This is a genomic window from Devosia albogilva, from assembly GCF_042685625.1.
In the GTDB taxonomy this organism is placed as follows: Bacteria; Pseudomonadota; Alphaproteobacteria; order Rhizobiales; family Devosiaceae; genus Devosia; species Devosia albogilva.
In genome coordinates this window covers 3748366-3804610 of the sequence record NZ_JBHUNP010000001.1, presented here as the reverse complement: position 1 = coordinate 3804610, position 56245 = coordinate 3748366, and the positions used below count along the sequence as shown (strand labels likewise).

General features: G+C 64.7%; 54 protein-coding genes, 2 tRNA genes and 1 pseudogene (1 of these 57 cut by a window edge). 34 read left to right on the top strand and 23 right to left on the bottom strand.

From position 1 onward, the window contains the following. The 5 genes and pseudogenes from ACFSX5_RS19020 to ACFSX5_RS19000 all read right to left on the bottom strand — a co-directional run. Nucleotides 1–416 (bottom strand): hypothetical protein (locus ACFSX5_RS19020; protein WP_386835529.1); only part of this gene is annotated, 416 nt, incomplete at its 3' end. Between the two features lie 254 nt (nucleotides 417–670). Further along, nucleotides 671–1055, bottom strand: a pseudogene (locus ACFSX5_RS19015) (DUF411 domain-containing protein); the annotation flags it as partial. Nucleotides 1056–1487: 432 nt separating this feature from the next. After that, nucleotides 1488–1649 carry a hypothetical protein gene (locus tag ACFSX5_RS19010; protein ID WP_386835527.1) on the bottom strand — a complete coding sequence of 54 codons (162 nt, stop codon included), beginning with the start codon at nucleotides 1647–1649 and terminating at the stop codon, nucleotides 1488–1490. Continuing rightward, entirely contained in the window at nucleotides 1627–2199 is a 573-nt protein-coding gene (locus ACFSX5_RS19005) for an HAD family hydrolase (protein ID WP_449240241.1), read from the bottom strand. The genes ACFSX5_RS19010 and ACFSX5_RS19005 overlap by 23 nt, the downstream gene beginning before the upstream one ends. Nucleotides 2200–2288: 89 nt before the next feature. Then, on the bottom strand, nucleotides 2289–2705 hold the full coding sequence (locus ACFSX5_RS19000) for a P-type ATPase (protein ID WP_386835524.1): 417 nt from the start codon (nucleotides 2703–2705) through the stop codon (nucleotides 2289–2291). A 391-nt stretch (nucleotides 2706–3096) separates the two neighbouring features. Here ACFSX5_RS19000 and ACFSX5_RS18995 point away from each other — a divergent pair, with 391 nt between their 5' ends. The 3 genes from ACFSX5_RS18995 to ACFSX5_RS18985 all read left to right on the top strand — a co-directional run bounded on the left by ACFSX5_RS18995 (nucleotide 3097) and on the right by ACFSX5_RS18985 (nucleotide 3998). Then, nucleotides 3097–3243: a hypothetical protein gene (locus tag ACFSX5_RS18995; RefSeq protein ID WP_386835523.1), complete on the top strand. Its 147-nt coding sequence runs from the start codon at nucleotides 3097–3099 to the stop codon at nucleotides 3241–3243. A gap of 163 nt (nucleotides 3244–3406) precedes the next feature. Then, nucleotides 3407–3553, top strand: coding sequence for a hypothetical protein (locus tag ACFSX5_RS18990; RefSeq protein ID WP_386835522.1), 147 nt, complete (start codon nucleotides 3407–3409; stop codon nucleotides 3551–3553). Nucleotides 3554–3824: 271 nt separating this feature from the next. Further along, on the top strand, nucleotides 3825–3998 hold the full coding sequence (locus ACFSX5_RS18985; RefSeq protein ID WP_386830611.1) for a hypothetical protein: 174 nt from the start codon (nucleotides 3825–3827) through the stop codon (nucleotides 3996–3998). 27 nt (nucleotides 3999–4025) lie between these two features. Here the strand turns inward: ACFSX5_RS18985 and ACFSX5_RS18980 are convergent. After that, nucleotides 4026–4102, bottom strand: a tRNA-Arg gene (locus tag ACFSX5_RS18980). Between the two features lie 50 nt (nucleotides 4103–4152). Then, the gene (locus ACFSX5_RS18975) at nucleotides 4153–5097 is read right to left on the bottom strand and encodes a LacI family DNA-binding transcriptional regulator (RefSeq protein WP_386835521.1); all 945 of its coding nucleotides are present in this window, start codon (nucleotides 5095–5097) and stop codon (nucleotides 4153–4155) included. Between the two features lie 313 nt (nucleotides 5098–5410). On the opposite strand from ACFSX5_RS18975, the gene ACFSX5_RS18970 reads away from it, so the two are divergent. From ACFSX5_RS18970 to ACFSX5_RS18935, 8 genes are all read left to right on the top strand, one after another. Continuing rightward, nucleotides 5411–6652 (top strand): ABC transporter substrate-binding protein, encoded by a 1242-nt coding sequence (locus tag ACFSX5_RS18970; protein WP_386835520.1) that lies wholly within the window; start codon nucleotides 5411–5413, stop codon nucleotides 6650–6652. 95 nt (nucleotides 6653–6747) lie between these two features. Continuing rightward, on the top strand, nucleotides 6748–7689 hold the full coding sequence (locus ACFSX5_RS18965; protein WP_386830605.1) for a carbohydrate ABC transporter permease: 942 nt from the start codon (nucleotides 6748–6750) through the stop codon (nucleotides 7687–7689). Nucleotides 7690–7703: 14 nt separating this feature from the next. Then, a complete protein-coding gene (locus tag ACFSX5_RS18960) occupies nucleotides 7704–8618 on the top strand; it encodes a carbohydrate ABC transporter permease (protein WP_386835531.1) in 915 nt (304 codons plus the stop codon). 4 nt (nucleotides 8619–8622) lie between these two features. Continuing rightward, nucleotides 8623–9705 carry an ABC transporter ATP-binding protein gene (locus tag ACFSX5_RS18955; protein ID WP_386830603.1) on the top strand — a complete coding sequence of 361 codons (1083 nt, stop codon included), beginning with the start codon at nucleotides 8623–8625 and terminating at the stop codon, nucleotides 9703–9705. A 71-nt stretch (nucleotides 9706–9776) separates the two neighbouring features. Further along, nucleotides 9777–10523 carry a sugar phosphate isomerase/epimerase family protein gene (locus ACFSX5_RS18950; RefSeq protein ID WP_386830601.1) on the top strand — a complete coding sequence of 249 codons (747 nt, stop codon included), beginning with the start codon at nucleotides 9777–9779 and terminating at the stop codon, nucleotides 10521–10523. 3 nt (nucleotides 10524–10526) lie between these two features. Then, entirely contained in the window at nucleotides 10527–11669 is a 1143-nt protein-coding gene (locus ACFSX5_RS18945) for a Gfo/Idh/MocA family protein (protein WP_386830599.1), read from the top strand. Between the two features lie 167 nt (nucleotides 11670–11836). Then, nucleotides 11837–12892, top strand: a complete 1056-nt coding sequence (locus ACFSX5_RS18940; protein WP_386835519.1) for a sugar phosphate isomerase/epimerase family protein — start codon at nucleotides 11837–11839, stop codon at nucleotides 12890–12892. 100 nt (nucleotides 12893–12992) lie between these two features. Beyond that, nucleotides 12993–14144, top strand: coding sequence for a Gfo/Idh/MocA family protein (locus ACFSX5_RS18935; protein ID WP_386830596.1), 1152 nt, complete (start codon nucleotides 12993–12995; stop codon nucleotides 14142–14144). A gap of 55 nt (nucleotides 14145–14199) precedes the next feature. On the opposite strand, the gene ACFSX5_RS18930 is transcribed toward ACFSX5_RS18935, so the two are convergent. Further along, complete coding sequence (locus ACFSX5_RS18930) at nucleotides 14200–15057, bottom strand: TraB/GumN family protein (RefSeq protein WP_386830594.1); 858 nt, start codon at nucleotides 15055–15057, stop codon at nucleotides 14200–14202. 106 nt (nucleotides 15058–15163) lie between these two features. Between ACFSX5_RS18930 and prfB the strand changes: the two genes are divergently transcribed. Then, nucleotides 15164–16292, top strand: a protein-coding gene (prfB, locus tag ACFSX5_RS18925) for a peptide chain release factor 2 (RefSeq protein ID WP_386835518.1) whose coding sequence is annotated in 2 segments (ribosomal slippage) — nucleotides 15164–15232 and nucleotides 15234–16292 — 1128 coding nt in all. Because the reading frame shifts where the segments join, the coding sequence is not laid out codon by codon here. 3 nt (nucleotides 16293–16295) lie between these two features. Here prfB and ACFSX5_RS18920 read toward each other — a convergent pair. Together ACFSX5_RS18920 and ACFSX5_RS18915 are read right to left on the bottom strand one after the other, a co-directional pair. Continuing rightward, nucleotides 16296–17414, bottom strand: a complete 1119-nt coding sequence (locus ACFSX5_RS18920; RefSeq protein WP_386835517.1) for a M23 family metallopeptidase — start codon at nucleotides 17412–17414, stop codon at nucleotides 16296–16298. 63 nt (nucleotides 17415–17477) lie between these two features. Then, nucleotides 17478–17945, bottom strand: coding sequence for a peroxiredoxin (locus tag ACFSX5_RS18915; RefSeq protein WP_386835516.1), 468 nt, complete (start codon nucleotides 17943–17945; stop codon nucleotides 17478–17480). A gap of 234 nt (nucleotides 17946–18179) precedes the next feature. Between ACFSX5_RS18915 and ACFSX5_RS18910 the strand changes: the two genes are divergently transcribed. Continuing rightward, a complete protein-coding gene (locus tag ACFSX5_RS18910; protein ID WP_386835514.1) occupies nucleotides 18180–21566 on the top strand; it encodes a YhdP family protein in 3387 nt (1128 codons plus the stop codon). 73 nt (nucleotides 21567–21639) lie between these two features. Next, nucleotides 21640–22089 (top strand): universal stress protein, encoded by a 450-nt coding sequence (locus tag ACFSX5_RS18905; RefSeq protein ID WP_386835513.1) that lies wholly within the window; start codon nucleotides 21640–21642, stop codon nucleotides 22087–22089. Nucleotides 22090–22092: 3 nt separating this feature from the next. Here ACFSX5_RS18905 and tyrS read toward each other — a convergent pair whose 3' ends face one another. After that, nucleotides 22093–23337 carry a tyrosine--tRNA ligase gene (gene tyrS / locus ACFSX5_RS18900; RefSeq protein ID WP_386835512.1) on the bottom strand — a complete coding sequence of 415 codons (1245 nt, stop codon included), beginning with the start codon at nucleotides 23335–23337 and terminating at the stop codon, nucleotides 22093–22095. A gap of 135 nt (nucleotides 23338–23472) precedes the next feature. Further along, entirely contained in the window at nucleotides 23473–24141 is a 669-nt protein-coding gene (locus ACFSX5_RS18895; protein WP_386835511.1) for an alpha/beta hydrolase, read from the bottom strand. Nucleotides 24142–24375: 234 nt separating this feature from the next. Between ACFSX5_RS18895 and ACFSX5_RS18890 the strand changes: the two genes are divergently transcribed. The 8 genes from ACFSX5_RS18890 to ACFSX5_RS18855 all read left to right on the top strand — a co-directional run bounded on the left by ACFSX5_RS18890 (nucleotide 24376) and on the right by ACFSX5_RS18855 (nucleotide 32800). Continuing rightward, entirely contained in the window at nucleotides 24376–25515 is a 1140-nt protein-coding gene (locus ACFSX5_RS18890) for a cysteine desulfurase family protein (RefSeq protein WP_386835509.1), read from the top strand. 63 nt (nucleotides 25516–25578) lie between these two features. Further along, a complete protein-coding gene (gene sufB / locus ACFSX5_RS18885; protein ID WP_386835508.1) occupies nucleotides 25579–27096 on the top strand; it encodes a Fe-S cluster assembly protein SufB in 1518 nt (505 codons plus the stop codon). Between the two features lie 77 nt (nucleotides 27097–27173). Further along, nucleotides 27174–27923, top strand: a complete 750-nt coding sequence (sufC, locus tag ACFSX5_RS18880; RefSeq protein WP_386835690.1) for a Fe-S cluster assembly ATPase SufC — start codon at nucleotides 27174–27176, stop codon at nucleotides 27921–27923. A gap of 15 nt (nucleotides 27924–27938) precedes the next feature. After that, nucleotides 27939–29135, top strand: coding sequence for a Fe-S cluster assembly protein SufD (gene sufD / locus ACFSX5_RS18875; protein WP_386835507.1), 1197 nt, complete (start codon nucleotides 27939–27941; stop codon nucleotides 29133–29135). A gap of 151 nt (nucleotides 29136–29286) precedes the next feature. Beyond that, nucleotides 29287–30507: a cysteine desulfurase gene (locus ACFSX5_RS18870; RefSeq protein ID WP_386835506.1), complete on the top strand. Its 1221-nt coding sequence runs from the start codon at nucleotides 29287–29289 to the stop codon at nucleotides 30505–30507. Nucleotides 30508–30520: 13 nt separating this feature from the next. Continuing rightward, nucleotides 30521–30898: an SUF system Fe-S cluster assembly protein gene (locus tag ACFSX5_RS18865; protein WP_386835505.1), complete on the top strand. Its 378-nt coding sequence runs from the start codon at nucleotides 30521–30523 to the stop codon at nucleotides 30896–30898. Nucleotides 30899–30954: 56 nt separating this feature from the next. Beyond that, nucleotides 30955–31335 carry a Fe-S cluster assembly scaffold SufA gene (gene sufA, locus ACFSX5_RS18860; protein ID WP_386835503.1) on the top strand — a complete coding sequence of 127 codons (381 nt, stop codon included), beginning with the start codon at nucleotides 30955–30957 and terminating at the stop codon, nucleotides 31333–31335. Nucleotides 31336–31534: 199 nt separating this feature from the next. Continuing rightward, a complete protein-coding gene (locus ACFSX5_RS18855) occupies nucleotides 31535–32800 on the top strand; it encodes a 3-phosphoshikimate 1-carboxyvinyltransferase (protein WP_386835689.1) in 1266 nt (421 codons plus the stop codon). 3 nt (nucleotides 32801–32803) lie between these two features. On the opposite strand, the gene ACFSX5_RS18850 is transcribed toward ACFSX5_RS18855, so the two are convergent. The 4 genes from ACFSX5_RS18850 to parE form a co-directional block, all read right to left on the bottom strand. Continuing rightward, a complete protein-coding gene (locus ACFSX5_RS18850; RefSeq protein ID WP_386835502.1) occupies nucleotides 32804–33847 on the bottom strand; it encodes a GGDEF domain-containing protein in 1044 nt (347 codons plus the stop codon). A 131-nt stretch (nucleotides 33848–33978) separates the two neighbouring features. After that, nucleotides 33979–35370, bottom strand: a complete 1392-nt coding sequence (locus ACFSX5_RS18845; protein WP_386835501.1) for a DEAD/DEAH box helicase — start codon at nucleotides 35368–35370, stop codon at nucleotides 33979–33981. A 297-nt stretch (nucleotides 35371–35667) separates the two neighbouring features. Next, complete coding sequence (locus ACFSX5_RS18840; RefSeq protein ID WP_386835500.1) at nucleotides 35668–36819, bottom strand: cytochrome P450; 1152 nt, start codon at nucleotides 36817–36819, stop codon at nucleotides 35668–35670. Nucleotides 36820–36979: 160 nt separating this feature from the next. After that, entirely contained in the window at nucleotides 36980–38995 is a 2016-nt protein-coding gene (gene parE, locus ACFSX5_RS18835) for a DNA topoisomerase IV subunit B (protein ID WP_386835499.1), read from the bottom strand. Between the two features lie 213 nt (nucleotides 38996–39208). On the opposite strand from parE, the gene ACFSX5_RS18830 reads away from it, so the two are divergent. The 4 genes from ACFSX5_RS18830 (at nucleotide 39209) to ACFSX5_RS18815 (ending at nucleotide 42665) form a co-directional block, all read left to right on the top strand. Continuing rightward, nucleotides 39209–39523, top strand: a complete 315-nt coding sequence (locus tag ACFSX5_RS18830) for a hypothetical protein (protein ID WP_386835498.1) — start codon at nucleotides 39209–39211, stop codon at nucleotides 39521–39523. Between the two features lie 551 nt (nucleotides 39524–40074). Then, the gene (locus ACFSX5_RS18825; RefSeq protein WP_386835497.1) at nucleotides 40075–41610 is read left to right on the top strand and encodes an ATP-binding cassette domain-containing protein; all 1536 of its coding nucleotides are present in this window, start codon (nucleotides 40075–40077) and stop codon (nucleotides 41608–41610) included. Between the two features lie 49 nt (nucleotides 41611–41659). Continuing rightward, nucleotides 41660–42337 carry a PilZ domain-containing protein gene (locus ACFSX5_RS18820; RefSeq protein WP_386835496.1) on the top strand — a complete coding sequence of 226 codons (678 nt, stop codon included), beginning with the start codon at nucleotides 41660–41662 and terminating at the stop codon, nucleotides 42335–42337. A gap of 70 nt (nucleotides 42338–42407) precedes the next feature. Next, a complete protein-coding gene (locus ACFSX5_RS18815; protein WP_386835495.1) occupies nucleotides 42408–42665 on the top strand; it encodes a hypothetical protein in 258 nt (85 codons plus the stop codon). A 54-nt stretch (nucleotides 42666–42719) separates the two neighbouring features. Here ACFSX5_RS18815 and glnA read toward each other — a convergent pair whose 3' ends face one another. Both glnA and ACFSX5_RS18805 read right to left on the bottom strand, forming a co-directional pair. Then, nucleotides 42720–44129, bottom strand: a complete 1410-nt coding sequence (gene glnA / locus ACFSX5_RS18810) for a type I glutamate--ammonia ligase (protein ID WP_386835494.1) — start codon at nucleotides 44127–44129, stop codon at nucleotides 42720–42722. A gap of 63 nt (nucleotides 44130–44192) precedes the next feature. After that, nucleotides 44193–44531, bottom strand: coding sequence for a P-II family nitrogen regulator (locus ACFSX5_RS18805; RefSeq protein ID WP_126151873.1), 339 nt, complete (start codon nucleotides 44529–44531; stop codon nucleotides 44193–44195). 285 nt (nucleotides 44532–44816) lie between these two features. Here ACFSX5_RS18805 and ACFSX5_RS18800 point away from each other — a divergent pair. The 3 genes from ACFSX5_RS18800 (at nucleotide 44817) to ACFSX5_RS18790 (ending at nucleotide 47923) form a co-directional block, all read left to right on the top strand. Then, nucleotides 44817–44901 (top strand) — tRNA-Leu (locus tag ACFSX5_RS18800). 45 nt (nucleotides 44902–44946) lie between these two features. After that, a complete protein-coding gene (tig, locus tag ACFSX5_RS18795) occupies nucleotides 44947–46326 on the top strand; it encodes a trigger factor (RefSeq protein ID WP_386835492.1) in 1380 nt (459 codons plus the stop codon). A gap of 118 nt (nucleotides 46327–46444) precedes the next feature. Further along, nucleotides 46445–47923: an NAD(P)H-hydrate dehydratase gene (locus ACFSX5_RS18790; protein WP_386835491.1), complete on the top strand. Its 1479-nt coding sequence runs from the start codon at nucleotides 46445–46447 to the stop codon at nucleotides 47921–47923. A gap of 1 nt (nucleotide 47924) precedes the next feature. Here the strand turns inward: ACFSX5_RS18790 and ACFSX5_RS18785 are convergent, their stop codons facing one another. Beyond that, entirely contained in the window at nucleotides 47925–49181 is a 1257-nt protein-coding gene (locus ACFSX5_RS18785; protein ID WP_386835490.1) for a cytochrome P450, read from the bottom strand. A 120-nt stretch (nucleotides 49182–49301) separates the two neighbouring features. On the opposite strand from ACFSX5_RS18785, the gene ACFSX5_RS18780 reads away from it, so the two are divergent. From ACFSX5_RS18780 to clpX, 4 genes are all read left to right on the top strand, one after another. Then, the gene (locus ACFSX5_RS18780) at nucleotides 49302–49700 is read left to right on the top strand and encodes a YciI family protein (protein WP_386835489.1); all 399 of its coding nucleotides are present in this window, start codon (nucleotides 49302–49304) and stop codon (nucleotides 49698–49700) included. Between the two features lie 93 nt (nucleotides 49701–49793). After that, complete coding sequence (locus ACFSX5_RS18775) at nucleotides 49794–50021, top strand: hypothetical protein (protein WP_386835488.1); 228 nt, start codon at nucleotides 49794–49796, stop codon at nucleotides 50019–50021. A 222-nt stretch (nucleotides 50022–50243) separates the two neighbouring features. After that, nucleotides 50244–50873: an ATP-dependent Clp protease proteolytic subunit gene (locus ACFSX5_RS18770; RefSeq protein ID WP_386835487.1), complete on the top strand. Its 630-nt coding sequence runs from the start codon at nucleotides 50244–50246 to the stop codon at nucleotides 50871–50873. Between the two features lie 174 nt (nucleotides 50874–51047). Continuing rightward, the gene (gene clpX / locus ACFSX5_RS18765; protein ID WP_386835486.1) at nucleotides 51048–52325 is read left to right on the top strand and encodes an ATP-dependent Clp protease ATP-binding subunit ClpX; all 1278 of its coding nucleotides are present in this window, start codon (nucleotides 51048–51050) and stop codon (nucleotides 52323–52325) included. A gap of 224 nt (nucleotides 52326–52549) precedes the next feature. Here the strand turns inward: clpX and ACFSX5_RS18760 are convergent, their stop codons facing one another. Next, nucleotides 52550–53626 (bottom strand): citrate synthase/methylcitrate synthase, encoded by a 1077-nt coding sequence (locus tag ACFSX5_RS18760; RefSeq protein WP_386835485.1) that lies wholly within the window; start codon nucleotides 53624–53626, stop codon nucleotides 52550–52552. 80 nt (nucleotides 53627–53706) lie between these two features. Between ACFSX5_RS18760 and ACFSX5_RS18755 the strand changes: the two genes are divergently transcribed. Then, on the top strand, nucleotides 53707–54828 hold the full coding sequence (locus ACFSX5_RS18755) for a citrate/2-methylcitrate synthase (RefSeq protein WP_386835483.1): 1122 nt from the start codon (nucleotides 53707–53709) through the stop codon (nucleotides 54826–54828). Nucleotides 54829–54880: 52 nt separating this feature from the next. Here ACFSX5_RS18755 and ACFSX5_RS18750 read toward each other — a convergent pair whose 3' ends face one another. The 3 genes from ACFSX5_RS18750 to ACFSX5_RS18740 all read right to left on the bottom strand — a co-directional run. After that, nucleotides 54881–55444 carry a transposase gene (locus ACFSX5_RS18750; protein WP_386835482.1) on the bottom strand — a complete coding sequence of 188 codons (564 nt, stop codon included), beginning with the start codon at nucleotides 55442–55444 and terminating at the stop codon, nucleotides 54881–54883. Then, nucleotides 55335–55820: an IS110 family transposase gene (locus tag ACFSX5_RS18745; protein ID WP_386835481.1), complete on the bottom strand. Its 486-nt coding sequence runs from the start codon at nucleotides 55818–55820 to the stop codon at nucleotides 55335–55337. The genes ACFSX5_RS18750 and ACFSX5_RS18745 overlap by 110 nt, the downstream gene beginning before the upstream one ends. 316 nt (nucleotides 55821–56136) lie before the next feature. Further along, nucleotides 56137–56245, bottom strand: partial view of an IS110 family transposase gene (locus tag ACFSX5_RS18740; RefSeq protein WP_386832653.1) — the 3' end only. 863 nt of this gene lie beyond the right edge of the window; only the last 109 of its 972 coding nucleotides appear in the window; its start codon lies beyond the right edge, outside the window — the gene reads right to left on this strand; it ends in the stop codon at nucleotides 56137–56139.

The window sequence follows — 56245 nt, the reverse complement described above, 5'->3', positions numbered from 1 at the left end:
GTTTCCGGCTTCGTCTGATTGTCGGTTGCTGGAGCAGCCGGGAACGAAAGGCTCCGGCCGTGCTTCACTATGCAATCGACGTCAAGACGCGGTGGCCTCAGGATGCCTGAAGGATTTCGGCCCAGTCGCTGGGCTGAATGCGAAGGAGGCTCCCCGTCCAGTGTTGGCAATGCCGGCAGCGGATCGGGAAGCAGGCAAGAAAGGTGCAGACCTGTCCCGCAATCGCGATCCGGCGCCGCTTCAGGTGACAGCATGGTTCGTCCGCAAACCTCGCTGCGGTCGTCGGAATGCGAATAGGCGTCCTGCTGCGCACTGGCAACGGCCTGATCCTGGTGCGTGGCATGCGTGCTTGAGCTGGCATGTGCCGTTCCCAGGACAGCGAAAGCGCTGAAGACGAGCAGCAGCAGTCCGGTCATGAACTGGCGCAGCCAGTCATTTCTCGACCAGAACGTTGCAGTCGAGCTCTGCTCATGGCGTGGCTTTCTTCACGCACCCGATGACATCCATGTGCCCGCCAGCATCCGGCGGCCTCAGGCAGCCTGAGCTACTGACAGGGGCAGGTTCTGCCCCGCAGTCCCCCGCTCCGGATCAAACTGGTGTCAAACGGTGAATCATGAACAGCTTCAGATCTCCTGCGCGCTGCGGGAAACGCCCGAAGACCTTCTGTCGGCGGAGCGAACAGAAATACCTCGTAGGGCTCGGCAGTCACGCCCGGGAAGTCCATGCCGGGCGACCCGGCTGGCATTCCAGGAACCGCGAGGCCCGTGGCCGCCGGACGCTCGGTCAGGAGACGCTGGATTGCCGCGGCTGGAACGTGGCCTTCGACGACATAGCCGTCCACTTCGGCCGTGTGGCACGAGTAGAGGGCCGGGGGCACGCGGAGCTGCTGTTTGATGGCGTCGATGTTCTGCGATTTCAACGATCCGCACCGGAAAGCCCGCGGCCTCGATATGCGGCCACCCCGTGCAGCAGCCGCAGCTCGGATCCTTGGTAACGGTGACGAGCGGCAGACTTGCGGCATACCCTGTCACCGGCACTGAAAGCAGAACAGATATCGAGCCAAGACCTGCCACGAAGGCTCTCGGCTGATGGCATGGTCATTTCGCATCTTTTGTCCTCACAGCCACGGCCGACGATCTCAGCGGAAGAATGCGCAGCTGATCAGGGCCGTGCAGGCGGGCTTCCTGTTGGCACCGACTGGCAGATACTACCACAGCCGCCGCCGCAGAACTTGATGCAGCGCAAGGAAGAGATACGTTGCTCGAGGTTCCAGCCTCCTGAAGCGTATCGGTCAACTCGGTTCCTACAATTGGTGGCGCGTAGCCGCGACGCGTTGGCAATGACGCTCACCGATGACAACGCATCGCTGCCGCGGCGATGATCGGCGAGAGAAGAATGCCGAAGAACGGGTAGAGGACCCCAGCGGCACCGGTACGCCCAAGGCATTGTAGATGAAGGCGAAGAACAGGTTCTGCCGGAGTTGCCCATCACCGCCTGCGACAACGCCGCGCCCGCACGATGCCAACAAGATCGCCCTTCAGCAGGGTGACGCCCGCGCTCTCCATCGCCACATCGGTGCCGGTGCCCATGGCAATGCCGACATCCGCCGCTGCGAGTGCCGGCGCATCATTGACCCCGTCGCCGGCCATCGCCACCACCTCGCCGGCGCCTTGTGCCGCTGCACGACCTCGCTCTTCTGATCGGGCAGGACCTCGCCTCCACTTCGTCGATGCCGAGCTGACGCGCGACGGCCTTCGCTGTCGTCCAGTTGTCTCCGGTGAGCATGACCACCCGGATGCCTCGTGCTTTCAGCGCCGCGAGCGCCTCCGGCGTCGATGCCTTTACCGGATCGGCGATGGCGAAGATCGCCGCCACCTGTCCATTGATGCCCATGAAGATCGCGCGGTTGCCCCATCCTCGCGCAACTGTCTGCCTGCTCGGCCAGCGGGGCGACATCGACCCCTTGTTCGGCAAGGAATTGCATTGCCAAGCGGGATTGTCTTGCCTTCGACCACGCCAAGCGCGCCCTTGCCAGTGGGCGAGTCGAAATCTGCAACTGGTGCGATCACCAGTCCTCTCTCTTCGGCTGCGCACGCCGATGGCGAGCGCCAGCGGATGCTCGCTCGCCCGCTCCACGCTGGCGGCAAGGCGCAGCACCTCCTCCTCGGTGAAGCCGGCTGCCGGAATGATGGCAGTCACCGCCGGCGGCCCTCGGTGGAGTGTGCCGGTCTTGTCGACGATGATCGTGTTCACCTTCTCCAAAGTTCTAGCGCCCTCGGCGTTCTTGATCAGAACGCCATTCTGAGCGCCGCGCCCGACGCCGACATGATGGACATCGGCGTTGCAAGGCCGAGCGCACAAGGACAAGCGATGATGAGGACGAAACGGCTGCGATAAGGCCGAAGAGAAGCTCGGCTCGGGCCCCAGATCGACCAGGCGATGAAGGCGAGGACAGCGACGAAGATCACTGCAGGCCACGAACCAGCCCGATACCTGGTCGGCGAGGCGCTGGATGGGTGCACGGCTGCGCTGCGCCTCTGCGACGAGCTGGACGATCTGCGACAGCATGGTCCGGCCCACCAGCCTGTTTCACCGCATCGCCGCGGCCTTTCCGATCTCGCGTCCCGCCATTTCGCGGCACTCAAGGTGCTCAAGCGTGCGCGCGCCTGATCACACGAAGCGAGAGATGGGGGGCGCGAGAACATCTATTGCTGCACCCGCGGCGGCTCGAACCGGGTGCGCAAGTGGCTCGACGGCATCCATCCGGCGCCTGTCGCTGCTACTGAGGCGGCGCTTCCGGCCGAAGTGGCTGTGCTGCCACCCTGTCGCCAAGCCCGCCCCACGCAAGGCCGCCCGGTCGGTTCGGCAAGACGCCGGCCGAACCGGCTCCGCCGCCGCCGTGGCTGCTACACCCAAGCCGAGCCCGAAGCCGGCGCTCGAGCAGATGGGCTTCGATTTTAAGCGGACGGTGGGCTGCTCCAAACGCAAGTTGGGAGCACCGCCACGCAGCCCATCCCCAGATAGTTGATCGCTGGCGCGGCAACGCGATGGCGGAGCAGTCGTTGTCTGGGGCGAGCGACAGACAGGATGACTCAGATGAACACGGTCGCGAAGCTCACGGCAGTTGCAGCTATCCTCGCCACCACCTCAGGTCTAGCGATGGCGCAGGGCGCCGTTGACGCGAACGCAAGTGCGGACTTCCGCAGCGATTCCGCAGCAAACGTCAGGCCGATGCTGAAGTGAACTATGATTCGATCATCTCGAACCTGCGGGTCCGACGTATCGTCTGCCGATATCGTGGCGTTGGGAGCGGACGCGCAGATCGACATCGTCACGCTCTCTGAATTGCAGGCAACGCGGTGACGATGGCGAGGCCGTGGGCGAGGCCGTCAGTTCCCAGGCGACGATGCTCGCTGAACTCACCGCTGCCATAGAGGCCAATGCCGACGTACAGGCCGCCCTTGCCGCCGAGGGCTTTACCTCTGACGACATTGTTGCCGTCGCCTCGAGCAGCGAGGGCAACCTGACCATTGTTGTGGACGACGCGAGATAGTCTTCCTCCACCAAGGCCTGCTTCCGATCCTGCAGGGTAGGGGTGCATCCGTTCTGGCCGGCGATGCCTTGTGACGCCGCAACCTAGCCGGAGACATTCAGATGTTGAAACGCCTGCTCTTGCTCGCTCTCGTGACCTTCACTTTCGGAGCAACCCTGACCGGGTGCGATGCGCCGGATGTGGAGGATGCCGAAGTGGAGGTGGACGACTGAGGGCGGAACGGTCGGCGCTGCCTGTCGTTCGTCTCCTTCAGTCCAGCATGGAGGGGACGATGCAGTTTCCACCGCTTGAGCCGACCCTGCCGACCGACATTCCACCGCCACCGCCGGGAGATCTTCCCGATCCTGACTTGCCCGGTGGGGACGATCCGGCCGAACAACCCGACTACGAGCCGGGACCCGACCTGCCGGACCCGGCTCCGGAGGACATTCCGCCGCCGGTGTGACGTGTTGTGGTGATGAACGAGGCCCTCTGGCGATCCCGACAGGATTCGAACCTGTGACCAACAGCTTAGAAGGCTGCTGCTCTATCCAGCTGAGCTACGGGACCGAGCGAGGGGTAGTGCACGTTTAGCGCATTTTGCCGCCGAGGGAACGCCCTTAGTGGCGCGGGGCGGTGCTGGCGCGGATGATGAGGTCCGAGCTCAGGACCATGCGGCGGGGGACGCGGCTGTGCGGCTCGCCCTCGATGACGTCGATGAGCGCCTGCGCTGCCAGCCGGCCCACTGCGGCGCAAGGCTGGCGCATGGTGGTGAGCGGCGGCACGTAATGCTGCGCCAGGGCGATATCGTCGAAACCGACCACAGAGACATCGCGCGGGCATTCGACGCCGGCGCCGCGTAGCGCGGTGAGAAAGCCGATAGCGCTTTCGTCATTGGCGGTGAACACGGCTGTCGGCCGGTCCGGTAGGGCAAGGAAAGCTGCAGCGGCAGCCCGCCCGTCTTCCATGGCAAATCCGCCCTCGAGCAGCCATTCAGGATGCAGCGGCAGGCCGGCCTGTGCCAGTGCGGCGGCGAATCCCTGCTGGCGCTCGCTGGTCAACACATTGCCGTCGGGGCCGCGGATATGGGCGATGCGACGATGCCCAAGTTCGATCAGGTGCCGCGTTGCCCGCTCGGCAGCATAGGCATTGTCGGTCTTGACCGTGTGGAAGGGCGAATCGGGGATCTCCTCGCAGGCCACGACCAGCGGCACGGGGGAGGGCGCCGTGCGCAGAATCATCAACTGCTCGAGGTCGACCGAGCCATCGAACAGCACCAGCCCATCCACCCGGTTGGAGATGAAGTACTCGCGGATGCGGCGCCCGGGATCGTCGCCGGAGAATCGGTTGGCGACGAGCACGCCATAGCCGCGTGCGGAGGCCTCCCGCTCCACGGCATCGAGAATGTTGGCGAAGAAGGTATTGCGAATGTCCGGGAGCGCCACGAGGATGGTGCGGGCGGTCTTCTGACGCAGCGAGCGGGCCGACTGGTTGAGGGTGTAGCCCGTTGCCTCGATCGCATCCGAAACGCGCTGACGGGTATCGTCGCTGACCCGCTCCGGCATCGACAGGCCCGGCTGACGGTGGCCGTCGAGACCTGTGCAAACCGGGCAACGTCTTGAATCGTCGGCGCTTTTTTAACCAGGCTCATGTCTGGCAGCGCCCCCTCCGCGCAGCGTTACCCAAACTGTCTAAATGCGACTTGACAGGTCTGCAAGCTGTGTATGAAACTCCTGAAATCGATTGCAGAACTTTCGGGGCTCCGGAAATGCAATCGATTACACGCAGCCAGCTCGGGACACCTCGAAAGAAGGTGGCCTTGCGGCTGGCGGCACCGCGGGGCGTTCCGCTCCAAGTGATCGTTGGGAGGACTATTCCATGAAGAAGTTTGCAGTGGTTGCCACTATGGCGACCGCTCTGCTCGGCTCCACCGCTATCCATGCCGCCGAGCTCGAAGTCACGCACTGGTGGACTTCGGCCGGTGAAGCTGCGGCCATTGCCGAATTCGCCAAGGTCTTCGAAGAAGAAACGGGCCACACCTGGGTCGACTCCGCGCTGTCCGGCTCGGGCACCGGCGCCAACCCGGTGATCATCAGCCGCATCATCGGCGGCGACCCGATGGGCGCCACCCAGATGAACACCGGCCGCGACGCCGAAGAACTCATCCAGGCCGGCCTGATGCGCGACCTGACCGAGATCGTCGGCGACATGAACATCGAAGAGTTCTACGTGGACGCTTCGCTGCTTGAGCCCTGCCGTTACGAAGGCGGTCTCTACTGTCTGCCGATCAACATCCACTCGTGGGACTGGCTGTGGCTCTCCACCGCTGCCTATGAAGAGATCGGTCAGCCCGTGCCGACCAACTGGGACGAATATGTCGCGTCCTGGCCGGCCCTCCAGGAAGCCGGCATCCTGCCGTTCGGCCTCGCCACCGGCTGGCCCTTCTCGGGTATCCCGGGTGCTCTGATGGCCGGTCTCGGTGGTCCGGAACTGGTGCTCGCCATCAACCGTGACAAGGACCCTGAGGCTGTTCGTGGCCCCGAGTTCCGCAAGGTCGCTGAAGCTCTCGACAACCTGCGTTCGGTCGTCTCGCCCGAAACCATGGTCCCGTCCTTCGGTGACGTTGGCAATCAGCTCCTGGAAGGCACTGCTGCCGGCAACATCCACGGCGACTGGCTCGCCGGCGACCTGCAGATCGCAGGCGGCGTCCCGGGCGAAGACTACGAGTGTCTGCCGGGCCTCGGCTTCGGCACCCAGCTCAGCGGTGGTGGCGACTCCTTCTACTTCCCGGTCCTGCCGGAAGGCACCGATCCGGAAGTGATCCAGGCTCAGGAGCAGCTCGCTCGCATCCTGATCTCGCCCGAAGCCCAGCTGAACTTCAACCTGGTCAAGGGCTCCATGCCGATCCGCACCGACATCGATCTGTCGGGTGCCAATGCGTGCATGCAGAAGGCCATCGCTCTGCTCGACAACGGCCTGCTGCCGTCGGGTGACTTCTCGCTCTCGAGCGACGTCCAGCAGCAGCTGCAGGACCTCAACACCGAGTTCCTCGACGACGACAGCATCACTGTCGACGACTACATCGAGCGCTACGCCTCGATCATCGAGTCGGCTGAGTAACATTCCGGCTATCCGGTTGGGAGTTCGCTCCCAATGAGGAAAATGGTGGTCGGCCTTGCACACAAGGTCGGCCACCTTCTCTTGGAGAAATATTCATGGCGGACACTGCCGTTCCCTTGGAAGCAGGAGTCGAGACGGTCCACCGTCCTGGCCTGCTGAAGAGAATCCTGCTTCACAACCTGCCCGCCAAGATCGCTGCACTGCCCATGGTGGCCACGGTGCTGGTCGTCTTCGTCGGCTGCACCATCTGGACGATCTACTACTCGTTCACCAATTCCAAGCTCCTGCCGACGGGCAAGTTCGTCGGTTTCGACCAGTATGAGCGCCTGTTCGCGACCTCCCGGTGGAACGTCTCGGTCTGGAACCTTCTCGCTTATGGTTCCATGTCGCTGGTGTTCACGCTGGTCATCGGCTTCATCCTTGCGGTGCTGATCGACCAGAAGATCCGGTTCGAGAGCGCCTTCCGCACCATCATGCTCTATCCCTTCGCCCTGTCCTTCATCGTGACGGGCCTGGTGTGGCAGTGGATCATGAACCCCACGCTCGGCCTGCAGGGCACGATGCGCAGCCTCGGGTGGGAAAACTTCACCTTCGACTGGATCGCCAACCCGCGCATGGTGCTGTTTGCCCTGCTGATCGCCGGGCTTTGGCACGGCACCGGTTTCTGCATGGTGCTGATGCTGGCAGGGCTGCGCAGCGTCGACGAGGAAGTGTGGAAGGCAGCGCGTGTCGACGGCATTCCGACCTGGCGCACCTATGTGTCGATCGTGCTTCCCATGATGCGCGGCGTGCTCGTCACTGCCGTGGTGATCATCGGCTCGGGCATCGTGCGCCTCTATGACCTCGTGGTGGCACTCACCAATGGCGGCCCCGGCATTTCGTCGGAAGTGCCGGCCAAATACGTGCTCAACTACATGTTCTCGGGCGGCAATATCGGCCAGGGCCTGGCCGGCGCGTCCATGATGCTGCTGACGGTGCTGATCATCATGATCCCGTGGGCCTATCTCGAATTCGGCGGAAAGGGGCGCCGCACATGAGCCAGACTGCAACCATGACCGGCCCGGCGCCCACAGCCTCCGACAACGTCGTCGAGGCGCGCGGCCCCCGGCCCAGGCCGTTCTTCACCCCGAAGAAGATCATCCTCTATTCGATCCTCGTCTTCTTCTCGCTCTACTATTTGTTCCCGCTCTATGTGATGCTCTCGACATCGCTGAAGACGATGCCGGAAATCCGTTTCGGCAACATCTTCGCGCTGCCCACGGCACCGAACTTCGACGCCTGGGTCAAAGCCTGGGGCAGCGCCTGTACGGGCCTGACCTGTCAGGGTCTGTCCCCCGGCTTCTGGAACTCGGTGAAGATCACCATTCCGTCCACCATCGTGTCGATCTTCATCGCGGCGGTGAACGGTTATGCTCTGGTCAACTGGCGCTTCAAGGGTTCGGAGATCTTCTTCTCGATCCTGATCTTCGGCTCGTTCATCCCCTACCAGGTGATGCTCTACCCGCTGGTGATCATCACTCGCGAACTCGGCATCTTCGGCACACTGCAGGCCGTGATCCTGGTCCACACCATTTTCGGCATGCCCATCCTGACGCTGCTGTTCCGCAACTACTTCGCGTCGTTGCCGCAGGAGCTGTTCAAGGCCGCGCGTGTCGACGGGGCAGGGTTCTGGCGCATCTTCTTCGAGATCATGCTGCCCATGTCGCTACCGATCTTCGTGGTGGCGCTGATCCTGCAGGTCACCGGTATCTGGAACGACTTCCTGTTCGGCGTGGTCTTCTCGGGCACGCAGAACTACCCGATGACCGTCCAGCTCAACAACATCGTCAACTCGGCCCAGGGCACGCCCGAATACAACGTGAACATGGCCGCCACCGTTCTGACCGGTCTCGTGCCGCTCATTGTTTACTTCGTGTCCGGCAAGTGGTTCGTCCGCGGCGTCGCTGCCGGTGCGGTGAAGGGATAATCGAATGCAACCCAGCGTTTCCATCCGCGACCTGTCGCTCAACTTCGGCAATGTGAAGGTGCTCGAGCACCTGAACCTCGACATCGCGCAGGGCGAGTTCATCGTCCTGCTCGGGCCCTCCGGTTGCGGCAAGTCCACCTTGCTGAACTGCGTTGCCGGCCTGCTCGACGTCTCCGACGGCCAGATCTTCATCAACGGCAAGAACGTCACCTGGCTCGAGCCCAAGGACCGCGGCATCGGCATGGTGTTCCAGTCCTATGCGCTCTATCCGCAGATGAGCGTCGAGAAGAACCTCAGCTTCGGCCTGCGCGTCGCCGGCATGCCCAAGGACGAGATCAACCGCCGCGTCCAGCGCGCTGCCGAGATCCTGCAGATCCAGCCGCTGCTGCAGCGCAAGCCCGCCAACCTGTCGGGTGGCCAGCGCCAGCGCGTCGCCATCGGCCGCGCCCTGGTGCGTGACGTGGACGTGTTCCTGTTCGACGAGCCGCTGTCCAACCTCGACGCCAAGCTCCGCTCCGACCTGCGCGTCGAGATCAAGCGGCTGCACCAGCGCCTGAAGAACACCATGATCTACGTGACCCACGATCAGATCGAGGCGCTGACCCTGGCCGACCGTATCGCCATCATGAAGAACGGCGTGATCCAGCAGTTGGCCGATCCACACACCATCTACAACAAGCCCGTGAACCTTTACGTCGCCGGCTTCATCGGTTCGCCCTCGATGAACTTCATCGATGGCCGGATCGAGGGTTCGGACTTCATCGCCGAAGACGGCACGCGAGTGCCCGTCGCTGCCTATGAGTTCGCCGGCAAGACGTCGGGTGCCACCAAGGCGGTGCTCGGTGTTCGTCCGGAGCACATTGCAGTGGGCGAGGCGGCGGCCGGCCTGCCGTTCACGACCGAGACCGAAATCGAGATCGTCGAGCCGATGGGTTCCGACACCCTCGCCTGGACCACGATCGCCGGAAAGTCGGTGACTTTCCGCGCCGACAGCGACATTCCGCTCCAGGCCGGGCAGAAGGTTCTCGTCGGTTTCGATCCGGCGCGCGGCTCGTTCTTCGACGCCGAGAGCACCAACCGGCTCTAGGAGCCGACTGCGGCACAGCATTCCGCCATCGCCTCGGGGCGGTGGCCTCTTTCATACGACCTGAGGCAATCATGGAATTCTCCTATCAACTCTACAGCGCCCGCAACGAGGCGTCGCTCGACGATACCCTGAAGACGCTGAAATCGCTCGGCTACAGCCAGGTCGAGGGCTGGGGTGGCCAGTTCGGCGATCCGGCCGCGCTGGTTCAGAGCCTGAAGAATGCCGGCCTCACCATGCCGACCGCGCATATGGGCTACAGCCAGCTCGAAGACACCGATGCGGTGCTGAAGATCGTCGATGCCGTCGGCATCCAGACGGTCTACTGCCCGGCACCGCCGTCGGAGGAGTTCCGCAACGGTGGTGGCGACTGGCAGGATTTTGCCGAGGGCCTCGCCCGTATGGCGGCTGCCTTCAAGGCCGCCGGCAAGGGCTTCGGCTACCACAACCATCACTGGGAATTCGGCAAGGTCAACGGCAAGACCCCGATCGAGATCATCCTCGATGCTTCCCCGGACCTGCAGTGGGAAATGGACCTTGCCTGGGTGGTGAAGGCCAATGAGGATCCGGTCGCCTGGATGGACCGCCTCGGCAGCCGCATCACCGCTATCCACGTCAAGGACATCGCCCCCGCCGGCGAGGCTCTGGACGAAGACGGCTGGGCCGATGTGGGCCAGGGCACGCTCGACTGGAAGAAGCTGCTGGCCGATGCCAAGGCGAAGACCCGCGCCACCTATTTCGTTGCCGAACACGACAAGCCCAGCGATGCGATCCGCTTCGCCCGCCGGTCCATGGACGCCCTCAAGGGCTACGGAGCTTAAAGCATGGCGAAGACTTATGGCGTCGGCATCATGGGTGCCGGCAACATCTCGAGCGCCTATCTGCGTCTCGCGCCGCTGTTCAAGAACCTCGAAGTTCGCGCGGTTGCCGACATCGTTCCCGAGGCCGCCCAGAAGCGCGCCGAGGAGTTCGGTGTCGCCGCTCAAACGCCGGATGAGCTGCTGAAGAACAGCGAGATCGACGTCGTCGTCAATCTCACCATCCCGGCGACGCACTACAAGGTGTCGATGGACATCGTCTCGGCCGGCAAGCACGCCTATTCCGAGAAGCCGTTCGTACTGAGCCTCGAAGAGGGCATGGCGCTGCGCAAGGCCGCCGAAGACCGCAATCTTGCGGTCGGCTCGGCCCCGGACACCTTCCTCGGCGGTGCCCACCAGCAGGCGCGCGAGATCATCGACTCCGGCAAGCTCGGCAAGATCATGAGCGGCACCACGCATGTGATGAGCCGCGGCATGGAGCACTGGCATCCGAACCCGGACTTCTTCTTCCAGCCCGGCGGCGGCCCGATCCTTGATCTCGGCCCGTACTACGTCACCAACCTGATCCACTTCCTCGGCCCGGTGCGGCGGCTCTCCGCCTTCACCAACATGGCCCGTGCGGAGCGCGTGGTGACGGCTCCGGGTCCGTACCAGGGCACCACCATCAAGGTCGGCACCCCGACCACGATCCATGGCGTGCTGGAGTTCCATTCGGGCGCCATCATCACCATCGGTACGAGCTGGGACGTGGCGAGCCACGGCCACCACAACATTGAGCTCTACGGCACCGAAGGCACCATCTATGTGCCGGATCCGAACTTCTTCGGCGGTGACCTCGTCACGGCTGACATCGAGGGCAAGAAGACCCCGGTCGAGCCGTGGGACCATCCCTTCGGCAAGCCGAACCAGGGACTCGACACCGATCAGCCGCGCTCCAACTACCGCGCTGCCGGCCTTTCCGACATGATGCTGTCGGTCGAGAACGGCACCACGGCCCGCTGCGGTATCGACGTGGCGCTCCATGCCGTGGACGTGCTGACCAGCCTGCTCAAGGCCGGCGAAAGCGGCCAGGTGCTGACCCTGTCGACCACCTGCGAGCGTCCGCGGGCCCTTGGTCCCGAAGAGGCACGCGCCCTGCTGCGCGCCTGAGGAACGTACCGCGTTGACAGCGTTCCGGCGCCGGTCAACAGTGGATGAAAGCCTGGACAGGCGGCGGGCAATCGCCGCCTGTTCCATATCCGGCACCGGTGCCGGGCAAGCGAGAACAGGTCCCGCTCCATGCGGAGGGCAGGGACCGCCAGCAAGGGAGTGACTTCATGCGCACCATCAAGGGTCCGGCGATTTTCCTCGCCCAGTTCGCGGGCGACGCGGCTCCGTTCGACAACCTCGACAATATCTGCCGCTGGGCTGCCGGCCTCGGCTACAAGGGCGTGCAGATCCCGACCTGGGTGTCTAGCTTCATCGATCTCGAAAAGGCGGCGAACTCAAAGGCCTATGCCGACGAGATCAAGGGGATCGTGAACAGCCACGGGCTGGAGATCACCGAACTGTCGACGCACCTTCAGGGTCAGCTCGTCGCGGTGCATCCGGCCTATGACACCGCCTTCGACGGCTTTGCCCCGGCGTCCGTACACGGCAACCCGAAGGCGCGCCAGGAATGGGCCGTCCAGACGATGATGAACGCCGCCAAGGCGTCGCAGAATCTCGGGCTCAAGGGGCACGCCACCTTCTCCGGTGCGCTGGCCTGGCCATACCTCTATCCCTGGCCTCAGCGCCCGGCCGGTCTCGTCGAGGAAGCCTTCGACGAACTCGCCCGCCGCTGGACGCCGATCCTCAACGCCTTCGACGAGGCCGGGGTCGATGTCTGCTACGAGATCCATCCGGGCGAGGATCTCCATGACGGCATCAGTTACGAGATGTTCCTCGAGCGCGTGAACAACCATCCGCGCGCCAACCTGCTGTACGATCCGAGCCACTTCGTGCTGCAGCAGCTCGACTATCTCGACTACATCGACATCTACCACGAGCGCATCCGCGCCTTCCACGTGAAGGACGCCGAGTTCAACCCCACCGGCCGCCAGGGCGTCTATGGCGGTTTCCAGAGTTGGGTGAACCGGGCAGGGCGCTTCCGGTCGATCGGCGACGGCCAGGTCGATTTCCCCGCGATCTTCTCCAAGCTCACCGCTCACGACTTCGACGGCTGGGCCGTGCTCGAGTGGGAATGCGCGCTGAAGCATCCCGAGGACGGAGCACGCGAAGGTGCCGAGCTCATCCAGAGCTACATCATCCGCGTCACCGAGAAGGCGTTCGACGACTTCGCCGGTGCCGGCACCGACCAGGCTGCCAACCGCAAGATGCTCGGATTGAGCTGAATCGTCCCCGAAACACTGCAGATGGCGCGTCACCGGTAACGAAACGCAGACCGATCGCGCCGTCTGCGCTGCACAAGACTGACCTGAGGAGGCACCGAAAATGGCTGAGAACGGCGCACGGCGCATTCGCCTGGGCATGGTTGGTGGTGGCACGGGAGCCTTCATCGGCTATGTCCATCGCATCGCCGCCCGCATCGACGGGGACTACGATCTGGTGGCCGGCGCACTGTCGTCGCGGCCCGAAGTGGCCAAGGAATCTGGGGAAAATCTCGGTCTGGCCGAGGATCGCATCTACACCTCCTACGAGGAGATGGCACGCGCCGAAGCCGCCCGTCCGGACGGCATCGAGGCCGTGGCGATTGTCACCCCCAACCACATGCACTACGGCCCGGCCAAGGCCTTCCTCGAGGCCGGCATCCACGTGATCTGCGACAAGCCGATCACCTCAACCATCGAAGACGCCCGCGCCCTGGCGCAGGTGCAGCCGAAGAACGGCGCCAAGTTCTTGCTGACGCACAATTATACCGGCTATCCGCTGGTGCGGCAGGCCCGTGAATTGGTGGCTTCCGGCGCGCTCGGCACCATCCGTGTCGTGCAGGTAGAGTACCCGCAGGACTGGCTCACCGAGGCGACCGGCGAGGAGAACAAGCAGGCTGCCTGGCGTACCGATCCGGCCCGTTCCGGCGCCGGCGGCTGCATCGGCGACATCGGTACCCATGCCTACAACCTCGCCCGCTTCGTCACCGGGCTGAGGACGGAGGCCGTTTCGGCCGACCTCGACAGCTTCGTGCCGGGTCGTCAGCTCGACGACAACGTCCATATCATGCTGCGCTTCGAGGGCGGCGCGAAGGGCATGCTGTGGGCGAGCCAGGTAGCCGTGGGCAACGAGAATGGCCTGCAGTTGCGCGTCTATGGCGACAAGGGCGGCCTCGAATGGCGCCAGGACAACCCGAACTACATGTGGTTCACCGAGTTCGGTAAGCCCAAGCAGTTGCTGACCCGCGGTGGTTCGATCTCGGTGCCGCCGGCGGCTTCGATGAACGTCCGCATCCCCTCCGGTCACCCCGAGGGCTATCTCGAAGCCTTTGCGACGCTCTACTCGCAATTTGCGGCAGTGATCCGTGGCGAAGGCCAGGACTATGAAGCGCTGCTGCCGTCGCTGGCGGATGGCGTCGAGGGCATGCAGTTCATCATGGCCTCGGTGAAGTCGAGCCAGAACGATGCGAAGTGGACTCGCTTCAGCGAGGTCTAGGCTGCGCGACAGAGACGCGATTCATGGCCATCGGGTTCGCCCGGTGGCCTTTTTCTTATTGAACCCGCGTGGCGGTGAACCCCTCGGCCTCGAGCAGTTCGATGACGTTGGTTGGTCCGACGAGGTGAGCGGCCCCGACGATGACCAGCGCGTCAATGTCGTCTGCGAGCAGTTGCGACAGCGGCTCCACCCAGTTGCGGTTACGCTGATAGAGCAGGCGGTCGAGGAAAGCGTCCTCGAAACCACCCATCTCCATCTGGAACAGGTGTGCGATGCGGTCGGCGGTGCCGGCCTGCCAATGGTGGATCATCTTGCTCATCAGCTTCGGCATGCTGTCGAGTTCGTCCAGCGTGGCCTGCAGCATGACGAGTTGCTCCTCGTCTGAGGCGCCGGCCAGCACATCCAACTGCTCCTCACCCGTCTCGAGATGGATGAGCCGGTCGGGCTCGATCTCTGGTTCAATCTGGAATTCGACGCCGGGCTGGTCGTAGCCAAGTGCCATCATCGCCGCCACGGAGATGGTGTTGGCAGCCATCCAGGGCCGCATGGCCAGCAATGAGCCCACCGGCACATCGTAGGCCGAACTCTGCGCCCTCAGCGTCGCCTCTAGGTCGTCGTCGATGACATCGGTCAGCAGCGTGCCATCGACATAGACACCGCGTGCTATGGCCGCGGCACCGACTTGAGCCTGTGCCAGCGGGCTGACGTCGGTTTCGAGCACGATCTTGTCGGCCGCGGCGAGGCGCTCGTCGAACAGCGGCGTGCGCCAGTCGATGCCGTCGGGCAGGACGTGGAAGGAGCCGAACAGGTAGATCGCGCTGTCCGCGTCGCTGACCTTCCACATGGCGGGTGCGGCCGCCACGGAAGACGCAAGGGGCAGCAGAAGGGCGAGAGGCAGGGCAAATCTGAGCATGGTGCATTGTGTCCCGCCGGGCATGCTGCGGCAAGCCGGAGGCTCTGCGGGTTGATCCGGTCGCCCGCCTTCGCTACACGGGGCGCCAGCAACAAGGACGAGTTGAATGCGCGCGGAAACCGAAAAGGCCGTAGCCGAAATCGAGCAGGTGCTGAGCCTGCTGAGGAGGCATCTTTGACTGGGATACAGCTGAACTCCGCCTCGCGGCGCTGAGCGCCGAAACCGAATCCCCGGACTTCTGGAACGATCCCGAGAAGGCTCGGGTGCGCATGCGCGAGCGCGACGACCTTGATGTCGCCGTCAAGGCCGTGCGCGAACTGGAAGCCGGGATCCGCGACAATGTCGAACTGATCGAACTCGGCGAAGCCGAGGGCGACGAGGGCGTCGTCAAGGAAGCCGAAGCGGCGCTGCTCGAGCTCAAGCAATCGGCGCGCCGGCACCAGATCGAGACCCTGCTTTCGGGCGAGGTCGACGCCAACGACTGCTATGTCGAAATCCACGCTGGCGCCGGTGGTACCGAGTCGCAGGACTGGGCGAGCATGCTGTTGCGCATGTACACCCGCTGGGCCGAGCGCCGGAAGCTCAAGGTGGAAACCATCGAGTTCCACGACGGCGAAGAAGCCGGCATCAAGTCCGCCACCATCCAGGTGAAGGGCCACAATGCCTATGGTTGGCTGAAGACCGAAAGTGGCGTGCACCGGCTGGTGCGCATCAGTCCCTATGACTCGGCTGCCCGCCGCCACACCAGCTTTTCGAGCGTCTGGGTCTATCCGGTGATCGACGACACCATCGACATCGAGATCCGCGACAGCGACCTGAAGGTGGATACCTATCGCTCGTCCGGCGCCGGTGGGCAGCACGTTAACACCACCGACTCCGCGATCCGCATCACCCACATCCCGACCGGGATCATTGTCGCCTGCCAGCAGGAGCGTAGCCAGCACAAGAACCGTGCGACGGCCATGAACATGCTGCGGGCGCGTCTCTACGAGCTGGAGATGCAGAAGCGGGAAGAAGCGGCCAACGCCCAGGCAGCCAGCAAGACCGATATCGGCTGGGGTCACCAGATCCGCTCCTACGTGCTGCAGCCCTATCAGATGGTCAAGGATCTGCGGACGGGCGTCGAAAGCGGGCAGCCCTCGCTGGTGCTCGACGGAGATCTCGACCAGTTCATGGAAGCGGCCCTGGCACAACGCGTCGGCGTTGCCACGGACGTCACGGCGGACGCGGACTAGCGGTTAAATCAGCGCCAGCAACTGCCGCCCGGCCTCAAGGAACTCCTTGGGGTTCAGGGCGGTGTCGTTGCGGCGCACCTCGAAGTGCAGGTGCGGACCGGTGGAGCGGCCGGTGGAGCCGACCTTGGCGATGGGCGTGCCGGTGTTCACGCGCTGGTCCTTTTCCACCATATAGGCGGAGAGATGGCCATAGCGGGTGATGAAACCGCTGCTGTGGGTCACCTCCACCGTCTTGCCGTAACCGGACTTCTGCCCAACGAAGGTGACGACGCCTGCGGCGGCGCTGAAGACACTGGTGCCGCTGGGCGCCGCGAAATCGAGTCCGGCGTGGAAGGCGCGTGAGCCGGTGAACGGGTCCTTGCGGTTGCCGAAGCCGGAGGACTGGCGATAGCCATCGCTGATCGGCATATGGACCGGGGCCGCATCGATGCTCTGCCGTGCGGCCTGGTAGCGGATCAGGGCAGCCAGCACGGCGTTGGCATCCTCTACCGCTGGGCTGAGTGCCGCATCCTCCACCGGCGCCAGAAGCGGCCCGCCCACGCCCTCTTCGACGGGCGGCAGGGTGACCGGAATGCCGAGTCGCGTCAGCGTCGAGACGATCCCCTCGGTGCGCTCGCTGGCGGTCGATGCGATGGAAGCCATGGCCGAGCGAGTCTCGGTCATCATCTGGTCGATCGAGGCGGCCGTGGCGGCGATGTCGGGATTGCCGGAGGCCGTCGTGGGTACGGTGATGGCGGCTGTCGTGGGGGTTGCCGCCGGGGCGATGCCAAGTGCGTCGGCCTTGTCGACCAGGACCTTCACCAACTGGTGTTGTTCGAGGAGGACTTCCTGCTGCTGCGCCAGTTCCTGCAACTGCAGGTTCATGTCGCCGGCCTGGGCGTAGTTGCGCGAGTGCAGGCGGTCGATCTCGACCCGGAGTTCGGCGATGCGATCCTCGTAGGCAGAGATGATCTGGTCGGTCTTGCCGCTCCAGAGCCGGGCGATGTCGGAGTGCAGCAACAGGGCGGTCCCGAGCAGGGCATTGCCGCCGAGCAGCAGCACGAACATCGAGTAGAACAGGGCCGGGTGAATCCGGTGACCGACGCTGGCTCGTGCCTGTTCGAAACTGCTTCGAGCCTGCATCCCAGCGACTCCACTCACGCGACCATGGTGAGCGGAGTATGAACCGTGATGGTTAGCAGTGTGTTAGCCGGCCTGAACGGCCTCAAGGACCTTCTGGGCGTGACCCTTGATCCGGGTGGCCCTGATGATGCGCGCGATCTTGCCTTCGGCATCCACGATGAAGGACGTGCGGATCAGGCCCATGAACTCCCGGCCATAGAGTTTCTTCAACTGCCACAAGCCATAAGCCTCGATGGCAAGACGATCGGGATCAGCCGCGAGCGGCAGCTTCAGCCCGTATTTGCGGCGGAAGCGAATGTGGCTCTCAACCGAGTCGGGAGAGATGCCGACGAGGCGGGCGCCGGCGGCGGCGAATTGATCGGCGCGTTCGGAGAACTCGATGTTCTCGTCGACGCAGCCGCCGGAGTCATCCTCGGGATAGAAGAAGAGCACAACGGTATGCCCCCGATGGTCGGAAAGCGTGAAGCTTGTCCCGTCGTCGAGCGGCAGGGTGAGGTCTGGGGCAGGATCGCCTTCGCGCAGTGTGGTCACGCCCAACTCCTTCCCCGCAGAAATTAACCGGTTTCGCGCCATATTACAGCCAGTATGATCAAACAACAGACTGCCTGCGGCGGTTGATTCTGACGAGGTGCCAGACATAGCGGCCCAGCCTGACACCGGACCCAAGTGAGCGCGACTTCTCCCCCCGCGGATATACCTACCGCGCCCAAGCCCAATACCCGCCGGCACCCGGCGCGCCACACAGCCAAGGTTGCGGTGTGGTTTTTGGGCATTCCCGCACTGATCGTGCTGCTGCTGTGGATGGTGCTGCTGGTCACGCCGATTCGTCTGCCGTTTGCCGGGGTGGCCGTGCGCAATCTGGTGCAGGGTGCGCTCCCGACCGGAAGTGACCTGCAACTTGGTGAGATGGCGCTGGCGCTCGAAGGCGGCATCTGGCCCGTGGTGCAGTTCTCGCCGGTGGTGCTGACCGACAGCAAGTCTGGGGCGCGGGTTGCCACCGAGGCGCTGGAGGTCGGCTTCTCCCCGGCGCGGGCGCTGATGGGGCAACCCGGCGCGGCCATAACGGTGGTCAGTCCGCGCATCCAGATGGTGCAGGACCTGCTGGGGCCGCGTCTGGCAACCCTGGAGATGGTCGACGATCCGGCGGGTGGCGCTCCGACGGTGCGGGTGCTGGAGGGAGAGGACTCCTATCCCAGCGTCGGCATTTCTACCGATGGCATTGATCTGTCCGGCGAGGTTGGCGACCTGCAGATGCGCTCGGACAATGACTGGCTGATCTACAACCTTGAGGCGGCAGAGCAGGGCATCGCCGACCTGGTCGAACAGGCGGCGCAGGGGCGGTTCTCGAAGCTGGTGGTGCGCGACGGCGCCATCGAGATGATCGACTCCGTTTATGGGCTGTTCCGCCGCTTCGAAGGGATTGAGCTCGAGATCGGCCCGTCGCCGGATCGCCGGAGCACGCGGGGCACATTCACCGCCACGCTGGGCGGGCGTACCATGACGGGTACGTTGTCGCGGGGGCTGGACGATGCTGGTAACTCGCGGCTCGAGGCCGACGTCACCAATATCGATTTTGCCGCTTTCCTGCCGTTCATCGACGATTCTGCCAGCGTTGCCGCGGTGCAGGGGGCCGGCGCCCTGTCCATCGACGTCAACTTCTCCCCGGCTGGCGGCAAGCTGATCGATGGCCGCTTCAAGGTCGACCTCACCGGTCTCGATCTGAGGATCGGCAAGGACTACTTCCCGATCGCCAGCTCGATCCTCGACATCACCTGGTCACCCGAGGAGGGGCAGTTCACGCTGTCTGAAGCGGCCATTCAGATCGGCCAGAGTTCAGCGCGGCTCTCCGGCGTGTTCGCGCTCGGCCTCGATCGCACCTATGGGCCGACCATCGGCATTTCCATTGCCGCCCGCGAAGTCCGCCTGCACCCCAACGACATGGCCGCCCCGGCAGAGCCCTTCGAAACCGTCGATTTCGCCGGCTGGTCGGCACCGCTCTACGGAGCACTCGGGATAGACCGGCTGGTGGCGCGGAAGGGCGAGGCAGTGGTCGAGACCGCGGGTCGGCTCGACATGCTCCGGAGCGGGGTTGGCCTCGACATGACCATCGCCGGGCAGGGGGTGACCGCCGACGACATGAAGCGGCTCTGGCCCTATGTGACGGGCGAGGAGAGCCGGGACTGGTTCGTGGCGAACATCACCGAGGGCACGGTCGCGAACGCTCGCATGACTTTCGATTTTCCGGTCGGAACGCTCGCCCTAGACGGCGAAGACAAGCCGATTCCGGAGGACGCCATGCAGATCGAGATCATCGGCACCGGGGTTGCGGTCAGAGCGACGCCCGACATGGAGCCTATCCATCTTGACGGGGAGACCCGGTTCTTCGTCGACGACGGCGGCATGACCGTTGCCGCGAGCGGAGGCAAGGTGCCGACCGCCAATGGCGAGATCGCTGTGCGCAATCCCGCGCTGGTGATGGACTACTCGCAGCCAGAGGAAAGCATCATCGAGATCTCCGGCGACATCGCTGCGCCGATCCCGGCACTGCTGGCGCTGGCAGAGGCGCAGCAGCCGGACGCGCTGGCCGGCGCACAACTGCCGCTCGATCTCGAGGCGATCACCGGCTCGATCGATCTGGGGCTGGTGGCGACCATCGGCCTCGGCGACGAAGCGGCCGGCGAAGCCATGGACATCGACTATGTGCTCAATGGCACGGTGCGCGACTTCGCCAGCAGCGAGCCCATCCAGGATCGCACCATCGCCAATGGGCAACTGGCTTTCAGTGCGTCGCAGGAAGGCTATCACCTCGGCGGTACGGCCGAGATCGACGGGATGCCGGCCGAGGTGGAGATCACCGGAACCCCGGAGACCGATCCGACCTTCAGGCTGGCCTCGACGATTGCGGTCGCCGACCTCGCGCAGATGGGCTTCGACGCTTCGGAGTTTCTATCGGGCCAGGTGCGGTTCGTGGCGCAGCCGATGCCTGACGGCAGCCTGCAGATGTCGATCGACCTTGCCGAGGCGGGGCTGACCATCGCTGATCTCGGCATCACCAAGGCGGCCGGCACGCCCGGTGTGCTCAACGCCACCATCAAGCAGGATGGCGAACTGACCACGCTCACCAATGTCGACCTGTCCTTCGGCAAGGTGCGTGCGATCGGCGAGATCGAGTATCATGCCAGCGAGGGCCTGAAGTCCGGCCGCTTGAGCCAGTTCGGGCTGAGTGACGGCGACAATGCGCAACTGTCGCTGACCCCGATCGAGAATGGCTACGCCGTCCAGATCACCGGTTCGCAACTGGACCTCAAGCCGATGCTGAAGCGGTTCTTCGGGCTGGGCGCGGGGGCCGGGGGCGTGCAGTCCACCCAGTTCGAACAGACCATCGCTCTCGATGTCCAGCTGGACCGTGCGATCGGCTACTATGCGACGACCGCGTTCAACGTCGATCTCGACCTGCGCCTGCGAGGCTCCAACCTGGAGCGGGCGACGCTGGCTACCCAGTTCAGCGAAGGCAATGGCATCTCGATCACCACCAATCCGGCGCCGCGGGGCCGGACCATGAGCGTGGCCTTCAATGATGCCGGCACCGTGCTGCGCTTCCTTGGCGTCTATTCGCAACTGGCGGGTGGCGCCGGCAATCTGGTGCTGACGACGGACCGGGACGCCGACGTCGAGGCCGGCCGCTTGGTGATGCGCAACTTCTCGGTGGTCGACGAAGCCAATGTGCGGGAGGTGCTGGGCAACCACTCCAATTCCCGCGCTGCCATCGCGCAGCAGAACCGGCTCGACTTCGATGCGGCGCAGGTGGATTTCCAACGCAGCAGCGACCGCGTCGAGGTGACAAATGCCATGGTCTCCGGCGACATGGTGGGTGGGACGCTGCGGGGATACATCTACACCAACCAGCGCCAGTACGATCTGACGGGTACTTATGTGCCGCTGTTCGGACTTAACAACGCCTTCCAGCAGATCCCGCTTCTGGGGCCGTTGCTCGGCGGGCGAGACGGCGAGGGCCTACTGGGCGTAACGTTTGCGGTGCGTGGTCCCCTCGACAACCCGCGCTTCCAGATCAATCCGCTGTCAGCGCTGGTCCCTGGCGCTTTCCGTGAACTGTTTGAGTTCCGCGCGCGTGAGTTCCCCCCCCCTCAGTAGCGCTGGTTGATCAGGATCAAGGCGCGGCTTAGCCTGTTCTGGGAGTGCTTGGAGCACAACCAAGGAGGCGCAAGTGTATTCCACCATCCTCATCGCAACTGACGGCTCCGAACTGGCCAACAAGGCCCTGGACCAGGGCTGTGAACTGGCGAAACGGTTCAACGCCGCCGTGACCATTGTCACCGTGACGGAGCCGGCGACAGTTGTTGGCGCTGGTTACGCGGCCGCCGCCGGCGTCGGTTACAGCCCCATTCCGGAACTGATCGAGGCGCAGAAAGCGCAAGCCGAAACGGTTCTCACCGAAGCCAAGGCACGCGCGGGAGCCGCCGGCGTGAACGCCACCACAAAGCTGGTGGAGGGCGTTTATCCCGCCGACGGCATTGTGCAGGTGGCAGACGAGATTGGTGCCAACCTCATCGTTATGGCCTCGCACGGGCGCCGTGGGTTGGGCCGGCTGCTTCTCGGCAGCCAGACCAACAATGTGCTGGCGCAGACCAAGATACCGGTGCTGGTAACGCGCTGAAGCCTAGGCGGGCTTCAGCAGGGCGTGGCGCTTCTTGCCCACCGACAGCTTGATCACGCCCTCGGGCAGGAGGGCGTTTTCGGCCAGCGTCAGCCGGTCGTCGTCGATCACCGCGTCGTTGACGCGTACGGCGCCGGACTGAACATGGCGCCGGGCTTCGCCGTTCGAGGCGGCGAGGCCGACAGTCACCAGAGCCGTCAGGATACCGATGCCGCTGTTGAGCTCGGCGTGCGTCACGGTCGCGGTGGGTAGGGACAGGTCCAGCGCGCCAGTCTCGAAGGTGGCACGGGCGGTGGCTGCCGCCTCTTCGGCCGCGGCGCGGCCACGGATCATGGCGGTGACTTCCGTCGCCAGGCGCTTCTTGGCCTCGTTGATGTCTCCCGCAACTACGCGCGCGATCTCATCGAGCGGCAAGGTCGTGTAGAGCTTGAGGAAGCGCTCGACGTCGGCGTCCTCGGTGTTCCGCCAGTACTGCCAGAAGTCGTAGGCAGACAGGAGATCGGGGTTCAGCCAGATGGCGCCGTTCATCGACTTGCCCATCTTCTGGCCCGAAGCCGTGGTGAGCAGCGGCGAGGTCAGGGCATAGAGTTGCGGGGTATCCATGCGGTGGCCGAGATCGATGCCGTTGACGATGTTGCCCCACTGGTCCGAACCGCCCATCTGCAGACGCACGCCGTAGCGCTTGTTCAGCTCCACGAAGTCGTAGGCCTGCAGGATCATGTAGTTGAACTCGAGGAAGCTCAGCGACTGCTCGCGATCGAGCCGCTGTTTTACCGAGTCGAAGCTCAGCATGCGGTTGACCGAGAAGTGCTGTCCGACGTCGCGCAGGAACTCGAGGTAGTTGAGCGGCAGCAGCCACTCGGCGTTGTTGAGCATCAATGCGTCGGACGGACCTTCGCCGAACTCGAGGTAGTTCGAGAACACCTGCTTGATGCCGTCGATGTTGGCCTGGATCGTATCGACCGTCATCAGCTTGCGGGCTTCGTCCTTGAAGGACGGATCGCCCACCATGCCGGTGCCGCCACCCATGAGGGCAACAGCGCGGTGACCGGTCTTCTGAAGCCAGTGCAGCATCATGATCTGGATGAGGCTGCCAACGTGCAGGGACGAGGCTGTGGGGTCAAAGCCGATATAGGCCGAGACCGTCTCGGTGGCGAAGAGCTGGTCCAGACCCTCCGGGTCGGAGATCTGGTGGATGAAGCCGCGCTCGTCGAGCGTGCGGAGGAATTCGGATTTGAACTGGGACATGTGAACCACTGAGGCTGAGGAGACCTCATGGTGAGCCTGTCGAACCACGAGGTCGGTGCACTCGGGACCTCGTCCTTCGACGAGCTCAGGATGAGGTCCCTTCCGAATGATCGCAGTCAGACGCGCCCTTGAGTGTCAGCGCCCGCCGCCGGCGGCGATCTCCTGCCGGCGACGGTCGAGATAGTCGGCGCAGCGGCCGGTCAGCTCGTCGATCTTGCCTTCGCCGTCGAAGAAATGGTTGGCGCCCTCGACGATCTGCTGCTCGATGGTGATGCCCTTCTGGGTCTTGAGCTTGTCCACCAACTTCTGGACCGACTGCGGCGGCGCCACGCGGTCCTTGTCGCCATGGATGATCAGGCCCGAAGAGGGGCAAGGGGCGAGGAACGAGAAATCATAGAGGTTTTCCGGCGGGGCGACCGAGATGAAGCCTTCCACCTCCGGACGGCGCATCAGCAGTTGCATGCCGATCCAGGCACCGAAGGAGAAGCCGGCGATCCAACAGCCGCGCGACTCGCGGTTGATCAGTTGCAGCCAGTCGAGCGCCGCAGCGGCGTCGGAGAGTTCGCCGATGCCATGGTCGAACACGCCCTGCGAGCGGCCGACGCCGCGCGAGTTGAAGCGCAGCACCGAAAAGCCGCGCTCGGCGAACATGTAGAACAGGTTGTAGACGATCTGGTTGTTCATCGTCCCGCCGAACTGCGGGTGCGGATGCAGCACGATGGCGATGGGCGCGTTGGGTTCTTTGCCCGGCTGGTACCGGCCTTCCAGGCGCCCCTCGGGGCCGTTGAAGATCACTTCTGGCATGGTCTCGTACTTCCGGCCATTTCGGCTCTGTTGTGCAGGATAACGGGGACCCAGCCATGCCGGCGGCGCAGCTTGACTCGGCCCGTCCTGCTTCCTAAAACATGGTTCGAAAAACCAGTTTAGAATAATTCGAAACTTGGTTGCGGCTCCTGCTGAAGGGCCGTGAGTGCGCCCCTTGTAATGATGTTGGGCGGCAGATTTCAAGAAGTTTGGCGCTGAGCCGACGGGAACCCGATGACCAGACCGGCGATCTATCTCGATCATAATGCCGCGTCGCCGCTGCTTCCGGCGGCGCGAGCGGCCATGGTCGAGGCGCTGGAGCTGGTGGGTAACCCCTCGTCGGTCCATGGGCATGGACGGGCGTTGCGCGGGCTGATCGACACGGCGCGCGGGCAGGTGGCGCGGCTTGCCGGGGCCGAGCGGGGGCAGGTGGTGTTCACCGGATCGGCCACCGAAGCGCTGACGCAGGCCATCGTTGCCGGGACGAAAACGTTCAATAGTGACGGCGTTCTGTTAACGGCAGGCGAGCATGCGGCAGTGTTGAGCGCTGCTTCTGCAACGGGACTGCCGATTACCCGCATCGGGCTCGACAGAGACGGCCGGATCGACCTTGCGCAACTGCGTGCTGCGCTCGTTGCTGCCGAAGGTAACCTGCTGGTTGCGGTTCACTGGGTGAACAACGAGACCGGTGTGGTGCAGCCGATGCCCGAGATCAACGCGCTGGTCGGGCCGACGCCTCACACGCTCGTGGTCGATGCGGTGCAGGCGTTTGGCCGCATCCCTCTGGATTTTGCCGCTTCCGCACCCGACATGATGGCTGTCAGCGCGCACAAGATCGGCGGTCCCGCCGGCGTGGGCGCGCTGCTGGTGAAGTCGCATGCCGACACGGTGCGGCTGATCCCGGGAGGCGGGCAGGAGCTCGGCCGCCGGGGCGGCACGGAATCGGCGGCGTTGATCGCCGGGTTCGGTGCGGCCGCCGCGGCGAACAACTATGACGCCGACGCCATGCGAGCGCTGGTTGAGCGCGTGGAAACCGGTTTGCGGCGCGTGGCGCCGGAAGTGGTGATCTTCGGCGCCGGCGCCGAGCGGGTCGGCAATGTGGTCGACTTCGCGGTGCCAGGCGTCGCGAGTGCGACGGCGATGATGGCCCTGGACCTGGCGGGGATTTCCGTCTCCTCCGGCTCGGCCTGTTCGTCCGGCAAGGTGGGGCCGAGCCACGTGCTGGCCGCCATGGGGGTGCCGCCGGGGCTTGCCGGCTGTGCCCTGCGCGTCAGCTTCGGCTGGAATTCCACGGCGGAGGAGGCGGATGCCTTCCTCGCCGCCTATGAAACCATCCTCCTGCGCCAGCGGGCGCGGCGGGGAGAGGCGGCGTAAGCCGCCGCATCTGACTGTCGATCGCGCATGGCCTTGACCCATGCGGGACCAAAGGAGAGCCGAATGGCCGATTACGATATCCCCACCCTCAAGGAAGAGATCGATCGCGAGACCGTTGAATCGGTGCTGGCGCTCGACGTCGACAAGTACAAGTACGGCTTCGAGACCGAGATCGATTCCGACGTGGCACCGGTCGGTTTGAACGAGGATATCGTCCGGCTGATCTCGGCCAAGAAGAACGAGCCCGAATGGATGCTGAACTGGCGGCTGGCGGCTTTCCGCCGCTGGCAGACCATGGATGAGCCGAACTGGGCCAAGGTGAGCTACCCCAAGATCGACTTCCAGGCGATCAGCTATTATGCGGCGCCGAAGACGACTACGGGCCCGAAGAGCCTCGACGAGGTCGATCCGGAACTGCTGCGCACCTATGAAAAGCTCGGCATTCCGCTGAAGGAGCAGGCAATCCTTGCCGGCGTCGAAGGGGCGACTGCGCCGTACCAAGGCAATGTCGCCGTGGACGCGGTGTTCGACTCCGTGTCGGTGGTCACCACCTTCCGCGAGGAACTGGCCAAGCACGGCATCATCTTCTGCTCGATCTCCGAGGCGGTGCGCGAGCACCCCGAGCTGGTGCAGAAGTACATGGGCTCGGTGGTTCCGGTCAGCGACAACTACTATGCGACGCTGAACTCGGCGGTCTTCACCGACGGCTCGTTCGTCTACATCCCGGAGGGCGTGCGCTGCCCGATGGAGCTCTCGACCTATTTCCGCATCAACGAGAAGAACACCGGCCAGTTCGAGCGCACGCTGATCATCGCCGAGAAGGGCTCGTATGTGAGCTATCTCGAGGGCTGCACCGCGCCGACCCGCGACGAGAACCAGTTGCACGCTGCGGTGGTGGAGCTGGTGGCGCTCGAGGATGCCGAGATCAAGTACTCCACCGTCCAGAATTGGTACCCCGGCGACAAGGACGGCAAGGGCGGCATCTACAACTTCGTCACCAAGCGCGGCGACTGCCGTGGCGACCGCTCCAAGATCAGCTGGACGCAGGTGGAAACCGGTTCCGCCATCACCTGGAAGTACCCGAGCTGCATTCTGCGCGGCGATGAATCTCGCGGCGAGTTCTACTCGATCGCCATTTCCAACGGCCATCAGCAGATCGACAGCGGCACCAAGATGATCCACCTGGGCAAGAACACCACCAGCCGGATCATCTCAAAGGGTATCGCCGCAGGCTTCTCGGACAACACCTATCGCGGCCAGGTCTCGGCGCACGCCAAGGCCAAGAACGCCCGCAACTTCACGCAGTGCGACTCGCTGCTGATCGGTGACAAGTGCGGGGCGCACACCGTGCCCTATATCGAGAGCCGCAACGGCACCGCGGTGTTCGAGCACGAGGCGACCACCTCGAAGATCTCGGACGACCAGATGTTCTACTGCATGCAGCGTGGCCTTTCCGAAGAGGAAGCGGTGGCGCTGATCGTGAACGGCTTCGTCCGCGACGTGCTGCAGCACCTGCCCATGGAGTTCATGGTCGAGACGCAGAAGCTGATCTCGATCTCGCTCGAAGGCAGCGTCGGGTAACCCGCGCGTAACGCAATGAGTGGCCGGCGCCATCGTGGCGACGCCTTTGAATTTGGAGAGAACAGATGACCACCCCGATCCTTGAAATCCGCAACCTGCACGCCCGCATCGAAGACCGTGAAATCCTCAAGGGCGTGAACCTCGTCATCCCCCCGGGTGAGGTGCATGCCGTGATGGGCCGCAACGGCTCGGGCAAGTCGACCCTGAGCTACGTGCTCGCCGGTCGCGAGGACTACGAAGTCACCGAGGGCGAGGTGCTGATCAACGGCGAGAACCTGCTCGAGATGGAGCCGGACGAGCGCGCCGCTGCCGGGCTGTTCCTGGCCTTCCAGTACCCGATCGAGATTCCGGGCGTTGCCACCATGACCTTCCTGAAGGCGGCGCTGAATGCACAGCGCAAGGCCCGTGGGGAGGGTGAAATCTCGACGCCCGACTTCATGCGCGCGGTGCGCGACGCCGGCGCCCAGCTCAACATCGACAGCGACATGCTAAAGCGGCCGCTCAATGTCGGCTTCTCCGGCGGCGAGAAGAAGCGTGCCGAGGTGCTGCAGATGGCGCTTCTGCAGCCGACCATGTGCATTCTCGACGAGACCGATTCCGGCCTCGACATCGACGCACTGCAGGTGGTGTCGAAGGGCGTCAACGCCCTGCGTACTGCCAACCGCTCCATGCTGGTCATCACCCACTACCAGCGCCTGTTGAACCACATCGTGCCGGACGTGGTGCATGTGTTCAGCGATGGTCGGATCGTCGAAAGCGGTGACAAGGATCTCGCCCTGCGCCTTGAGGCCGAGGGCTATGCCGATTTCGAAACTACGGCGGCCTGACCCATGCGACAGACCATGCCCGTACGCCTCGGCGCCGCCGAGGAAACTCTGATCTCGCAGCTCAAGAGCCGCGGCGCCGACCAGGTGGCCGAGCGGATCGCCACGGCCGGCTTGCCGACGCGCCGTGTCGAGAGCTACCACTATACCGATCTCAAGACGCTGCTTCGCGCGATCCCGCCGCTGGCGAAGCCGGCCAACCAGGTCGACGTGCCGGCGCTGTCGGTAGCCGGCGCCTATAACCTGACGCTGGTCAACGGCGTGGCCCTGCAGCAGGGCACGCCGCCGGCCGGCGTGACGCTGGGCACCGTGCACGGTGGCGTCCTCACCACCCGTGACGATGTCATCGTTCACCTCAACAACGGCCTGGTCGGGGAGTCGCTGAGCCTCACGATCGACGGCACGGTCGAGCAGGTGATCCAGATCGCCCACCGCATCGAGGGTGAAGCCGCCCACGTTGCCGATGCGCTGAAGATCTTCGTCGCCGATGGGGCGACCGCCACCATCGTCGAGACCTTTACCGGCTCGGACGCGGCTCATGTCGGCAACCACGCCAGCTATGTGGCGCTCGGCAAGAACGCGCTGCTGACGCATGTCACGATCGACCTGTCGCCGCGCGCGGCCTCGCACTTCGCCACCAACGAGTATCACCTCGCCGACGGCGCGCGCCTGCGGACGCTGGTGATCCATGCCGGCTCGGGGCTGGCCCGGACGCACCTGTTCCCGAGCTATGAGGGTGCCAACGCCCATGGCGACATCACCGGGCTCAACCTAGTGGCCGACGGGCAGCATAGCGACATCACCATGGAGGCCGTCCACGAGGTGCCCCACACGACGTCGCAGCCGCTGTTCAAGTCGATCACCCGTGGCCGCGGCAAGGCGGTCGTGCAGGGGAGGCTGGTGGTGGCGCGCGATGCGCAGAAGACCGATGCCAAGTTCATGCACCAGGGCCTGATGCTCTCGGACGAGGCGGAGATCCTCTCCAAGCCCGAGCTCGAGATCTATGCCGACGACGTGGTCTGCGGCCACGGCTCGACCTGCGGCAAGCTCGACGAGGACTCGCTGTTCTACCTGATGAGCCGCGGCATTCCCAAGGAAGAGGCCGAGACCATGCTGGTGCGCGGCTTCCTCGAGGAGCTGGTGGACCCGATCGAGGACGAGAGCCTCGCCGAGGCGCTGCACGGGGTGATCGAGGGCTGGCTGCTGGCGAAGTAGCCGAGACGGCGCGGTTCCTTTGCTTCCCTCCCCCTTGAGGGGAGGGACCGAGGGAGGGGGTCGTGCGGTGGTCCACTGAGGGACCCCCACCCCCAGCCCCTCCCCTCAAGGGGGAGGGGAGGAAAGGTCCACTTCGGTGGGGAATCAAAAGATGACCTTCGATCTCGACAAAGTCCGTGCCGACTTCCCGATCCTGTCGGAGCAGATCCACGGCAACCGGCTGGTCTATCTCGACAGCGGGGCGTCGGCGCAGAAGCCGGTGCAGGTGCTGGAGCGGATGGATCATGCCTTCCGCCACGAATATGCCAATGTCCATCGCGGCCTGCATACTCTGGCGAACCGCGCCACCGAATCCTATGAGGGCGGACGGCTCGCGGCCCAGCGCTTCATCAATGCGGCGCGACCCGAAGAGATCGTCTTCACCAAGTCGGCGACCGAGGCCATCAACCTGGTGGCGCAGTCCTTTGCCGGTCCTCGGCTGGGGGAGGGGGACGAGATCGTCCTCACCACCATGGAGCACCACTCCAACATCGTGCCCTGGCACTTCCACCGCGAACGCAAGGGCGCGGTGCTGAAGTGGGTGGATGTGCGGGACGACGGCAGCTTCGACATCGACGCCTTCGCCGCGGCGCTGACCGACCGAACCCGTATGGTGGCGGTTACGCATATGAGCAACGTGCTGGGCACAATCACGCCGATCGCCGAGATCATCGAACTGGCGCATGCACGCGGCATTCCGGTGCTGGTGGACGGCTCGCAAGGGGCAGTGCACACCAAGGTGGACGTGCAGGCGCTGGGCGTCGACTTCTACGTGATGACCGGCCACAAGCTCTACGGGCCGACCGGGATCGGCGTGCTCTACGGTCGCTACGACCTGCTCGCCGAGATGCAGCCGTATCAGGGCGGCGGCGAGATGATCGACACGGTGACGCTGGACGGAGTGACCTATAACGAGCCGCCGCATCGCTTCGAAGCCGGTACGCCGCCGATCGTGCAGGCGATCGGGCTGGGGGCGGCGCTGGGCTACATGCAGGACCTCGGGCGCGAGGCCATCGTCGCCCATGAGCACGAGGTGGCCGGGTACGCGCTGGAGCGGCTGAGCCGCATCAATTCGCTGCGGTTGATCGGCACGGCGCCCGGCAAGGGCGGCATCTTCGCCTTCGAAGTGGAGGGGGCGCACGCCCACGACATCGCAACCATTCTCGACCGCTACGGCATTGCAGTGCGGGCCGGCACGCACTGCGCCATGCCGCTACTCACCCGGTTCGGGGTGAGCTCTACATGCCGAGCCTCCTTCGCCCTATATAACGGCAAGGACGACGTGGACGCCCTGGTGGACGGCATCGAGCGCGCCCGCCGCTTCTTCGCGTGATCTCGAGGACACCATGACTGACCAGACCGACGCCATCGATACCCGCATCCAGCCGAAGGTGGCCGAGTCCATCCCGGCGGAAGAGGTGGAGCGCATCACCACCGACCTGATCGGGGCGCTGAAGACCGTCTACGATCCGGAAATCCCGGTCGACATCTACGAACTCGGGCTGATCTACAAGGTCGATCTCGATGACGACCGCAAGCTGACCATCGACATGACGCTGACGGCGCCGGGTTGTCCCGTGGCCGGCGAGATGCCGGGCTGGGTGGAGAACGCCGCCCGCGCCGTGGAAGGCATTCAGGACGTCGAGGTCAACATGGTGTTCGATCCGCCCTGGGACGCATCACGGATGAGCGAAGAGGCCCAGGTGGCACTGAACTGGTGGTAAGTTCGGACGTTCTGCCCTATATATCGTGAAGAACCGATAGAGCGGACTTTTTGCCGATGCCCCTCAAGATCATGTCCTTGACCGATGCCGCTGCCGAGCGCGTGCGTGAAATCATCGAGGATTCCGAAAAGCCGGTGATCGGCGTGCGGGTCGGCGTCAAGAACGCCGGTTGCGCCGGCATGGCCTATACGCTCGACTATGTCACCGAACCGGTCGCGGGCGACGACCACGTCGCCGACAAGGGCGTCGAGGTTTACATCGAGCCCAAGGCGACGCTGTTCCTCCTGGGTACGGTGATGGACTTCGAAGAGACCAAGATGAGCTCGGGCTTCACCTTCAAGAATCCGAACCAGACCGGCGCCTGCGGGTGCGGGGAAAGCGTGCAACTGGCGCCGGCCGACCTCAAGGCCCTGGCTGAGGCGCGGGCGACGGTTTAGGTCTGGGGTTACAATTCCGTTTTAGTCCTGCCGATGGCACCCCCACCCAACCTCCCCCTGAAAGGGGGAGGGGTTGCATCGGGTTTGCCTCGCTGCCTGGGCACCAACCGGCCGTTCCTCCCCCGCGCGCGGGGGAGGCTAGGTGGCGCTCTTCCACCAGTTGCGTGCCGCGCTACCATCAGGCATTGATCGCGGCATCATGCTCAAGCCGTTGCCGCCTGCACTCACCATTGTTCCGCCGCGCCGTCCGCTGATCGGGCGGGTCACCCCGCCGGGCTCGAAATCCATCACCAATCGGGCGCTGTTGCTGGCGGCGCTGGCCGACGGCACCAACCGGCTGACCGGCGCGCTGAAGAGCAAGGATACGGTGCTGATGGCCGCGGCCTTGCGGCAGATGGGCGTTAGTGTCGATGAGCCGGATGCAACCACCTTCGTGGTCACGGGCACCGGCCGGCTGGCGGCCCCGTCGGGTCCGCTGTTTCTCGGCAATGCCGGCACCGCCACGCGGTTCCTGACGGCGGCGGTCGCGACCGTGGAGGGCGCGGTGATCGTCGATGGCGACGAGGACATGCGCCTGCGCCCCATCGCGCCCCTGGTTTCGGCGCTGCGTTCTCTCGGCATCGAGGCAGAGGCGCCAACCGGTTGCCCGCCGGTTACGGTTCATGGCCGCGGCAGCTTCGGGCGGGGCAGGGTGGAGATTGATGCCAGCCTCTCCAGCCAGTACGTCTCCGCCCTGCTGATGGCGGCGCCGCTGGGCGACGGACCGATCGAGGTGGCGCTGACCGGCAAGGACATCGGGGCTCGCGGCTATGTCGACCTGACGGTGGCGGCCATGACGGTTTTCGGTGCGTCGGTCGAGCAGGTGGATGCGGGCACCTGGCGCATTCAGCCGACCGGTTATCGGGCGGCCGACTTCCACATCGAGCCCGACGCTTCGGCAGCGACCTACCTCTGGGGCGCCGAGGTGTTGACCGGGGGCAGGATCGATCTGGGCGTGGAAGCCGAGGATTTCACGCAGCCCGACGCGGCGGCGCAGGCGGTGTTGGCGCAATTCCCGAACATGCCGGCGGTGATCGACGGATCGCAGATGCAGGATGCGGTGCCGACGCTGGCGGTGGTCGCTGCGTTCAATCAGACGCCGGTGCGCTTCGTTGGCATCGCCAATCTCCGGGTCAAGGAAACCGACCGCATCCGCGCAGTGGCAAACGAGCTCAATCGCATCCTGCCGGGACTGGCTCGGGAGGAGGGGGACGATCTTGTGGTTGCCTCCGATCCGAACCTTGCGGCGCGGGCGCGACCAGCGCGGATCGAAACCTATCACGATCACCGCATCGCCATGAGCTTTGCGCTGGCGGGGCTGCTGGTCGAGGGGATCACCATTCTCGACCCGGCCTGTACCGGCAAGACCTATCCGGATTATTGGGAGATGCTGGCGGGGCTGGGCGTGGACCTGCGGCCGGCTTGAGGGTCAGGCGGCGGAGAGCTTGGCCAACTCGGACTCGTTGACCACACGGTTGCGACCCGCGTGCTTGGCGGCGTAGAGGCACTTGTCTGCCCGCTCGATCAGCGATGTTGCTGTGTCGCCCCGGGTGTGGGCCGCTACACCGAACGAGGCGGTGATCCGTCCCAACTTCTCGTTGGTCGAGCGCTTCACCAGATCCTTGGACTGGACCGCTTCGCGGATGTTCTCGGCGGCGGCGGTGGCGCCTTTCAGGTCCGTGCAGGGGAGGATGGCTGCGAACTCCTCGCCGCCGTAGCGGGCGGCCAGGTCCTTGCCCTTGATGTTGGACTTGATGGTCATCGCCACCAGACGCAGCACCTGATCACCGGTCTGGTGACCATAGGTGTCGTTGAACAGCTTGAAGTTGTCGATATCGGCAAAGATCAGGCAGAGCGGTTGACCCGTCAACGCGGCGTCTTCCAGAGCCGCGGCGAGTCCTTCGTCGAAGCTCTTGCGGTTGGCGATCTTGGTGAGCGGATCGAGCAGCGATTCCCGGCGGACGTCGTCCATATCGCGCTGCAGGGCCTCGATGTCCTGACGGGAGGCCTCCAGCTGTGCCTCGAGCTGCCGGTTGTTGTCCTGCATCCGGCGCGTCTCGGTGAGAAGTGTCTCGGCCAGCATCTTCATGGCCGTGGCGGACATATCGTGCTCGAGATCGCCGCTCGCGACCTGCAGTGAGCCGGAATAGGCATTGGCACTGAGCATGGCGGAATCGATTGCCACGTGCACGGCCTCGATGCGTTGGTGCATGCGCTCAGAAACATCGGAAATGCGGTCGCTGGCGTCGGCCTTCATGAATTCGCTATAGAGCGATTCCATCAGGCCGCGCGTTGGCGTGGTGCCGGCGCGGACGAGGGCGTTGATGCGCGCGTTCAGGCTCGGATTAACCCCTGCTGCATAGGTGTAGAGCAGCTCGAAGAATGGGGGATGTGGCGGAATTCCGCTGCGCTTGAGAAAATCCAGTGCGGCGCTGGCATAACCCAACGCCCGCTCAAATTCGTGGTCGGACAAATGCACCCCCGCGCAGGCTCGCGCTGACCCGGCCCCCACCGAGTCCCCTCGCGCCCAATTGTTAGCGCTTTCCCTAGAGGCGGGGAATGGTCATGTCCCCAACATAGGTGAACCCCCTGACCGGGAGTTCCCTAGCTGGCCGTGCGCACGGGACGCAGCAGGAATGCCGGAACAGGCCCGTCATTGCCGAACGGATTGTCGCTAACCGGCTCGGTGGGAGCGGGTCTGGTCTTCTCGGGCCTGGCTTTCGACGGCGCGGGTGAAGGCTTCGGCTCCGCGGGAGCAGCTTCCGCCCCTTCTTCGGGCCGGGCGTTGCGACGCGTCCGGCGCGACGCCGGCTTCTCGGCCTTTTCGGCCTTCTCTGCCCTGGGCTTGGCCGGGGCGGCGGCCGGAGCAGGGGCATCCAGCCACTCGATCGACTTCTGGATCAACTTCAGAATGGCGTCGAGGTGCTTCTCGTCACCGGGTCCCACCAGGGTGTAGGCGACGCCGGAGCGACCGGCACGGCCGGTGCGGCCGATGCGGTGCACATAGTCCTCGGCATGAACCGGCACGTCGAAATTGAAGACGTGACTGACCTTGGGAATGTCGAGGCCACGGGCCGCGACGTCGCTGGCGACCAGCAGCGTCAGCTTGTCGGTCTTGAATGCGTCCAGCGTCTCCATCCGGCTCTTCTGATCCATGTCGCCATGGAGGGCGCCGGCGCTGTAGCCATGCCGCTTCAGCGAGTTTGCGAGGGTCGCAACATCGCGCTTGCGGTTGCAGAAGATGATGGCGTTGGTCAGCCCTTCTGCCGCATCGATGCGAGCACGGAGGGCGGCGCGCTTCTCGTCGGGCTTGCTCGACACCTTGACCAGCTTCTGGTCGATGGTGTCAGCGGTGGAGGCGGCACGGGACACCTGCACGTGCACCGGGTCCCGGAGGAACTTCTTGGTCAGCCGTTCGATCTGTGCATCCATGGTGGCGGAGAACAGCATGGTCTGCCGCCGTGGAGGCAAGCGACTGACGATCTTCTCGATGTCGTCGATGAAACCCATGTCGAGCATGCGGTCGGCTTCGTCGATCACCAGGATCTCAACGCCGGTGAGCAGGATCTTGCCACGGTCGAACTGGTCGAGCAGGCGGCCGGGCGTGGCGATCAGCACGTCGACGCCGCGATCGAGCTTCTTGTTCTGGTCTTCGAAGCTCACGCCGCCGATGATCAGCGCCATGGTGAGGCGGTGGTTCTTGCCGTACTTCTCGAAGTTCTCGGCGACCTGAGCGGCCAGTTCGCGCGTCGGCTCGAGGATCAGGGTGCGGGGCATACGCGCCCGGGCACGGCCGCTCTCGAGCAGCGTCAGCATGGGCAGCACGAAGGAGGCCGTCTTGCCGGTGCCCGTCTGGGCAATGCCGATCAGGTCCTTCTTCTCGAGAAGGTGTGGAATGGCTCGCGCCTGAATCTCGGTCGGTTTGGTGTAGCCGGCCGATGTCACCGCATCGGTGACTTTGGTCGATAGGCCGAGGCCGGAAAAATCGTCGGTCAAGTTTGCTCTGTTCCGCTTCGCACTTTGCTACCCGGGGCCAGGTCCGGTTCGAAACATTCGAACGGTGCGCCGGGGTTGTCGGTTGCGGGCAAACTCACCGGCCCGCCGGACTATATGCCCCCGGACTCCAAGCAGTACTCGCGGATCAACAGGGGCTGCCGGGTGTGACGGGCGCTGCAGCGTTCCCGACGTGTTCCAGCGGGCCGGACCATAGCGCAAAGTCCTGGTGAGTCAACGGCCTCGCGGCCGTTTAGGTTAGCGGGCTCGCCGGCGATAGCACCGGCGAGCCTTCTGGATTCAGGCGAAGGTCACTCGCGCCCGTTCCGCCATGCGCGCAAGCCGCGGGAGGAACACCGTCTCTCCGAGGGGCTCCACACGCGCTTCGGGATCGAGGAGCAGAGCGCTTACGGCCTCCTCGGCGACGGTCGAGGCGAACTGGCGACCGATGCAGGCATGCCCGCCAATGCCGAAGGCGAGATGGCGCCGCACCGGGCGGTTGGGATGGAAGCGCTCCGGCTCGTCGAACATGGCTGGATCGAGGTTGCCGGAGCCCCACCACATCATCAGCGGCGTGCCTTGCTCGATCGTCTGGCCCCGCCATTCAAGGGTTTCCAGCGCCATGCGGCTCGTCAGCGTTGCCGGCGTCACGAGGCGGAAGGCCTCCTGCACCGCGTCTTTCACGGAGTAGGCTCCGGCCGCTATGGCATCCCGGAAGTCGTCCCGGCGCATCAGGAAGTCGGTCACGCCGAACAGTCCGGTCGCTACCATTTCCACGGCATCGAAGATGAACGATGCGGTGAGATCGACGGCGCTGGCGGGGCTGTTCGTCGCCAACCTGGCGTTGATGGCTGAAATCACCGGAGAGCGCGCCGCCACTCGCTCCATGGATGCAAAGAGCTGAGCTGCTGCGGCATTCGCAGACGCCGCCCGGTCGGGTACGCCGTTGAGCTGGTCTGTGATGGCGTCGATCGCTTCCGTGACTCCGTCTGCCTCGGTTTCGTCGAGTCCAAGCAAGCGGCAGAACATCCGGCTCGCCAGCGGCTTGCAGAAGTCACCAACGAGGTCTGCGTCACGGCGCTGCTGCATGGCGGCGCTGAGTTCGGCGGCGATCCTGCGGGCGTGCTGACGGATGTCGTCGTCGCGAATGGAGGACAGTCCGGCGATCGCGGCGAGCCGCAGCGATCGGTGCTGCGGAGCCCCAAGGGCAAACAGGCCCCAGCGCAAGAGGCGGTGGAGGTCATCAAGGCCAGGCCCGAAGCCTTTTTCGGGGAAGGGGAAGCCTTCCACTCTTGGATCGCGCCCAAGCTCGAACAGGGCCTGGTAGCCGATGACGGAGTAGCCGCCGCTGCTGATGGTGAACAGGCCACCACCGTGCTGGAGTGCGGATCGATAGAATGGGGCAGGGTCCTGCCAAAAGGCAGGGTCTGAGGGTACGTCGAAGACGTTCATCTGCTGTCGCTTTCAAAATCTGGTCATGACAGGTCGCCCGCTGGAGCGGGGGACGCGGGTCGATGCAGATTTTTCAGCGCAAGCGGATGGAAGCGGTCATCGGAACCTCAGAATGCGGGAGTTTTACCGGCGGTGGCGCAGACACACAAGATCGCCGTTCCTAGATGTCGAGATCGGTCACGAAGGCCGCGTTCTGCTGGATGAACTCGAACCGGGATTCCGGCTTGTTGCCCATCAGGCGGTCGACGGTGGTGCGGGTGGCGTCGAGATCATCGCGCACCTTGACCTGGAGCAGGGTGCGGCTTGCCGGGGCCATGGTGGTCTCGCGCAGATGCGCGAACGGCATTTCACCGAGGCCCTTGAAGCGGGTCACGTCCACTTTGCCCTTGCCCGTGAACTCGGTGGCCATCAACTCGGCCTTGTGCGCGTCATCGCGGGCATAGAGCGTCTTCGCGCCCTGAGTGATGCGATACAGGGGCGGCATGGCCAGGTAGAGATGCCCACCATCGATCAGCTTGGGCATTTCCTGGAAGAAGAAGGTCATCAGCAAGGAGGCGATGTGGGCGCCGTCCACGTCAGCGTCCGTCATCAGGATGATCTTGTCGTAGCGCAGATCCTCCTCGCGGTAGCGATCGCGGGTACCGCAACCGACGGCCTGGATGATGTCCTGGATGATCTGGCTGGACGCGAGCTTGTCGCGGCTGGCCCCGGCGACGTTGAGAATCTTGCCGCGCAGGGGCAGAACGGCCTGGCTGGCGCGGCTACGCGCCTGCTTGGCGGAGCCGCCCGCCGAGTCGCCCTCGACGATGAACAGCTCGGCGCCTTGCGCCGCCGTCTGCGTGCAGTCGGCCAGCTTGCCGGGCAGGCGAAGCTTGCGTGTCGCGCTCTGGCGGTCGATTTCCTTTTCCTTGCGTCGGCGGAGACGGTCTTCGGCGCGCTCGATGGCCCAATCGAGCAGCTTGCCAGCCTGGTTCGGCGAGGCAGCCAGCCAGTGGTCGAAGGCATCGCGCAGGGCGTTGTCGACGATGCGGGTGGCTTCGCCGGATGCGAGCTTGTCCTTGGTCTGGCCGACGAATTCCGGCTCGCGGATGAAGACCGACAGCATGGCGCTGCAGTGCGCCAGCACGTCCTCGGCGGTGAGGATCGAAGCGCCCTTGTTCTTGGTCAGCTCGGCATAGTTCTTGAGACCGCGGAGCAGGGCTGTCCGCAGCCCGGATTCATGGGTGCCCCCGTCGGGCGTGGGCACGGTGTTGCAGTAGGAGGAGACGCCGCCATCCCCCACCGTCCAGGCGATGGCCCACTCGACGGCGCCGTGGCTGCCGGCTTTGCCCAGGCTGCCGGAGAAAATGTCGTCGACGACCCGCGTTTCGCCTTCGATGCGGGCTTCCATGAAGTCGCGGAGGCCGCCCGGATAGTGAAAGACCGCCTTTGCCGGGACATCGCTGGTGGCAAGGCTCTCGTCGCAGCTCCAGCGCAGTTCGACGCCGCCGAACAGGTAGGCCTTGGCCCGCGTCATGCGGAACAGCCGCTCGGGCGAGAAGTGGGCGGTGTCGCCGAAGATTTGCGGGTCGGGGTGGAAGCGGGTGGTGGTGCCGCGCCGGTTGTTGACGCGACCGATATTGGTCACGTCTTCGACCACCTTGCCGCGGCTGAAGATGATGCGGTGTAGCTGCTGGTCGCGCGCGACCTCCACCACCATCTCGTCGGAGAGGGCGTTGACCACGGAGACGCCGACGCCATGCAGCCCGCCTGAGGTCTCGTAGGCCTTGGAGTCGAACTTGCCCCCGGCGTGGAGCACGGTGTGCACGATCTCGAGGGTCGAGCGGTTTGGGAACTTCGGATGCTTCTCGACCGGAATGCCGCGGCCATTATCGGTAACCGTAATGTAGCCGTCGGCCCCCAGATGCACCTCGATCCGGTTGGCGTGGCCGGCAATGGCCTCGTCCATGGAGTTGTCGATCACCTCGGCGAAGAGGTGGTGCAAGGCGTTGGAGTCGGTACCGCCGATATACATGCCGGGCCGGCGGCGCACCGGTTCGAGACCCTCGAGAATCTCGATGTCGGCGGCCGAATAGCTCGGCGCTGCCGCGGACTTTGAGGACGCGCGGGGCTCGGGGACGGCATCAACCGGCACAGCTTCGGGCCGGGCGCCGAAAAGGTCGTTGTCTTCAGACATGCATCGTCCGTGTTGAGGACCGAATCGGGAACGTTGGTTCTATCATACCTGCCGGCGACCGCTTGAATCGCCTCGCCCCCCGCTCTTCCCCAACAACCGGATGAACGAACATGAACGGTGGCTGAACGGCCTGTTGGCCAACAGTTCAAGCAACCGGACGCAGGATGATGAATTGCCCTCCGATAGCGCCAGAAGGCGCGGAAAGGAACCGCCATGCGCAAGCTTGCAGCAATCGTGATCGCGAGTGCCGGGCTGCTCGTCCAGCCGGCCGCCGCGCAGAACCTAAACTTCGGCATCTTCTTCGGCGACGAGCGGTCGGATTTTTTCCCCGAGCGGATCACCTGCCTCAACGACTATCAGGTGCGCCAGGCGGTCGCCGCCCGCGGCTATGACAACATCGCGCTCAATGTGGAGATGGACAAGCATATCCAGGTGCGGGCGACGCGGGACGGCTGGGTGTGGCTGCTGGACTTCAACATCTGCACGGGCCGGATCGAGGGCCGCGAACGGCTGCGGCCGGCGGGGTAGGGTGCGGGCCTGTCCCAAGATCGGGCGCCGGATTTACATTCCGTTTGCTTCTTGAAAGCACTTTCTTAAGCGCGTGCCGCTACAACCAAGGGCATACGGTTTTGGTCTGGAGTAGCCGTATGCAAGCCGACCGGGAAACTTGTTCTGCGTACCCTGTCCCGCTCGGCTTGAGTCGCCGTCTCGATCGGCCGTTTGCCGGATTTTCAGGTATTGCGTACCGGCTGGCCGATCTGGCTGCCCCGCGTCTGGGGCTATTGCTCTGTGTTTCCGCGCTGTTCTACTTCGCCTGACCGGTTGCCATGCCTGGCAGCCGGCGTTATGTCTCGACCATCGACCACGCCAACAGGAGGGCTGCATGCATAGCTACAAGCATCATCGCCAGCGCGGCCCTGTTTTCGCCCTGCGGTTTTCGCTGCAGGGCTGACCAGGCGCTGGTCCGGACCTCCTTCTTCGGTCTCATCCCACTGGTTTGCCCATCCTGACGGTTCGCCCTTGGCACCGTCGTTTCTGGCAATAGGCGCTGCTGCGCCAGCACCAATGGAATTCTCCCGATGGGATCGATCAGTCTCCGCAACGCCGGCGTCATCGCCACCGAACCGCTCTTTTCCAATCTCGACATCGTCATAGCCGAAGGCGATCGCCTCGGGCTCGTCGCCGGCAATGGCCGCGGCAAGACCACCCTGTTGCGCGCCATGGCGGGGATCGCCGAACTCACTACGGGCGACATCGTGCGTTCGCGCGGGCTGACGGTTGGCTATGTCGAGCAGGACATGCCGAAGGACTCCCTTGGCCTCACGCTGCGTGATGCCGTGCTCGAGGCGCTGCCCGAGGCGGAGCGCGACTACGAGGCCTGGCGGGTGGAGGTGGCGCTCGACGAGTTCGAAACCCCGGCCGAGATGCGGGATCGCCTGGTGGGCGAGCTCAGCGGCGGCTGGCAGCGGATCGCGCTGATCGCACGGACCTGGGTCCGGCAGCCCGACATGCTGCTGCTCGACGAGCCGACCAACCATCTCGACCTGACCCGGTTGGCGCAGTTGGAGCGGTGGCTCGCGGGCGTGTCGAAGTCGGTGCCGGTGGTGATCGCCAGCCACGACCGGCAGTTCCTGGATAATACTACCAACCGGACGCTGTTTCTCCGGCCGACGGAGTCCGTAACCTTCGCGTTGCCGTTCAGCCGTGCGCGCATCGCGTTGGCGGAGGCTGACGAGGCGGCGGAGGCCCAGCGCGAGCGGGAGCTCAAGGAGGCCGAGCGGCTGCGCAAGCAGGCGGCCAAGCTCACCAATATCGGCATCAACTCCGGCAGCGATCTGCTGGTGGTCAAGTCCAAGTATCTGCGCGAGCGGGCCGCCAAGATCGAGGCTGCGGCGGCCGAGGTCCATCGGGAGCGGAGCGGCGAGATCAGGCTGGTGAATGCCGGCGCCCAGGCCAAGGTGATGCTGGCGTTCGAGGATGTCGAGGTGGCATCGCCGGACGGCAGGACGCTGTTCCGGATCGACAAGCTGCATGTGTTCCAGGGCGACCGCGTGGTGCTGCTCGGCGCGAACGGAACGGGCAAGTCGCAACTGCTGAAGCTCGTGCACCGCGCCCTTGGTGGCGAGACGGTGCAGGGGCTGCGGACGAGCCCACAGGCAGTCTGCGGCTATCTGGACCAGGCCTTGTCGCTGCTGCCGGAGAAGCAGACGCCCACCGAGGTGCTGCAGCGGTTCGACATCGGCGACCAGCGGCGCAGGAGCCTGCTTGCCGGAGCAGGGTTCTCGGTGGAACAGCAGGCGCGGCGGGTGGGGCAGCTATCCTATGGGCAGCAGACGCGGCTTGGATTGCTGGTGCTGCGGCTGAGCGAGCCCAACCTCTACCTGCTGGACGAGCCCACCAACCACCTCGATATCCCGGGCCAGGAGCGCCTGGAGGACGAAATCGTCAGCCACGGCGCCACCTGCCTGCTGGTCTCGCACGACCGCAGCTTCGTGCGCGGACTGGGCAGCCGGTTTCTGCAGATCGAGGGGAAGCGTTTGCGCGAGGTGGTTTCGCCGGAAGGCTTCTTCGCCGCGGCAGGCCAACGTCGAGCGGTGATCGTGACCACTCGTTAGGGGTTTGGGTCTAAATTATTTTGAAGTCTAAGGTTTTTGGGGGAAAGCCTTGTCGTCTGCACTCTTCGGGGATGCGCTGCCAGCGAGGTCGCAGTTCGAGTGGCATGACGTGCGCTTCATCGGAGCGGCTGGTGGGCGCTATGTGCTGCCACAGCGCCGCGAGGGCACCGAGAAGCTGTCCGCCTATGCGTGCCGCCTGTGCTCGATTTCCACCCGCTTTGCCGCAGTGATCGGGCCGGTCGTCGGTTCCCTGAACGAACCGGTGGCGGCCCATTTCGACACGTTCGGGCTGCTGCGGGGGCGCATCAACCGCCGCCTGCCGTCGGGTTTCGTCATGGAGCTGATGCTGAAGGATGCGGAACGCGACAAGCTCGGGGCGAAGATCGTCTGGCAGCGCAAGCACGTTTACCAATCGGCCCCCGACCAGCGGGAGCACAAGCGGATCCTGCCGCGCGACCCACGAACACTGATCACTCTCGCCGACGGCACTTGCGTTCCGTGTTTCGTCATCGACATCTCGCAGTCAGGCGTTGCAGTGTCGGCCGGCATTTCGCCTGAGATCGGGACGCCGCTGGCGGTCGGCAGGCTTGTTGGTCGCGTGGTGCGCTACCTGGACGTGGGCTTCGCCCTGCAGTTCATCGAACTGCAGGAGGCTGATGCCCTTGAGACGCTGATGTTGCCGGCATTGTCTCCCGAGGCCGTTTTGGAACTGCAGACCAAGTTCTAGACCCCACGGCAGAATATCGGCAACCTGACGGTCACGATGGCCGTTCCGGCGGCGAGCAGCGAGCGAGGCGATGTACGCAATCTTCGATACCTATCTCAACCGCGACACGTGGCACACTACCGATCCTGCGGAAGACGAGGCCTTTTACCGTGCGCTCGGGCAAGTCATCGGTCAGGCCGATTTCGACCCGGAGGCGATGGGGGAGTACATGCGGACCGCCAAGGGACTGTCCACCAACTCCCAGGACCTGCTCGCCGGGGTGATTCTGAAGCGCGTGGAGGACGCCCGCGCCGTCCAGGCCTTCCGCCGCTACAATCCCGGCAACTAGCGCCCACGAAAAAGGGGCCCCGTAGGGCCCCTCCAACTATTCCGTGTGGCCTGATCAGGCCGAGTAGTACATCTCGTATTCTACCGGATGCGGGGTGTGCTCGAACTTGATGACTTCGGTCATCTTGAGCTCGATGTAGCTGTCGATCTGGTCGTCCTCGAACACGCCACCGGCCTTGAGGAAGTCGCGGTCCTTGTCGAGGGCTTCCAGAGCCTCGCGCAGCGAACCGGACACGGTCGGGATCTGCATCAGTTCCTGGCGCGGCAGCTCGTAGAGGTCCTTGTCCATCGGATCGCCCGGGTGGATCTTGTTCTTGATGCCGTCGATGCCGGCCATCAGCAGGGCGGCGAAGCCGAGATAGGGGTTCGCCAGCGGATCGGGGAAGCGAACCTCGACGCGCTTGGCCTTGGGCGACTGGCCGAACGGAATGCGGCACGAAGCCGAACGGTTACGGGCCGAGTAGGCCAGCAGCACGGGAGCCTCGAAGCCCGGCACCAGGCGCTTGTAGCTGTTGGTGGTCGGGTTGGTGAAGGCGTTGATGGCCTTGGCGTGCTTGATGATGCCGCCGATGTAGTAGAGCGCTTCCATCGACAGGCCGGCATACTGGTCACCGGCGAAGAGCGGCTTGCCGTCCTTCCAGATCGACTGGTGGCAGTGCATGCCCGAGCCGTTGTCGCCATAGATCGGCTTCGGCATGAAGGTCACGGTCTTGCCGTAGGCGTTGGCGACCTGCTGGATGACGTACTTGTAGATCTGCACGTCGTCGGCCGACTTGATCATCGGGGCGAACTTGATGCCGAGTTCGTGCTGGGCCGAGGCCACTTCGTGGTGGTGCTTCTCGACCACGACGCCCATGTCGGCCATCGCCGCCAGCATTTCGCCGCGGATGTCCTGGGCGGTATCCAGCGGCGGCACCGGGAAGTAGCCCTTCTTCAGGCCGATGTGGTGGCCGTTGTTGCCGGACTCATAGGCGGTGTCGTTGTTGGACGGCAGTTCCGGATGGTCGACTTCGAATCCGACCTTGTAGGTGGTGTTCGAGAAGCGGACGTCGTCGAACATGAAGAATTCGGGCTCGGGGCCGAACACCACGGTGTCGCCGATGCCGGTCGACTTCAGGTACGCCTCGGCTTTCTTGGCCGTGGTGCGCGGGTCGCGGCTATAGGGCTGGTAGGTCAGGGGCTCGAGAATGTCGCAGTTGATGGCGAGCGTGGCCGCGCCGAAGAACGGGTCCACATAGGCCGAGGCCGGATCGGGCATCAGCACCATGTCGGACTCGTTGATCGCCTTCCAACCGGCGATCGAGGAGCCGTCGAACATGGTGCCTTCTTCAAAGAGGTCCTCGTCGACGACGCTCACGTCCATGGTGACATGCTGCAGCTTGCCGCGCACGTCGGTGAAGCGCAGGTCGACGTACTTGATGTTCTCGTCCTTGATCTTCTTGAGAAGGTCGCTTGCGGTAGTCATTCGTTTTCCCCTGTAACTCGGAAATGCTTGTTGTCTTGCGGGACGGGCCGGGAGCCTGAGGCTCTAGAGGGCGTCGTCGCCGAATTCCCCGGTGCGGATGCGGATCGCCTGCTCGATGGAGTAGACGAAGATCTTGCCGTCGCCGATGCGGCCAGTCTGGGCGGCGGTGCGGATGGCCTCGATCGCCTTTTCGGCGAGCTCATCCGGGCACACGACTTCCACCTTCACCTTGGGCAGGAAGTCGACGACATATTCGGCGCCGCGATACAGCTCCGTGTGGCCCTTCTGACGGCCGAACCCCTTGGCTTCGGTGACGGTGATGCCTTGCAGGCCGACTTCCTGCAGCGCCTCTTTCACCTCATCCAGCTTGAAGGGCTTTACGATAGCCTCGATCTTTTTCACGTGCGCCTCCACGATGCCGCTAGTGGCCGATGTCGCCAACCCGTATGCATGGGGTATGCCAGCGCCTGCCAGCGACCGAAATGCCAGCTTCATCAAAGGCTTGGTCTGGGGTGATGTGCAGCCTGCCAATGGGTGCGGTGCAACGGATGCACAAAAAACAGGCGGAATGCCCAGAATGTAGACCTATGCTCGTGCGCGGGCGCGCCGAGCGCCTGCCAATGAAGCTTTGACTGCCCCGATTTCTTGCGATAGACCCTCGCCCCAACCCGGCCAGCGGGTCCTTGGGCGGGCGTGGCGGAACTGGCAGACGCACTGGATTTAGGTTCCAGCGCCGCAAGGCGTGGAGGTTCGACCCCTCTCGCCCGCACCACTATAAGGACCTGGCCTCACAGGATTGAATACGGGAAGAACCCACATGCAGGTTAGCGAGACCCTCAACGACGGCCTCAAGCGCAAGCTCAGTGTCACCATTCCGGCTGCGGATCTCAACAGCCGGCTCGACGCCAAGCTCGAAGAGCTCAAGGGTCAGGCCAACATCAAGGGGTTCCGTCCCGGCAAGGTGCCGCTGTCGCACATCCGCAAGATGTTCGGCCGCTCGGCCATGAGCGAAGTGATGACCGACGCGATCAACTCGACCGTGTCCGAGACGCTGGACCAGCGCGAAGAACGCGCCGCCGCCCAGCCGAAGGTGGACCTGCCCGACGATCAGGCCGTGATCAACGACGTTCTGGACGGCAAGGCCGACCTCGCGTTCGAGGTCGAGTACGAAGTGCTGCCGAAGGTTGAGCTGGCAGACGTCAAGGGTCTCAAGCTGGTAAAGCCGGTTGTTGAGATCACGGATGAAGAACTCGACGCCGAAGTGAATCGCGTGTTCGCCCAGAACCGCGGCTACACCGACAAGGGCGACGAGGGCGTGGTGGAGCAGGGCGACCGGCTCGGCCTCAGCTTTGTCGGCAAGATCGACGGTGTCGAATTCCCCGGTGGCAAGTCCGATCATGCGCACCTGACCGTCGGCTCCGGCGAGTTCATCCCGGGCTTCGAAGAGCAGCTCGTCGGCATGAAGAAGGGCGAGACCCGCGAGATCAACGTCACCTTCCCGGCCGACTACCAGAACGCCGAGCTTGCCGGTAAGGAAGCGACCTTCGAGGTCTCCATCCTCCATGTCGACGGCCCGAACCAGGGTGAGCTGGACGACGAATTCGCCAAGCGCCTCGGCCTCGAGAACCTCGAAGCCCTGCGCGGCGCGGTGAAGTCGCAGATGGAAGCGGCCCTGCAGTCGATGGCCCGCCAGCACATGAAGCGGCAGGTGCTCGACGCGCTCGACGAGAAGCACAAGTTCGAAGTGCCGGCCCAGCTCGTCGATGCCGAGTTCAACACCATCTGGAACCGGGTGGTGCACGAGGTCGAGCACCACGGCCGTTCCTTCGAGGACGAAGGCACCACCGAGGAAGCCGCGAAGGAGCAGTATCGCACCATCGCCGACCGCCGCGTGCGCCTGGGTCTCGTGGTTGCCGAGATCGGCAATACCAACGAGGTGCAGGTCACCGACGAGGAGCACCAGCAGGCGCTGATCGCCGAAGTGCGCCGCTTCCCGGGCCAGGAACAGCAGGTCTACGACTACTACCGCAAGAACCCGCAGGCTCTTGCCGGCCTCCGTGCTCCCGTGTTCGAGAACAAGGTGGTCGATTTCATCATCGACGCCGCCGAAGTGACCGAAAAGAAGATGGATCGCGAGGAACTCGCCAAGCTGATCCAGGCCGACGAGGACGAGGTGCCGGAAGAGCACCACCACTAAGCTTCGCGCTGGTGACGGAATTTGGAGAGCCGCCCTTCGGGGCGGCTTTTCTGTTTGGGGCGGGTTGCCCAGCGAGGGCGGATCAGCCAAACCTCTGACCGCTCAAGAGGAGATCGCCATGGCAAGCCGCTCGCCCGACCTGCTGCTGACCCCGAACCAGATGGCGCGTGCCGATCAGTTGGCCATGGAGAGCGGGATCAAGACGTTGCGGCTGATGGAGGCCGCCGGCAAGGCCGTGGCCGACGCCATCGTCGAACATTATTACCAGCGCTCGGTGCTGGTGCTGTGCGGACCCGGCAACAATGGCGGCGACGGGTTCGTGGTGGCCGAACTGCTGAAGCAGCGCGGCTGGCCGGTGCAGGTTCGGCTGATCGGCGACCAGCAGGCGCTCAAGGGCGACGCCGCGGTGGTCGCCGGGCAGTGGACCGGCCGCATCGTCCCGCCGACGGCGCAGGACATCGAGGATGCCGACCTGGTGGTGGACGCCCTGTTGGGCGCCGGACTCGACCGTGACGTCGAGGGCGCATTCGCCGAGATCATCGAGGCGGTGAATGCGAGCCGCGCCCCTGTGGTCAGCATCGACGTGCCGAGCGGTGTTGACGGGGCAACGGGGGAGGTGCGGGGCGTCGCTATCGTCGCGGACCTCACCGTCACCTTCTTCCGGCTGAAGCCGGGGCACCTGTTGCTGCCGGGGCGGGAGCGCTGCGGCCAGGTGGTGCTGGCAGAGATCGGGCTGCCGGAGACGGTGCTGGACCGCATCGAGGCCCGGGCCTGGCAGAATACGCCGGCGCTGTGGCAATTGCCGCCGGCAGATGCCTCGCACAACAAGTTCGATCGCGGCCACTGCGTCGTCGTTTCTGGCGGGCCGCTGCAGACCGGTGCGGCGCGGCTGGCGGCGCAGGCGGCGTTCCGCGTCGGGGCGGGACTGGTGTCCTTGGCCGGCAGCGAGGCGGCGCTGATGGTGCATGCGGCGCATGTCACCGCCATCATGCTGAAGCCGGCGGAGGACGCGGCGGCGTTGGCAGGGTTGCTCGAGGACCGGCGCATGAACGCGGTGGTGATCGGGCCGGGCAGCGGCGTAGGGGACGAGACCCGGCAGAAGGTGTCCGCGGTGCTCAATTCAGGTGCGGCCGCGGTGCTCGATGCCGACGCGCTGACCTCGTTCAGCGAGGACCGGGAGGCGCTGTTCGGCCAGACCCGCGAACGCGAGCGGCCGGTGGTGTTCACCCCGCATGAGGGCGAGTTCAGGCGGCTCTTCGGTGAGTTGGCTGGCGGCAAGATCGAGCGGGCACGGGCGGCGGCGGAGCAGTCGGGCGCGGCCATCGTGCTCAAGGGCAGCGACACGGTGATCGCGGCGCCGGACGGGCGGGTGGCGGTCAATGCCAATGCGCCCGCCTGGCTCGGCACTGCCGGTGCCGGCGATGTGCTGGCGGGACTGATCGCGGGCTTGTTGGGGCAGGGGATGCAGGGCTGGGAAGCCGCCTGCGCGGCGGTCCATATCCATGCCGAGGCGGCCTTGCGCTTCGGCGGCCCCGGCATGACCAGCGAGGATATTGCCCCGCTGGTCCCAAGTGTTCTTGCGAACCTGCCGGGCTAGTTCAGCGCCACTCCACCACGAGCTTTTCTAGCCCGTGGAAGTGGTACACGTCGCCGTAGCGGGGCGGCTCGGCAATGCGGAGCCGCGGCAGGCGGCGGAACAGTTCCGCGAAGGCCACCTGCAGTTCGATGCGGGCCAGCGGGGCGCCGATGCAGAAGTGGATGCCGGCGCCGAAGCTGACATTGGCGCCGTCGGTGCGGAACGGATCGAACCGGTTGGCATCGGCGAACCGCTTCGGGTCGCGGTTGGCGGCGCCGAGCATCAACCCGATCACGTCGCCCTTGCGCAGCCGGATGCCCTCGTATTCGAGGTCGGTCAGCGCATAGCGGGTGAACATGTGGAGCGGCGCGTCGAAGCGCAGGCACTCCTCGGCCGTTGCCTGCGTCTGTTCTTCGGATGCGAAAAGCGTAGCCGGATCGATACCGCTTTCCAGGATCGACTTCACACCGTTGCCGGTGGTGTGGACGGTCGCCTCGTGCCCTGCATTGAGCAAGAGGATGGCGGTGGACATCACCTCGTCGTCGCTGAGGCGATCACCGCCCGGCTCGGCGGTCAGCATGTGGGTGAGCAGGTCCTCGCGCGGCTGGCGACGACGCTCGGCGATGACGGTGCGCAGATAGTCCATGAAGTCGGCCGAGGCCTGGTTGGCGTCGAGCTCCACCTCGCGGGTCACCCCGAACATGTACATCTGGACCATGCGGTTGGACCAGTTGAGCAGTTGCGGCGCCATTTCGGCTGGCAGGCCGATCATCTCGGCGATCACGATGGCGGGAATCGGCGCGGCGAAGGCTTTGATCAGGTCGACGCTGCCTTCGCCCTCGAAGCCGTCGATGATCTCGTTGGCGAGAGTCCGGATGCGCGGGCGGAGCTGCTCGACATGACGGCTGACGAAGGCGCGGTTGACCAGCATGCGCAGACGGGTGTGGGCCGGCGGCTCGAGGTTGAGCAGCGAGTATTTCTCGGTGAGGTCGAAGGCGGCGGTGTGCGGCTGCGGCGCCGGCAGGCCGATCTCCTCGCGCGTCGCCACATGCAGGATGTCGCGGCCGAAGCGCTTGTCGCGGAGCAGGGCGCTGACGTCCTTGAAGCCGGCAAAGCACCAGTGGCCGTATTCGTCCCAGAAGAAGGCGGGGTCGGTGGCATGCAGCCGGTCATAGAAGGCGTAGGGGTTCTGGAAGAACTCCGGGTCTCGCGGGTTGGCGCTGGCGCGGCGGTCGGCAGGAACGTCGGTGATGGGCTTGATCTGGAGAATGGCGGCCATGGGTATTCACTTGTGGTGGTCGCGGGGCACGGTTGCAGCCCTGCGAACGGGAAGTCAAAGATTTAGTCGAGTGCGGTGCCACCGGCTCGTCTTGTGGGTGTGCAACCACGGAGAGCGAACATGAAGTTCCTTTGTCTCGTCCACTTTGCCCCCGGTGCCTTCGATGGCGTCACGCCGGAGGAATTCACCCGGCTCGACGACGCCACCATCGAGCACGACCACAAGCTGCGCCGGAACGGGCACCTGCTGATCGCCTCGCCGCTGCAGGGACCGGAGACGGCCACCAGCATCGACCGGCGGCAGCGCATGAAGATGAGCCTGCTCGACGGGCCCTTCGCCGAAGGCAAGGAGGTCGTCGGCGGCTTCCTCTTGATCGAGGCCAGGGACATGGAGGAGGCGGTCAGCCTGTTCGAGGACGATCCAATCGCCGCCTATGGCCGGCTCGAGATCCGGCCGCTGATGGAAGATCACCGGCACAGCAAGACGGGTGAAGCGCGCCCGGAGTTTGCTGCGGGCTAGCTGATGCGAGCGGGCGGAAGTCATTCCGCCCGCATGCACTTGCTCCTCCCGCAAAATCCGCTAGTGAGGGGCAGCACCACACGAGGAAGCAGCATGAGCGAGCCGACCGTGGCCGAGGCCATCGACACCATCTATGCCTCGATCCGCAACGACAACGAAGACCTCGACCTCCACATCGCCGCGTTGAAGGCGGCAATGGCGCGCGAGGGCGTGAAGGAAGCCACCTTCGAAACCGCCAAGCTTGCCCAGCCCAACCGGCAGGGTCGCAAGCTGATGCAGAGCTATTTCAAGAAGAAGGGCGTGGCCATCGGCTTTGCTTGAGCCGGTGTTCACCCTGACGTCAGCTTCGGGCCGGCAGCTATTGAAGCCTGCCCTATTGCCGCCTATCTGTCGCTTTACCGCAGCTTAAGCGGCATCGTCTGCAATCGGCCGGTCGCGCCGATTCGAATAATCCTGACACGATCCGGCAAACGGCAACGGCATCTGGACGTGTTCAACCGAAAGGCTCGCCCAAGACGCGACGGGCAGAGCAAAGGGGCTCATATGCGGGATCCGCACGATCTATACATGAACACGCTCGTCCCCATGGTGGTCGAGCAGTCGAACCGCGGCGAGCGCGCCTTCGACATCTACTCGCGCCTGCTGCGCGAACGCATCATCTTCGTCACCGGCGTCGTCGAGGACAACATGGCTTCGCTGATCGTGGCGCAGCTGCTGTTCCTCGAATCGGAAAACCCGAAGAAGGAAATCGCCCTCTACATCAACTCGCCTGGTGGCGTGGTGACGGCGGGCCTGTCCATCTACGACACCATGCAGTTCATCCGTCCCGCCGTTGCCACCATGGTGATGGGGCAGGCGGCTTCGATGGGTTCGCTCCTCCTTGCGGCCGGTGAGCCGGGCATGCGCACCTCGCTGCCGAACTCGCGCATCATGGTCCACCAGCCCTCCGGCGGCTATCAGGGCCAGGTCACCGACATCCTGATTCATGCCAAGGAAGTCGAGGGTTTGAAGCGGCGGCTTAATCAGATTTATGAGAAGCACACCGGCCGCACCTATGAGGAAATCGAGTCCGCTCTCGAGCGCGACCGCTTCCTGTCTCCGGAAGAGGCCAAGACCTTCGGCCTGATCGACAGCGTGTTCGAAAAGCGCGTTGTTCCGGAAACCCAGGCCTGAGTGGCCTGCGTTAAGCACATTGCCGATGCGCCGTGGACTGTGATCCGCACGCAATTGCACGCCGCCGGATCGGTCTTTAGGATCGATCCGGCTTAGACTTTGTTTATGCATCGAGCGCTACGGTTTTTGCGCAGCGCTTGAGAAGGGGGCAATCCGGCCCCCGAGGAGTGTAGGATGTCCAAAGAGACAACGAACGGCGAATCCTCGAAGAACACGCTGTACTGCTCGTTCTGCGGGAAGTCACAGCACGAGGTTCGCAAGCTGATCGCCGGCCCGACCGTGTTCATCTGCGATGAATGCGTCGAGCTCTGCATGGACATCATCCGCGAAGAGAACAAGACCTCGATGGTCAAGTCGGCCGATGGCGTGCCGACGCCGGCCGAGATCTGCAAGGTTCTGGACGACTATGTGATCGGCCAGTCCCGCGCCAAGAAGGTGCTCTCCGTGGCGGTCCACAACCACTACAAGCGCCTCCACCACGCCAGCAAGAACCAGGACGTCGAGCTGTCGAAGTCCAACATCCTGCTGATCGGTCCCACCGGTTCGGGCAAGACGCTGCTGGCCCAGACGCTGGCGCGCATCATCGACGTGCCGTTCACCATGGCCGATGCGACGACGCTGACCGAAGCCGGCTATGTCGGCGAGGACGTCGAGAACATCATTCTCAAGCTGCTCCAGGCTGCCGACTACAATGTCGAGAAGGCCCAGCGCGGCATCGTCTATATCGACGAAGTCGACAAGATCTCCCGCAAGTCCGACAACCCGTCCATCACCCGTGACGTCTCGGGCGAGGGCGTGCAGCAGGCGCTGCTGAAGATCATGGAAGGCACCGTTGCCTCCGTGCCGCCGCAGGGCGGCCGCAAGCATCCGCAGCAGGAATTCCTGCAGGTGGACACGACCAACATCCTGTTCATCTGTGGCGGCGCCTTTGCCGGCCTCGAGCGCATCATCTCCGCGCGCGGAGAGGGCTCGGGCATCGGCTTCTCGGCCACCGTCAAGGATCCGCAGGACCGCCGCGTCGGCGAGGTTCTGAAGGACGTGGCTCCGGAAGACCTGGTGAAGTTCGGCCTTATCCCCGAATTCATCGGCCGTCTGCCGGTGCTGGCGACGCTCGAAGACCTCGATGTTCCGGCGCTGATCGAAATCCTGACGCAGCCGAAGAACGCCCTGGTCCGCCAGTATGCGCGCCTGTTCCAGATGGAAGAGGTGGAGTTGACCTTCCACGAGGACGCCCTCAAGGCGATCGCCGAGAAGGCCATCGAGCGCAAGACCGGCGCCCGCGGCCTCCGCTCGATCATGGAAGCCATCCTGCTCGACACCATGTACGACCTGCCGTCGCTGGAAGGCGTGGAGGAAGTGGTGATTTCGGAGGAAGTGGTGAAGGGCAAGGACGTGCGTCCGCTCTACATCTACTCCGAGCGCAAGAAGGAAGACATGCCCGCCGGCGCCTAAGCGTCACGGCAGGGTTACGAATGCGAACGCCGGGCGATGAGCCCGGCGTTTTTTTATTGGTGCAAGGCTGTGGAGGGACCTCTCACCCTAGCCCTCTCCCCATAGGGGCGAGGGGACGCAGGAGGCGGGAGTTCGGTGCCTGTGAGATGCCCTGCGAGTGCCACATCGTCCCCTCGCCCCTATGGGGAGAGGGTCAGGGTGAGGGGTCTCCGCACTCACCAACCCTACGCCGCCTCTCTTGGCACCGGTCCCACATAGACCGACTTCGGCCGCACCAGCCTTCCGGTGAGCGCCTGCTCGCGGGCATGGGCGATCCAGCCGCTGACACGCCCGGCCGCGAACACGCAGGTGAAAGCCTCGCGCGGAAAACCGAGCGCTTCCAGCAGCAGCGCAGTGTAGAACTCGACATTGATGTCGAGCGGCCGATCCGGCTTCTTGCGCCGCAGCAGTTCCAGCGCGGCTTCCTCCACCGCCTCGGCTAGGCCCAGCCGCATCGGATCAATGGCGCCGGAAGCGGCGAGCAAGCGCACGGCACCTTTGAGCGCATCGGCCCGCGGGTCGCGGACACGGTAGATGCGGTGACCGAAGCCCATGAGCCGTTCGCCGCGGGCGAGGGCGGCCTCCAGCCACGGATAGGCGTTGGTGGGCTCGCCAATTGCATCCAGCATGTCGAGCACCGGCCCCGGCGCGCCGCCGTGCAGCGGTCCCTTGAGGGCGCCGAAGGCGGCGAGCACCGAAGAGGTGAGGCCAGCCTGCGTCGAAGCCACGATGCGCGACACGAAGGTGGAGGCGTTGAGGCCGTGATCGATGACGGTAACCAGATAGCGGTCGAGCGCTGCTGACTGCCGCTCCGTTGGCGCGACGCCTGTGGTCATGCGCAGGAAATCGGCGGCGTGAGTGAGTTTGGGGTCGGGAGCGATGGGTGCCAAGCCCTTGCGCAGCCGCAATGTCCCGGCCGTAAACACCGCGTGCGCCGCGATCAGCTTCAGCGCGGTGTCTGCATCGGATGCGTCGGGCAGTCGCGCCAGCAGGGCCCGCAGCGCATCGGTCGGCGGCAGGTCCGAGCTGGAGCGGGTGTAGTGGAGGAGGGGATAGACATCAGCCCGGGCCCGGCCGATCTCCGCCGCCCAATCGCGAGGGCTGAAGAAGCCCCCGAACATCAGCCCGACGGCATCCTCGTAGCGCGCCGACGTCACCAGTTCGTCGAGCGACACGCCCCGCACCACCAGCTGCCCAAGGGCGCCATCGACATCCGAGAGCACCGTCTCGGCGGCGACCACATCATCAAGACCGGAATTCATCACAACCTCCGCGGCTTCCGTTCGTGTCGAAGGTAGGGCAGGGTATGTTGACGTCAATCTTGATCGATAGGATCAATGTCATGGCAGAATGGCTGAGCGCCAACGAGGCGCTGGACCTGCTCGGGACCCAGCCGCAGACCCTCTATGCCAATGTCAGCCGCGGCCGCATCAAGGCCAAGCCGGACCCGAGGGACAGCCGCCGCAGCCTCTACCGAGCCGAGGACGTTCGCCGGTTGGCGCAGCGCGGTGCGGGGCGGCGCAAGCAGGCCGCGGTGGCCGCCGAGGCGATCCGCTGGGGCGAGCCGGTGCTGAACACCGCCATCTCCACCATCGATGATGGGCGGCTTCTGTATCGCGGCAGGGATGCGGCGTTGCTGTCGCGCGAGGCGACGCTGGAGGAGGTCGCCGGGTTGCTGTGGGGTGCCGGATCGCTTTCGCTGCCGCAGCCAGGGGATGCTTCTGGACAGGGGATAGGGGCGGCTTTCGAGGTGCTGGCGCGCCGGGCTGCGCTCGACCCGCCGACGGTGGGCCGGTCGCCAGCGGTGTTGCGCGCCGAAGCGGCCGGGCTGCTGGCGGATGTCGGTGTGGCGCTGGCGGGGACGGAGCCGCGAGGGGCGGGGCTGTACACGCGTCTGGCGGCGCGTTGGGGGAGGTCGGGTACCGCCGACAGGCTGCGGCGCGCGCTGGTGCTGCTCGCGGACCACGAACTCAACGCCTCCACCTTCGCGGCGCGGGTCACCGCCTCGACGGGAGCATCGCTGGCGGCCGCGCTGCTGTCCGGCGTCGCGGCGCTAACCGGGCCGCTGCACGGCACCGCAGCCCTGTCGGCGCTCGGCCTGATCGAGGAAGCCGAACGCGTCGGACCTGAGAGGGCGGTGATGAACCGATTGGGGCAGGGTGTCCCGATCCCCGCCTTCGGGCACCCGCTCTATCCGGAGGGGGACGTTCGTGCTGTCGAACTCATGGCCAATCTGGACGTGCCGGATGTGTGCCGGGAACTGGCGGAGGCGGGCGAACGCGTAACCGGCCGCGCACCGAATATCGACTTTGCCCTCGCCGTGCTGACGCTTTCGGAGGAGCTGCCACGTGAGGCGCCGCTGGTGCTGTTTGCGCTCGGCCGCACCGTGGGCTGGCTGGCGCATGCGCTGGAGCAGGTGGAGAGTGGAGAACTCATTCGGCCGCGGGCGCGGTATGTGGGGTAGGCCGGTGGCCGCGATCTCGTCCTTCCACGAGCTCAGGATGAGCAACCATTAGCTATGGGGTCCAGGGTTGGCCTCGTTGCAGAACGGTGTTGGCAAAGATGACGAGTTTTCGAGCGCAGGCGACGAGGGCGAGCTTGTGGGGTTTGCCAGCGGCAGTAAGGCGGGCATAGAGCGCCATGAGTTGGCGGTTCCATCGATAGGCGGCAGGCAGGGCCGCGGCGTAGAGGGCCTGCCGGGGGCGGGCACGGCCGCCGGCGATATGGCGCCGCCCGTGATGCTTGCCGCTGTCGTGGTCGAACGGTGCCAACCCGATCAGGGCAGCGGCCTGTTCACGGCTGATGCTGCCCAGTTCCGGCATGGCGATCAGCAAAGCCAAGGCGGTCGGTATGCCGATGCCGGGGACGGAGAGCAGCAGATCGAGCCGCCGCCCGAGAGCCTTGTCGGCCCGCACCGCCCGTTCCAGCCGGCGCCGTTCGTCGCGCAGGCGGGCCTTGAGTGCGGCAATGTCAGCGGCAACCAGGCTGGCAAGACGGGTATCGTGCAGATGCTCGAGCCGGGTCTTGAGCCGGGCGATGTCCTGGACCAGCTGGTCGATGAAGACCAGATGCTCGTGCAAGCCGGCCAGTGTCGGATCGGCAGCCGCCCTGTCCATCCCGAACAGGGACGGTGAAGGCAGCAATCACCCGGGCATCCAGCCGGTCGTTCTTGGCGCGCTGCAACCGCATGCGGGCAAACAGGCGTACCTGCAGCGGCTGGTGCAGGATCACCTTGAACCCGGCCTCCCGCAAAGCCGCGACCACGCCACGTTCGTAGCCGCCGCTGGCTTCGATGCCGACCCGATCGACTCCGGCCTTGAGCAACCACTCCGCCGCCGCTTGCCATCCGGCCGCGTCATTGTTCACCTGCAGCCATCCCTCGCCGGGCGTCACCGCCAGATCAAGAGCTGCCTTGCCGGTATCGATCCCGGCCACAAATGTGCTAGAATGGCTCATCTTCCTCGTCCCGTCCTTGCAATGCGAACCCTGGGTTCAATCAACCATGCGGGCCCGATGAAGACTGACGGCAACGATCCCGCTCATCCTCAGACAAAGGTGCACACCACCAGTCTGGGTCTACCTCGATCCGATGCCGCCGCCGCGGCCTGGTGTCGAACAGGCCGCGGCACCCCCACATTCGCACATCCCGCTAATACAAGGTCTACATTGCATCTGCGATCTCGTAGACCTCATGGTGAGCCCGTCGACCCCCCACGAGGTCGGTGACACCAGCCCCTACAAATCTATCCCCCTTATCTACCGTCTTGTCTTGTCAAGTTCGTGCGGGCTGTCCTGAGGCGACGATGGCGTTGAGGATGACGATGAGCTTGCGCATGACGGCGACGAGGACGAGCTTGCTTGGCTTTCCTCTTGCCTTGAGG

Bases quoted from the DNA above. Each gene is read 5' to 3' on its own strand.
- ACFSX5_RS19010 (WP_386835527.1), bottom strand. From the start codon at position 1,649: ATGGCCGGCGACGGGGTCAATGATGCGCCGGCACTCGCAGCGGCGGAT.
- ACFSX5_RS19000 (WP_386835524.1), bottom strand. From the start codon at position 2,705: ATGTTCTCGCGCCCCCCATCTCTCGCTTCGTGTGATCAGGCGCGCGCA.
- ACFSX5_RS18995 (WP_386835523.1), top strand. From the start codon at position 3,097: ATGAACACGGTCGCGAAGCTCACGGCAGTTGCAGCTATCCTCGCCACC.
- ACFSX5_RS18990 (WP_386835522.1), top strand. From the start codon at position 3,407: ATGCTCGCTGAACTCACCGCTGCCATAGAGGCCAATGCCGACGTACAG.
- ACFSX5_RS18985 (WP_386830611.1), top strand. From the start codon at position 3,825: ATGCAGTTTCCACCGCTTGAGCCGACCCTGCCGACCGACATTCCACCG.
- ACFSX5_RS18975 (WP_386835521.1), bottom strand. From the start codon at position 5,097: ATGCCGGAGCGGGTCAGCGACGATACCCGTCAGCGCGTTTCGGATGCG.
- ACFSX5_RS18970 (WP_386835520.1), top strand. From the start codon at position 5,411: ATGAAGAAGTTTGCAGTGGTTGCCACTATGGCGACCGCTCTGCTCGGC.
- ACFSX5_RS18965 (WP_386830605.1), top strand. From the start codon at position 6,748: ATGGCGGACACTGCCGTTCCCTTGGAAGCAGGAGTCGAGACGGTCCAC.
- ACFSX5_RS18960 (WP_386835531.1), top strand. From the start codon at position 7,704: ATGACCGGCCCGGCGCCCACAGCCTCCGACAACGTCGTCGAGGCGCGC.
- ACFSX5_RS18955 (WP_386830603.1), top strand. From the start codon at position 8,623: ATGCAACCCAGCGTTTCCATCCGCGACCTGTCGCTCAACTTCGGCAAT.
- ACFSX5_RS18950 (WP_386830601.1), top strand. From the start codon at position 9,777: ATGGAATTCTCCTATCAACTCTACAGCGCCCGCAACGAGGCGTCGCTC.
- ACFSX5_RS18945 (WP_386830599.1), top strand. From the start codon at position 10,527: ATGGCGAAGACTTATGGCGTCGGCATCATGGGTGCCGGCAACATCTCG.
- ACFSX5_RS18940 (WP_386835519.1), top strand. From the start codon at position 11,837: ATGCGCACCATCAAGGGTCCGGCGATTTTCCTCGCCCAGTTCGCGGGC.
- ACFSX5_RS18935 (WP_386830596.1), top strand. From the start codon at position 12,993: ATGGCTGAGAACGGCGCACGGCGCATTCGCCTGGGCATGGTTGGTGGT.
- ACFSX5_RS18930 (WP_386830594.1), bottom strand. From the start codon at position 15,057: ATGCTCAGATTTGCCCTGCCTCTCGCCCTTCTGCTGCCCCTTGCGTCT.
- ACFSX5_RS18920 (WP_386835517.1), bottom strand. From the start codon at position 17,414: ATGCAGGCTCGAAGCAGTTTCGAACAGGCACGAGCCAGCGTCGGTCAC.
- tyrS (WP_386835512.1), bottom strand. From the start codon at position 23,337: ATGTCCCAGTTCAAATCCGAATTCCTCCGCACGCTCGACGAGCGCGGC.
- ACFSX5_RS18895 (WP_386835511.1), bottom strand. From the start codon at position 24,141: ATGCCAGAAGTGATCTTCAACGGCCCCGAGGGGCGCCTGGAAGGCCGG.
- ACFSX5_RS18890 (WP_386835509.1), top strand. From the start codon at position 24,376: ATGACCAGACCGGCGATCTATCTCGATCATAATGCCGCGTCGCCGCTG.
- sufB (WP_386835508.1), top strand. From the start codon at position 25,579: ATGGCCGATTACGATATCCCCACCCTCAAGGAAGAGATCGATCGCGAG.
- sufD (WP_386835507.1), top strand. From the start codon at position 27,939: ATGCCCGTACGCCTCGGCGCCGCCGAGGAAACTCTGATCTCGCAGCTC.
- ACFSX5_RS18870 (WP_386835506.1), top strand. From the start codon at position 29,287: ATGACCTTCGATCTCGACAAAGTCCGTGCCGACTTCCCGATCCTGTCG.
- ACFSX5_RS18865 (WP_386835505.1), top strand. From the start codon at position 30,521: ATGACTGACCAGACCGACGCCATCGATACCCGCATCCAGCCGAAGGTG.
- sufA (WP_386835503.1), top strand. From the start codon at position 30,955: ATGCCCCTCAAGATCATGTCCTTGACCGATGCCGCTGCCGAGCGCGTG.
- ACFSX5_RS18855 (WP_386835689.1), top strand. From the start codon at position 31,535: ATGCTCAAGCCGTTGCCGCCTGCACTCACCATTGTTCCGCCGCGCCGT.
- ACFSX5_RS18840 (WP_386835500.1), bottom strand. From the start codon at position 36,819: ATGAACGTCTTCGACGTACCCTCAGACCCTGCCTTTTGGCAGGACCCT.
- parE (WP_386835499.1), bottom strand. From the start codon at position 38,995: ATGTCTGAAGACAACGACCTTTTCGGCGCCCGGCCCGAAGCTGTGCCG.
- ACFSX5_RS18830 (WP_386835498.1), top strand. From the start codon at position 39,209: ATGCGCAAGCTTGCAGCAATCGTGATCGCGAGTGCCGGGCTGCTCGTC.
- ACFSX5_RS18825 (WP_386835497.1), top strand. From the start codon at position 40,075: ATGGGATCGATCAGTCTCCGCAACGCCGGCGTCATCGCCACCGAACCG.
- ACFSX5_RS18815 (WP_386835495.1), top strand. From the start codon at position 42,408: ATGTACGCAATCTTCGATACCTATCTCAACCGCGACACGTGGCACACT.
- glnA (WP_386835494.1), bottom strand. From the start codon at position 44,129: ATGACTACCGCAAGCGACCTTCTCAAGAAGATCAAGGACGAGAACATC.
- tig (WP_386835492.1), top strand. From the start codon at position 44,947: ATGCAGGTTAGCGAGACCCTCAACGACGGCCTCAAGCGCAAGCTCAGT.
- ACFSX5_RS18790 (WP_386835491.1), top strand. From the start codon at position 46,445: ATGGCAAGCCGCTCGCCCGACCTGCTGCTGACCCCGAACCAGATGGCG.
- ACFSX5_RS18785 (WP_386835490.1), bottom strand. From the start codon at position 49,181: ATGGCCGCCATTCTCCAGATCAAGCCCATCACCGACGTTCCTGCCGAC.
- ACFSX5_RS18780 (WP_386835489.1), top strand. From the start codon at position 49,302: ATGAAGTTCCTTTGTCTCGTCCACTTTGCCCCCGGTGCCTTCGATGGC.
- ACFSX5_RS18775 (WP_386835488.1), top strand. From the start codon at position 49,794: ATGAGCGAGCCGACCGTGGCCGAGGCCATCGACACCATCTATGCCTCG.
- ACFSX5_RS18770 (WP_386835487.1), top strand. From the start codon at position 50,244: ATGCGGGATCCGCACGATCTATACATGAACACGCTCGTCCCCATGGTG.
- clpX (WP_386835486.1), top strand. From the start codon at position 51,048: ATGTCCAAAGAGACAACGAACGGCGAATCCTCGAAGAACACGCTGTAC.
- ACFSX5_RS18760 (WP_386835485.1), bottom strand. From the start codon at position 53,626: ATGAATTCCGGTCTTGATGATGTGGTCGCCGCCGAGACGGTGCTCTCG.
- ACFSX5_RS18755 (WP_386835483.1), top strand. From the start codon at position 53,707: ATGGCAGAATGGCTGAGCGCCAACGAGGCGCTGGACCTGCTCGGGACC.
- ACFSX5_RS18745 (WP_386835481.1), bottom strand. From the start codon at position 55,820: ATGAGCCATTCTAGCACATTTGTGGCCGGGATCGATACCGGCAAGGCA.